The sequence below is a fragment of the Acinetobacter sp. XS-4 genome, from assembly GCF_023920705.1.
GTDB lineage: Bacteria > Pseudomonadota > Gammaproteobacteria > Pseudomonadales > Moraxellaceae > Acinetobacter.
This window is the reverse complement of sequence record NZ_CP094657.1, coordinates 2,421,625-2,479,295: the sequence shown is the minus strand read 5'-3', so window position 1 is coordinate 2,479,295 and position 57,671 is coordinate 2,421,625. Positions and strand designations below refer to the sequence as shown.

Below are 57,671 nucleotides of genomic sequence, written 5' to 3'. Positions count from 1 at the left end.
TATCGCTTCAAGACAAAGGAGCATTTCATTTTGAACAAGAACATACCGAGCATTCAGCCTTTAAAATTATGAGTTATGCAGTATTTATTAATTTATTTAACCCAAAGTTGCCTTTATTTTTTCTCGCTTTTTTACCTCAGTTCGTTGCAAATGATACGACTACGCCAACATGGGATATGTTGTTGTTGAGCATGATCTTTATGCTAATTACATTCGTGGTTTTTATGTTTTATGGTGTTTTTGCAGCAATGATGCGCCAGCACGTATTAGGTAAACCTGCTGTACTGAAATGGCTTAGACGTAGCTTTGCTTTAGGTTTCATTAGTTTGAGTATGAGGCTGCTATTTAGTTCTAAGTCTTGAAAGTACTAAAATCGTAATTGCATTGAATGCAAGCATTTTGAAATAGAGTTTTACGAGTACAAATGAGATAATTTCCGTTACCTCATAAAGAAAATCTTTAGTGCCATGAATTCACCAGTTTATTTGAATGCACTCCGTGCTTTTGAAGCCAGCGCGCGACATAAAAGTTTTTCTGCTGCGGCAAAAGAGTTAAATGTTACTCCGGCTGCAGTGGGGCAATTGGTGCGTACACTCGAAGATTGGCTAGGCTTTCCTTTATTTCATCGACAAACTAACGGTAAAAATCGGCTTATTGCCACTGAGTTGGCTGAGTCAGTTTTACCAGATATTCGGGCGGGTTTTGATAAGCTGACTTTGGCTTTAGAAAAATTAAAACAAGATTCTCTATCAGGCGTTCTTAATATTGCAGTGAGTCCTGCATTCGCCGAAAAATGGTTATTACCAAGAATTGACCACTTTCAAAAACAATATCCAGATATTGATATTCGTTTAGATATTAACCTTAAAGCCGTAGATTTTTTAGAGCAAAAAGTCGATGTGGGTGTCAGATATGGCCAAGGGCAGTGGCAAGGTTTAGAAGCTATTAAACTCATGGATGAAGAGGTTTATCCCGTATGTTCACCCGCATTTTTAAAAGAACATTCATCACTCTTAACGCCGAACGATCTAAAAAATATCACTTTAATTCATGACCTTTCTATGGAAAAACATCAACAATTTCCAGGGTGGCAATCTTGGTTAAGAAGTGTGGGTTTGGATGACATCAATATTAGCCGAGGTATGCAAATCAACAGTTCATCTGCAGTTTTACAGGCTGCAATGGAAGGACATGGTGTCGCATTAGCACGTAGTGTCATGGCGCAAAAAGATATACAGACCGGACGATTGGTTCGTTTATTTCCTCAAATTCATTTCTCATCACCTTTTTCTTATTATTTGGTATGCCGACCAGAATATACAAACTTGCCTAAAGTCAAAATCTGTCTGGAATGGTTTTTTGAAGAAATTCATCGAATATAAAATTAATCATTAACCTGAGGTTAATAACCACTGATGTAGGTTGATTGATCGAAATTCCATAAAGCGTTTTTATAGATACAGAACAAAACTGCGATCTATATAGGTAAGCACATGGAAGGATCAGTTCAGAATAAAGAACGGTTATGGACAAAGCGGCGTCATGCCAAACAACTAAAACTAGAGATGGCAAACCAATATACCGATGGTGTGGTTATTCCAACTCAAGACATTATTAAAGTTTTAGAAACCTTAATTACACCAGGTGACAAAGTTGTACTCGAAGGAAATAACCAAAAGCAGGCAGATTTCCTTTCGCGTTCTTTAGCACAAACCAACCCAGATATTTTACATGATTTGCATATGATCATGCCAAGTGTTGGGCGTTCGGAACATCTTGACCTATTTGAAAAAGGCATTGCGCGTAAACTCGATTTTTCTTTTGCTGGCCCACAAAGTTTACGTATTAGTCAGTTAATTGAAGATGGGCTGCTAGAGATTGGAGCCATTCATACCTATATCGAACTATATTCACGTTTGGTGGTCGACCTCATTCCAAATGTGGTGCTCTCGGCGGGCTTTATGGCTGACCGTCAAGGCAATATCTATACGGGCCCAAGTACCGAAGATTCTCCAGCACTTATTGAACCTGCGGCTTTTAGTGACGGTATTGTGATTGTTCAGGTCAATGAATTGGTTGATGACGTCTCAGAGTTACCACGTGTCGATATTCCTGCTTCTTGGGTGGATTATGTGGTGGTTGCAGACCAGCCATTTTATATCGAACCGTTATTTACTCGTGACCCGAAACATATCAAGCCTGTGCACATACTCATGGCGATGATGGCAATTCGCGGAATTTATGAAAAGCATAATGTGCAATCGTTAAATCATGGCATTGGTTTTAACACTGCGGCGATTGAACTGATTTTACCGACCTATGGCGAGTCTTTAGGTTTAAAAGGAAAAATTTGCCGAAACTGGACACTGAATCCGCATCCAACCTTAATTCCAGCGATTGAAACAGGTTGGGTTGAAAGCGTGCATTGCTTTGGTACCGAACTGGGTATGGAAAAATATGTTGCAGCTCGTCCTGATGTGTTCTTTACAGGACGTGATGGTGCTTTACGTTCCAACCGCATGATGTGTCAGCTCGCGGGTCAGTACGCCGTTGATCTATTTATTGGCGCAACTTTGCAAGTTGATGGTATGGGACATTCTTCGACTGTTACCAAAGGCCGTTTGGCTGGTTTCGGTGGTGCACCAAATATGGGACATGATCCGCGTGGCCGTCGTCACGATACGCCAGCATGGTTAGATATGCGTTTGCAAGGTGCTAATGAAACAGATACCTATTTGGCACGTGGTAAAAAACTCGTTGTGCAAATGGTGGAAACTTTCCAAGAGGGCGGTAAGCCGACTTTTGTGGAGCGTCTTGATGCGATTGATGTTGCTAAAACAGCAGGCCTACCTTTAGCACCGATCATGATTTATGGTGATGATGTGACCCATTTACTCACCGAAGAAGGCATTGCTTATCTATATAAAGCAAGCAGCCAAGAAGAGCGTCAAGCCATGATTGCTGCGGTGGCAGGCGTGACCAGTATTGGTTTAACTCAAGACCCTAAAACAACAGCACGTTTAAGAAGCGAAGGTCTAGTAGTATTCCCTGAAGATTTAGGTATTCGCCGCACCGATGCAACACGTGAGCTTTTAGCTGCGAAAAATATTGCCGACTTGGTGACATGGTCTGATGGTTTATATCAACCACCTGCAAAATTCAGGAGTTGGTAATGATGGCACAATTTCAATATCAAACACTTAGCGATAGTCAGCTTTTAGCAGATATGGCGGTCGAAGCTTTGATTGATGAAGTTAATCTGACGCCTAAACCAGCTTTGGTTGATCGCCGTGGCAGTGGTGCACATGATGACCTGACTTTGGACTTAATGGAGCGCTCTGCGAAAAGTTTAGGACCCATGTTTGAGGCAATGGCCCAAGCTGCAAAGCATCATGGAAAAGTCTGTTTGGCCTTGCGTGAAGACATTGGAGAAATTGGTCGCCAAGGTGAAAACACCATGATGTTGGCGACAAATGGTGTCAATACACATCGCGGTGCAATTTGGGCATTAGGGTTAATGGTTACGGCAGCAGCATTGGCGCGCAGTAATCAGCAATATTTATCGGCTGTTGAGCTATGCCAGTTAGCAGGCCAGATTGCTCAGCTTGAAGATCGTTTTATTCCAAAGCAGGCTTTAAGTCATGGTCAGCAAGTACAAAAGAGATTAGGCATCTTAGGTGCAAAAGAACAGGCACAACAAGGCTTTCCAACTATTGTGAATTTTGGTTTAAAGCAACTTCATCAAAGTCGTAGTAGACCTATGAAAGAAGAGTTCGCGCGTTTAGATGCCTTACTTGCCATGATGACCGATCTGACTGATACATGTGTGCTTTATCGCTCTGGAACATCTGGTTTAAAACGTATGCAACAAGGTGCTCAGCAAGTACTGGATTTGGGCGGTAGCTCAAGCTTAGAAGGTCGACGTGCTTTGCATCTTTTAGAGATAGATCTGCTTCGGATGAAAGCTTCCGCTGGTGGTGCCGCAGATTTATTGGCAGCAACACTATTTATAGATCGTGTTGAGCAGTCATCTGGAAAAAATAAAAAGGGATTTTGATTATGGAAACACTTCAATTTGAATTTGTGGCCACAGAGCCACCGATAAAAAAAGCGTTGGTAGGATGTGTAGGCTCGGGTGATTTAGAAATTTTGATGGAACCCGGCGAAACAGGAAAAGCTTCAATTCACGTAGTGACTTCGGTAGATGGCAGTGCAGCACGTTGGCACAATCTTTTTGAGCGGATTTTTACTGCGCAAATACCACCAGCGGTCAATATTGATATTCATGACTTTGGTGCAACTCCCGGTGTCGTTCGCTTACGTTTGGAACAAGCATTGGAGGAGATTGCTCATGACTGATATTCAAGGCTTGTTAAATAAACAAGATTTTATTGAACTTAGTGCAAGAGAACGTACGAAATCATTGTTAGATGCTGGTTCTTACAAAGAATTACTCGACCCATTTGCACGTGTCATGTCGCCTTGGCTCGTTAAGCAGAATATTGTGCCTCAAGCCGATGATGGTGTGGTGATTGCAAAAGGATCTATTCAAGAACGCCCAGTGGTTTTAATTTCAATTGAAGGTTTATTTCAAGGTGGAAGTTTAGGCGAGGTGGGTGGTGCCAAAATTGCAGGTGCCTTAGAACTTGCAGTTGAAGACAATCTGAAAGGGATTCCAACAGCGGCAATTTTATTGTTAGAGACGGGCGGCGTTCGCTTACAAGAAGCAAATTTAGGTTTGGCTGCAATTGCTGAAATTCAGGCTGCAATTGTGAACTTACGGCAGTATCAACCCGTGATTGCTGTGGTCGCAGGCAGTGTAGGGTGCTTTGGTGGCATGTCAATTGCGGCTGGTCTATGTAGCTATATTGTAATGACACAAGAAGGACGTTTAGGCTTAAATGGCCCGCAAGTGATTGAACAAGAAGCTGGTGTTCAAGAATATAATGCCAAAGATCGTCCATTTATATGGAGTATTACAGGTGGTAATCCGCGCTTCGCTAGTGGTTTGGCAGATGCTTATGTAGACGATGATCGTCAAAAAATTCGTCAGCAAGTTATCGATTATTTAATCCAAGGCGTGCCTCATCAGCATCGTAGTTCAAATTACTCATTCTATTTAGCGAAGCTACAACAAGTCGATACTGCTGAGCAAATTACTCCAGCACAGGTTGTGGCTTTGTATCAAGGAGAGCAAGCATGAATATCGCCGTTGATACATTAAAAGCATCTACACGTGGTGCACATTGGTTTAAAGCATTTACACAGGGCTTTAAGACAGTTGAAGGTTTTCCAGCTTCAGTTTGGGTGGCCGATGGTCAAATCGATCAGCAAGCGGTACGTGTGATTGCTGTTGTTCAAGACAGTAATAATCTGTTCCCTCGGGCAAGACAAGGTGAAGTTGGACTGCTGGAAGGCTGGAATTTAGCAAAAGCGGTTGATGACGTTATTCAAGCCGATGTTCATTCAGAAACTAAACGCGGCATTTTATGCTTGGTTGATGTCCCTAGTCAGGCCTACGGGCGCCGCGAAGAATTATTGGGTATTCATCAAGCTTTAGCGGGTGCAGTGGATAGTTATGCCAGAGCCAGATTGGCAGGCCATCCTGTTGTCAGTTTATTGGTTGGTAAGTCGATGTCGGGTGCTTTCTTGGCGCATGGATACCAAGCCAATCGTATTATTGCCTTAAAAGATTCAGGTGTTATGGTGCATGCGATGGGTAAGGAATCTGCTGCACGCGTTACCTTACGGTCAGTTGATGAGTTAGAGCAATTGGCATCAAGCATTCCTCCAATGGCTTATGACATTGAAAGTTATGCAACGCTGGGTTTGTTATCTGAACTGTTATCTGTTGAAAACCCTGAACAACCGACAACCGATGATCTACTGTTAGCGAAACAGGTGGTTGCTCAAGCATTTAAAGAAATTAATGCTGATCAATCTAGAGGATTGGAACAAAGGCTTCACGGCAAAAACCGTCAAATGTCTAAAAAGGTCCGTGAATTATTGCGCGAGCAATGGTCATGAAACTTGAGCTTGAAGCCCATGATTTACTGTGGGGCATGACGGTCGATTGCTTGGCCGATGATGCTCCACTTTGGGTGAAAGAGGTTTTGCAACGAGGTGATCCTGTTGTAGTTCGACGGGCAATTACTCCTGTAGATCAGGTGGCTGTGGGGGTAAGAGGACAATTTCGCTATCAACGATATGCTGCGCAAATGCCAAGAATTGCTGTTAGCAAACAGCTTAAACCCGAAGCGCTGACTCATGTAGATACGCAGCAGTTTGAGCACCTAGCAGAACGTTTACAGAGCATTTCCAGCATTATGAAAAACTTTTCAGGATGTTGGGGATATACAGGAAGTTTCGGATTTGAACTGGCAACGGGCATTAAAACAGTAACCGAGCAAAGTGACATAGATTTGTTGATTCGAGCTGAACAGCCTTTTAGCAAAATGCAGGCGATTGAGCTACTCGAAAATTTTCAGCAAGTAGGGCTGAATGTGGATATACAGCTTCAACTTCCACAAGGTGGTTTGGCGTTAAAAGAATGGGCTGGGAACAGTGAAAAAGTTCTATTGAAACGTTCTGATGATGCTGTTTTAGTAGAAAACCCATGGAATTAGGGAATAGATATCATGGCTTCAATTTGGGTATATCCGGGACAAGGTGTGCAACGAAGCAATATGCTGCACGATTTACCTCAAACTGCTCTGGTTAAAGAATACCTTGAGCGTGCATCGAATGCACTCAAAGAAGATGTCTTGATGTTGGATAGTCCGGTTGCATTGCAATCGACACGTGCAGTACAGCTTTGTTTACTGATTTCAGGTGTAGTGAGTTCTACACTATTAACTGCGCAAAACTTAACGCCTGATTATGTTGCGGGTCTATCGATTGGTGCATGGTCGGCTGCGGTTGTAGCAGGGGTTTTAGCCTTTGAGGATGCCGTTCGTTTGGTTGCCTATCGAGGTGAACTCATGCAAAACGCCTATCCAACAGGCTATGGTATGACTGCCCTGATTGGTACAGACCGTGCAGCTGTTGAAAGATGGGTCAAACAAATTTATGAAATAGCGCCAGAGGTGTTTGTCGCAAATATTAATGCACATAACCAGATCGTTATTTCAGGAAGCTTTGAAGCCATGAACCAAGTTGCTGTTTTGGCAAGGCAACAAGGCGTGGTGGCAAAAAAATTAGATGTATCGGTGCCATCGCACTGTGAATTATTAAGTCAGCAAGCAAAGCAACTTGCAGCGGCTATGGAGGGAGTGACTTTAAAGCAGCCTAAAATACGTTATTTAAGTGGTACAACGGCTCGTACGCTTAGCAAGCCAGAACAGATTGGTGATGACTTGGCTTTTAATATGAGTCGAACTGTAGATTGGGAAAGTACCATCCAAGCTGCATGGGAGCGAGGTGTGAGATTGCAGATCGAAGCTTTACCGGGAACGGTGCTTACTACACTTGCACGCCGAACATTTAAAGAAGGAACCGTGTTGTCATTTCAAGGGACACGCATAGACAGTATTCAGATGGCAATGCAAAAAGAACAGGAAAATTGTTTTTCTTTTTGAGTCAGATTTTACAAAAGCATAAATGATCCAAGGATATGAGGGATTGTCATGATTATATATGGAGTTGGTTTACTCGCACTTTGCACCTTGGTAGGTGTTATTGTTGGCGATCTGTTGGGCGTTTTATTGGGTGTAAAGTCCAATGTTGGTGGCGTGGGTATCGCCATGATTTTACTCATTTGCATACGGTTATGGATGGAAAAACGTGGTGTTATGACAGTTGAAACCGAAAAAGGCGTTTCATTCTGGGGCACTATGTATATCCCTGTTGTTGTTGCTATGGCAGCACAACAAAATGTGGTTACAGCATTATCTAGTGGACATATGGCACTCTTTGCGGCGGTAGTTTCGGTTGTCGTTTGTACATTTACGATTGCAGGTTTAAGTCGTTATAACAAAGCAAGCCCTTTACCTAAGGAAGAAGACACCACATTAAACCGCATTGGAGGCAAAGTTCATGGTTGAATTATTATTAAAAGACTTAACTCATTTAGGTTTAATTACAGCTTTCGCCTTAATTGCTTTAATTATGTGGCTGTCGACCAAGCTATCTAAATATTTAACCAAGGGACGAGTGCATGCTTCAGCAATTGCCATTGTGATTGGTTTAATCTTGGCATGGTTTGGCGGAAAAATGACAGGCGGTGAAAAGGGCATAACTGATCTTGCGCTCTTTACTGGTGTCGGACTCATGGGCGGTGCAATGCTTCGTGACTTTACTATTGTCGCAACTGCATTTGAGGTACAGGCGACTGAGGCGAAAAAAGCCGGATTTATTGGCGCATTCTCTTTATTTCTCGGAACCATTTTGCCATTTATTGTCGGTTGTATGTTTGCATGGATTTTTGGCTATCGTGATGCAGTAAGTATTACTACAATTGGCGCAGGTGCAGTGACTTATATTGTAGGGCCAGTTACGGGTGCTGCCATTGGTGCGAGTTCTGAGGTCATGGCGCTCTCAATTGCAACTGGGCTGGTGAAAGCAATTTGTGTAATGGTTTCAACACCGCTGACCGCAAAATTTATGGGATTAGACAATCCACGTTCTGCCATGATTTTTGGTGGCTTAGCAGGAACTGTAAGTGGTGTGTCAGCTGGTTTAGCAGCTACAGATCGCCGTTTAGTGCCTTACGGTGCGCTCACGGCAACGTTCCATACAGGTCTTGGCTGCTTAATGGGGCCGACTGTTTTGTTCTTTGCTGTTAAAGCTTTAGTTGGTTAATCAATATTTAATACTCAGCCAAAAAGACCGTTGCTACTAACAACGGTCTTTTTTATTTTTGAAATTAGAGGCAAACATTCGACATTCAGCAATCAGAGCAAGTAAGTTTGGATCGCGCTCTTTACTTTTTAAAAAGACGAGACCAATTTCTTGTTGCATGTGATATTGCTGTTTGAGCGGAATAAGTTTAACTGAACTTTCATAAACCGCAGAAATACGACCGGGTAGTAGAGCAAAGCCGACGCCAGAGCTGACCATACTAATTAGGGTAAAGATATCATTGACCTGTAAAGCAACTTTAGGTGAAAAACCAGCTTTTTTAAAAATGATGTCGCTGTCGTTATGAGTTGCAAAACCCTTAGTTAAAGTTAGAAAAGTTTCTTCCTTTAAAAGGCTTAAATCAATGTCTTTAAAATCGGCATATTTTGAATCTTTATTAACTGCCAGAAAGATATCGTCTGAAAACATCGGCAAAATTTCAAAGTCATCATCTTGAGTGGTTTCATTTAAAGCCACGATAATGGCATCAAGCTCGGTTGCCTTAAGTTTTTTCACCAAGTCCTGATTTGAGCTGAGTAAAAGTTGAATATCAAGCTCACTACGTCTGAGTTTAAGACCGCTAATCACATTTGGAATCGTATTAACAGTTAGAGAATAAAGAGAACCTAAATGTAAGACCTTGGCTGCAAAACCCGCAGCTTCTCTGGTTTTATTTACGGTAATAAAAATGTCTTGTACGATTTTTTGAGCCCGCTCTTCAAACACATAAGCACTTTTTAAAGGAATCAGGTTACGGCCTTCATTTTTAAAAAGAGGACAACGTAAAGCACTTTCTAAAGAGTGTAAGGCTTTATGAACACTGACATTGCTCAGCTCCATTTCTGTTGCTGTTTTAGACAAATTACCGCAGCGCATAAAAGCTAAAAAAATCTGTATTTTTTTTAGGGTAAGTTCTTCATCAATTTCCATATAAATACCTTGAACCTGTTTCCCTTAAAACTATCGATTTGAACTATCAAGTTACCACAAAATAAAGACCATAGAATTGTGCTTAGGTCGAAGGGTTGATTGATGAACCTGCTTTATCTTATTGCTGAATTGTTTTAATGATTTGATCTAATGCATCTTGAATTTTAGCGTTCCATTCAAAAGAGCAGTTGATTCTTAAATAATGCTGCTGCGAGGGTAAAACACTAAATAATTGGCTTGGGGCTACGCCAATATGCTGTTGGATCAACTCTTCATAAACTCGCATACTGTCTAGAGTGCTAGGGAGTTTAACCCAAAGAAAATAACCACTTGGGTAGTAGTACAATTCGCATGAAGCAGGAAGGTTTTGTTTTAAATAATGATAAAACTGTTTTTTATAACGTTCGAGTGAAAGTCGTAGAGTACGCAAGTGCTTTTCATAATGATGATGAGACAAAAACTCAACCAATGCATTTTGAATGAGTGCATTTACTGAAATGGTACTCATGAGCTGCAAGTGCTGAATATGGTCTGAAAATTTACCTGCATAGACCCAACCGACCCGAAAACCTGCACCTAATGTTTTAGAAAAAGACGAGCAGTGAAGCACTAGATTTTGCTGGTCAAAATACTTCATCGAAAGTGGTTTTTGGCCGCCATAAAAAAGCTCTTCATAGACATCATCTTCAATCAAATAAATTTGATGTTCGTGAAGCAACTTGGCAATTTTATATTTAATGTCATCACTGACTGTAAAACCAATCGGGTTATGTGCATTCAGCATGAGCCAACACACTTTAATTGGATATGTTTGAATAACCTGTTCAAAAGCCTCTAGGTCAAAACCATGTTGAGGATGTTCAGGAATGGTAATCACTTTTAACCCTAAACGTTCTGCTGCCTGCCAAGCGCCATAAAAGACATTTTGCTGTAATAAAATATAATCACCCGGCTGAGCAACTGCTTGCAAAGAAAGATTAAGTGCATCTAATCCGCCAGATGTAATGACAATGTCATCTGGGTCGGTCTGTATTCCTTGCATACAGTAGCGTTGAGCAATAAGTTTTCTTAACGCTAAATTACCCGGAGGTAAGCTTGTAGTTTGGTCATAACTGTTTTTTTGACGCGCAAGCTGCCCCATAATTTGAATTAACTTTGGCGCATATAAAAGCTGACTATCGGGAAAGGCTGAGCCAAAAGGTATGATAGATTCATGTTGAATCGATTTAAGATATTTAAAAACTAACGAGTTAATTTCAATTTTAGAGTTAAGTGAAACCACTGAATATTGCTCGAGTGGCTTTAGTGCAATTTGCTCGGCAACGAAATAACCTGATTTTTCTTTTGAATAGATAAGACCTTGCGATTCAAGTTCTTGATAGGCATTCATGACAGTCATTAAGCTAAAACCAGAGCGTTGTACCTGATCTCTTAATGAAGGTAATTTTTCATGCGCATTTAAAGTGCCACTTTCAATAAGTTGGCGAATACTATGGGCAAGTTGTTCAGATTTATACATGTATGGGCTGCCCAAAATGACAAAATAAAAGATGCACTTAATCAATAATAAATGCCGTTTGCAGAATCTACAAACGGCATTTGTTGAGAATAATAGATTTACTTTAAATAAGGGGCGGCATAAATCAATATGACTTTAAACAAACCCGCAATAACACCTAAAGCTAAAAAGCCAGCGAGCCATAGCAGAATAAACCATTGGGTTTGATTGAGTTTGACTGATAACTTTTTCATAAAACCCCCATACATTTAGTGATAGCCTTCATCACCTACACGAACTTTGTCTCTGAATACCCAGTAAGACACAATGGTGTAAGCAATAATGATCGGAATCAGAATAAGTGCGCCAACCAAAGCAAACATCTGGCTTGAGTGAGGGGCCGCTGCCTGCCAAATAGTCACTGATGGCGGAATAATATATGGCCATAAACTAATGACGAAGCCTGTAAATGCAAGGAAAACTAGAGCCAGTGTATATATAAATGGCTTGAGGTCATGTTGCTGCTTTTTACACGCTGATAAAATCAGGCCGACAAATAATAAGACCAAAATAGGCACAGGGCTAAAATAAAACAGGTTTGGTAAAGAGAACCAGCGATCTGCAATTTCAGGATGAGTTAACGGAGTATATAAACTCACGCCACCAAAAATAATGAGCAACGCAATAATTAGCTTTGGCATAAGCTCATACATACGTTGCTGCAAGCCTTTTTCAGTTTTTAAGATGAGCCATCCACATCCTAAAGTGGCATACATGGCAACTACGCCAATACCTGTGAAGATCGTAAATGGAGATAACCAGTCAAGTGATCCACCCGCATAAATACCATTTTCGGTTTTAATCCCTTGAATATAAGCACCTAAAATAATCCCTTGCAGGAAGCTGGTTAAAACTGAACCCCAAATAAAAGCCAAGTCCCAAAGATGTTTAGTGCGATGGGCTTTGAAACGGAATTCAAAAGCAACGCCACGGAAAATCAGGGCAATCACCATGAAAATGATCGGTAAATAGAGTGCTGATAAAACTGTTGAATAGACCAGTGGAAATGCAGCATATAGACCAGCACCACCGAGAACCATCCATGTTTCATTACCATCCCAGACAGGAGCTACGGTATTCATCATCACGTCACGTTCTTGGCTGTTCTTAATGAATGGGAACATAATCCCGATTCCTAAGTCGAAGCCGTCCATGACCACATAAATCATGACACCTAAACCGATAATACCGACCCATATTAAAGAAAGATCAATCATGACGGTTCTCCCCAGAGTTTTGTTTGCTGTCAATATTTTCATCGACTGCACTAAGTGGACGCATTGGTGTTTTAAAGTGTCCAACGCCGCCTGCTTCGGTATTTTGTGTGTCGATAAATTCAGGGCCTTTATTAATCAGTTTTAAGGTGTAGTAAATACCACTCCCAAAAACGATGGTATAGACCACCACAAAAATAAACAGGCTCAGTCCGACTTGTTCTGCAGAAACCGTATGTGAAAGTCCATCTTTAGTTCTCATAATACCGTACACCACCCACGGTTGACGGCCAACCTCAGTGGTTACCCAACCTGCAAGCATAGCGACATAACCAGATGGTCCCATCACCAAGGCAAATTTATGGAACCATGATGTTTCATAGAGTTTTCCGCGTTTACGTAGCCAAAGTGCAATTAAAGACAGGGTGACCATGAGTACACCAAGGCCTACCATCACACGGAAGCTCCAGAAAACAATCGTTGAATTGGGACGGTCTTCAGGTGCGAAATCTTTTAAACCTGTCACTTGGCCATCTAAGCTATGCGTTAAAATTAAGCTACCCAAATAAGGAACACCCACTTCGAAGTGGTTACGTTCTTCTTTCATATCTGGAATTGCGAATAACAATAAAGGCATAGGCTCATTGTGATTGGTTTCCCAGTGTCCTTCCATTGCTGCAAGTTTGGCAGGTTGATGTTCACGGGTGTTTAAACCGTGATTATCGCCAATCACCACTTGTAAACATGAAGTCACCAGCACCATCCAAAGACCCATCGAGAACGATTTTTTCACCAATTCATCGCGACGGCCTTTTACTAAATGCCATGCAGATGTTCCAACGACCAATAATGATGAAACCAAGAAGGCTGCTGCACCCATGTGGGCAAAGCGGTAAGGAAAGGATGGGTTAAAGACAATTGCAAACCAGTCTTTTGGCACAATAATGCCATTTTCGATGGCGAAGCCTTGAGGTGTCTGCATCCAGCTATTGGAAGATAAAATCCAGAACATGGAAATACATGTTCCGATCGCAACCATAAGTGTCGCAAAGAAATGGGCTCGAGGACCAACACGTCCCCAGCCAAATAACATAATGCCTAAGAAACCTGCTTCTAAGAAGAAGGCACTCAAGACTTCATAGGTCAGTAAAGGACCAGTAATACTTCCTGCAACACGTGAAAATTCACTCCAGTTAGTACCGAACTGGTAACTCATGACCACACCCGAGACCACACCCATACCAAAGGCAACGGCAAAGATCTTAATCCAGTATTTAAATAGATCTTTATAAATCGGGTTCTGGGTTCTTAACCACTTCCACTCTAACACTGCTAAAAAACAGGCAAGACCGATAGAGGTGGCCGGAAAAATAATATGGAAGGATACTGTAAAAGCAAATTGTATTCGCGCTAATTCTAGAGCGGTTAGACCGAGGCTCATAAACTTTCCCCCTGTGAACTAGCTGATGATGGTTAAATGAGTTAAATACTTATTTTCAGGCAACAAAGTATTTTGACGATTAAACTTACTTCTGTGATAAATGTTCTTAGCAAGTAAAATGCCAACAGGGTGAAGTAATATAATTGCTTGATATTTCAAGAGAATAGACTGATTGATTGTTCTCAATCTGTTAACAAAGTTTATGCATGATGTTGCATTTGTAAAAATGCATGTTGCATTGAAACATTGATGAAATATCTGACGATGCACCATAGATCGTTTCATGAAAACTACCTACCTTAAGAAGCTTTCTTAATCATGCACTCGCTAATTTTGTATATCTAGATACAGAAATTTTTTATAAAACTATAACAGTCTGGAGCAATTGTGAGGTGTGCTATAGTTTTTTTTCAATTATCTGTAGCTATATATCCATTCACCTAAAGTCCAAAATAAATGAACAAGATTTACGAATGGCCAAAATCATCGTTATAAGCAACATCAATGCGACTTTGGTTTTTATATAAGCGCAGGATAAATTACTTCTTTTTTATTCCCTTGTTGTTTTGTGTGAGGTCTGGTTGTTGCGTAGGTTATTAAAGACCTGATTTAAGTGTAGCTCTTCTAAAATAGCTTGGATGTTAAAAAATGTTTACTACTTCTCAACTCAATGTCCTGCATAAAATTATTAAAAATCAGCCTATTCCAGCTTCTATAATGGCTCAACTAGAGCAGACCTATGTTAATTTTGAAGCAACTTTATTAAGAGCAAAGGTTCTCAGAGACTTTTCTAAATCTGAAACTGTATATTTAATTCAATCTCATATTCACTTAAAGCAAAGCAGTGTGGCTTATTTATTTTCACCTTTTATATTTGCCAATTTAAATAAAGCAGCCATTTACACAACACCTGCGACAGCACCTGTACTTTCTATTCTTAACAAATATTATCAAGCTGAAAAAAAGGTACTTTTCAAGATCGATGATGTTCTAGAAAGCTTAAAAGTATATATAGATTTAGAACTTGGAGAGCTTAGTGAAGTTGAGTTTATTTATTTAAGTTTAATTAAAGCACTGTGTAGAAGTGATCTCTCTACGGTTTTTCTAATCACTGATTTAGATATTGATTTAGAACATCTGAAAGAGCTTGAGCAGTTCTTAAAAGTCAAAATTTATTGGATTAACCCCAAAAAAAGCGATGATTTAAAAGATATAAATGAATTGGAAATGCGTAAATTATTATTCAAAAATAAAGATGACACTTACGTGAAATTATGTGCGCAATTTGCCAAGATGAATGCAGAGTTGGTAGGTTTATGCGATACCTTTACCGCTAGTCAAATGACGCATTTAATTGATGATATGTTCTATTCAGAGCATATTTTCGAAAAATTATCTGTCTATTCAGAATATATGCAAACCTTATTGCAAAGTCAGCATAGTCCTAACAAGAAAGCGATAGCTTAGCGCTGTAAGCTTTTACTTTGCGTTATATAAAGAATGAATACAGTTATAAAAAAATAATCGTTTTCATGTGAAATAAATATTTTATGGTAAAAGCAAAGCAATATTGGTTTTACATAAATGACAAATTTAAATTTTGAGCATCATCTCGGTTCACTAACGCATGCGGCACTTAGTCAGGCTTCAATCATTTCTCGGGTGTGGGGTGAAGGACCTTCTGAACGTTATGATGATTTGGCAAAAAACTTCAGACCGACTTTTGCGCGTATTAAAGAAGGGGCTTTAATCCGTGAGCAGCAGCATATTTTGCCTTATGAACAACTTCAGTGGCTCAAAGATATTGGTTTTACACGATTACGACTTCCTAAAGCTCATGGGGGCTTTGATGCAACCATTCCTGAATTATTTGCATTATTAATTGAACTTGCAGAGGCCGATTCAAACTTGCCGCAATCTTTGCGTGTGCATTTTGGTTTCACTGAAGATGTATTGGTAAGTAAAGATAAAGCGTTTCAACAGCGTTGGTTCAGCCGAATTGCAAATGGTGAAACGGTGGGTAGTGCATGGTCTGAAGGTGGAAAGGAGTCAATTGATCAGTTCGAAACACATTTGTATCGAGACGATAACGGCAAAATTCGTGTTAAAGGCCAAAAATATTACACCACAGGGAGTCTATATGCAGACTGGGTCGAAATTGGTGTAACTGACTTAAAGGGTGAGTCTGGTTCGGTCGTTGTTCGCCGTGAAGATGAAGGCGTTGAAATTGTCGATGACTGGAACGGCTTTGGTCAGCAACTCACTGCAAGCGGTACAGCATATTTCCATGACGTATTGGTCGATGAAACTGAAGTTTTACCTGATGATGACCGCTTTAAATATTCAGCGGCTTACTATCAACTGGTCCAACTGGCAATCATTACAGGTCTAGGACGTGCTGCAACCTATGATGTTTCTCAAGCTGTTGCTAAACGTACCCGAAACTACACGCATGCAAATGCCCAATTTGTAAAACAGGATCCACAAATTTTACAAGTCGTGGGACAAGTTCGTGGCGCGGCTTACAGTGCAGGGGCGATTGTTGAAAAAGTTGCACAAAGCTTGCAGCGTGCTTACTTGGCTGCATTTCAAAATAATGAGCAGCTTGAAGAGGAGCAAAATGCGCTTGCCGAGCTTGAAAGTGCACAGTCTCAAACCGTTATTACCGATTTAATTTTAAATGCATCTACAATTTTATTTGATGCTTTAGGCGCTTCAGCAACAGATAAAGATTTAGGTCTAGATCGATACTGGCGTAATGTACGAACTTTATCTTCACATAACCCGAGAGTATTTAAAAATCGAATTATCGGTGATTTTAGTGTGAACGGTACATTACCACCGTATCAATGGCGAATAGGGAATGTTGCTAAGCAATAAGTTATAATTTTAGATATTAAGCTGCTATTTTTAGCGGCTTAATATTATTTAATTTTTAAAATAAATTATAAAAATCTATTAGAATAAAATCATATTTTGTTTGGGGTTTATATTATAAAGAAAACCTAAAAATTGATTTAGTATAAAAATAAATAAAATGCTGGTTGATATTTTTATGACTAAGAAAATTAGTTTTAATGCTTTTGAAATGAATTGTATTGCTCACCAATCTCCAGGATTATGGCGACATCCCCAAGACCGATCTGTTGAATATAAAGATTTAGAATATTGGACAGATTTAGCACAAATTCTTGAGCGTGGTTTTTTTGACGGTATTTTTATTGCAGATGTACTTGGTATTTATGACGTTTATCATCAAAGTGCTGAACATGCTTTAACAGGTGCAGTACAAGTTCCAGTCAATGATCCGCTACAGATTGTGCCAGCGATGGCCGCAGTCACAAAGCACTTGGGTTTTGGTGTCACGACCTCTATTTCCTTTGAGCATCCTTATCCTTTTGCTAGACGTATTAGTACGCTAGATCATTTAACCAAGGGGCGAGTTGGATGGAATATCGTGACTTCTTATTTGGAAAGTGGCTCGAAAAACTTGGGCCTAAAAACTCAGGTCAACCATGACAATCGTTATGATATTGCTGATGAATATTTAGAAGTTCTTTACAAGCTTTGGGAAGGTTCTTGGGAAGAAGGTTCGGTACTTCGTGACCGTGAAAGCGGTATCTTTGCTGACCATAATAAAGTGCATCCAATTCAGCACGAAGGTAAATACTTTACTGTGCCGGGTATCCATATTTGTGAGCCATCACCGCAGCGAACGCCAGTACTTTATCAAGCAGGTGCATCCTCACGTGGGCAGAAGTTTGCTAGTCAAAATGCTGAGTGTGTATTTATTGCAGCGCCGTCTAAAATTGCCACTAAAAAAGTGGTACAGGGCATTCGTCAAAAATTGGCTCAAGAAGGCCGAGACCCGTACTCAGTTAAAATTTATGCACTTTTGTCGATTGTAACCGATGAAACCGATACAAAAGCGCAGGCTAAGTTTAAAGAATATCAAAGCTATGGAAGCTACGATGGCGCTTTAACATTGCTATCTGGCTGGTCAGGTGTTGATTTTTCACAATATCAACCGACCGACAAAGTTGAATATATTCAAACCAATGCGATTCAATCTTTATTAGATTCTTATGTAAATGCAGACCCAGAACGTGTTTGGACCATTGAAGAAATTGCAAACTGGAACAGCTTAGGCGGTAATGGACCTGTGTTAGTGGGTTCGGCAGAAACCGTTTCGGATGCTTTACAGCAATGGGTTGAAGATACCGATGTCGATGGCTTTAACTTGGCTTATATTTTGGCGCATCAAACCTTTGCCGATGTGGTTGAGTTTATTGTGCCAGAGTTGCAAAAACGAGGGGTATATCAAACCTCATATGCACAAGGAACATTAAGAGAAAAATTATTTGGTGCTGGTCCATATTTGCCTGAAAATCACCGCGGTGCAAAATATCGTAATCTAAAGGAATTAAAACTTGCTGAGGCGAGTTAATATTTTGGAAAACCTTTAAATAAATAGCTGGTTAAATGCCAGCTTTTATTTTGTCTTTTATATCGGTTTTACTGCTGAGTTAATAATGAAAAGATAATTCTATAATTGAGATTAAAAAATCAGATTAATTTGTTTTTGTATTATGTGAATAATCATTATTTTGTTTCTGTTATTAAAATTCAGGAATTATTAAGTGAGCACACAAGAACTCGATCATAACCATCGTTATGAAATTAAATCTCCCGATGATGTTTCACAATTAATTTCCAAATTTGCAGGGAAGGGTAAATCGAATAAAGTTATTTGGTTGGCATTGATTGGGGTATTTATTGATGCCTATGATTTAACAACGCTGTCCTTTGGTATTGAGCAAGTTATCTCAGAGTTTTCTTTAAGCCCTGTGATGACTGGTGTGGTGGCTTCAGCAATTGTCTGCGGAACCATTGTTGGTAACCTGATTGGTGGTTGGCTGACAGATAAAATTGGCCGTTATCGGGTTTTTATGGCAGACATGGTGCTCTTTGTCATTGCTGCAATTGTCGCAGGCTTTGCACCTAATGTCTGGGTTTTGATTTTAGCCAGATTTATTATGGGGATTAGTGTTGGTATTGATCTGCCTGTGGCAATGTCATACTTATCTGAGTTTTCCAAATTTAACGGTAGTAGCAACAAGGCAGCGCGTTTAGCCGCATGGTGCCCAATGTGGTATGCCGCTTCTTCGGTGTGTTTTGGTCTGGTTTTGGCGCTTTATTTTCTTTTACCTCCTGAGCATAGCAACTGGTTATGGCGAGCATCTTTAATTTTTGGAGCAGTGCCAGCGTTACTCATCATTTTTATTCGTGGTAAATATTTAACTGAATCACCAATCTGGCTTGCAAACCAAGGCGATTTAAAAGGGGCTGCTAAAGTTCTACAAGAGTCCTATGCTATTAATGCAGTTGCTACAGTTGAAAAAGTAGAAAGAACCGCTGAAAAGAAAAAGCGCGAGGGTTTTGCAGTTTTATTTAATAAAACCTATTTGCCAAGAACGATTGTGGCAATTGTGATTCATATTTCGGTGGCATTTCAGTACACGACCATTGCCTTCTTTTTACCTTCTATTTTAACGCGTTTCTTCCATACCGATGTCTTGACGACCATTACTACAACACTCGGGCTTAATTTATTGTTTGCATTTACGGGCGGGCTGTTAGGTGTATTTGTTGCCAGCAGATTTAAATCTCGTCATGTGTTGCTTACAGGCTTTTTACTCCAGTTTATAGCCCTCATTGCTTTGGCATTAATTGGTGAACCCGGTAATAGCTTTCTACTCTACACCGCAATTGGAATGCTAGGTTTATGGCTTTTTGCCGAAGGCTTTGGGCCTGGGGCACAAATGATGGTTTATCCAACTATGGCTTATCCGGCTTCAATTCGTGGCGTTGGGGTCGGCTTTAACCGTGCAGTAACGGGTGTTGCTCAAGCAATTGCTTTGTTTGTTTTACCGATCTGGATGGCGGGATATAAAACCGATGTTTACCTGATTATTTCTATCTTTGCGTTTATTCCTTTAATTGTGATTGGACTACTGATTAAGTTTGAGCCTACCGCCCAAGATGTCGATGTTATAGATGAAGATAAAACAGAACTTCCTCTCAATAATTCACCAGTAATCGACTAGAGTAAAAGTAGATATCTAGATAAAAAGAAAGGCCAACATTTGTTGGCCTTTCTTTTTAGAGTTAGAAGTAATAAGCAAAAATCACAAACGCTTTTTTATTCCATTTATCATTGCTTCCGCCAGCCGCAAGGCCTTCACTGTCTCCTAGATATGGATCGTGTTTACCCATCAGCAACTCGGCTTGTACCGTCAATTTTTGATAGTTAAAGGCAATGCCGGGAATAAAACGGGTTGAATCTTTAAAGCCATCTTGCTCTTTTCGATAAGAACTATAGTTTAGGTAGGGGCGAACAGAGGTAATTGGGCCAAACTGCTGAGGAAATAAATAGCTGAGTTCGGCTGAGTAAATCTGACCTTTGGTTGCCGAGTTAAATGAATAATCGAAACCACCCAAAGTCAGGTGATCTTTATATTGGGTGTCCGCATTATCAATGTCTTGATAACCAGCCAAAAGCTGTAAATTCCATTGATTGTAATTGGTATTGCTAAAAACTGAATAGACTTGGCGATTGCCATCTTGCCCTGAACGTTTATTTTCAATGGTGGAGTACCATGCAGAGGCACCCAATTGGGTAGAGAAATTTTCTTGGCCTAAGACATTTTTAAAGGTATGAGCACCGCGAACAACAATCGAGTTCTTTTCTTTAGTATTGGTGCCTTGTGGTACAGAGTCATCCGCATTGACAGGGTTGATACTAAATCGGCTCGAATCTTTGCTTTTACCTCTGTAGGTGCCACCATCGGTAGGATAAAAGGCGAGTTGTGCTTCATTGATGCCATCATTGAAATCATATTTCACCCCAAGGTTGTGCACATCTTCCCAACCTGCACTATTGGCAATGCCTAAATAATAAGTATTTCCCCAAAAGCGACCCAAGCCAAAAGGAACTGGGTTTAAGCCAGCAATAATTTTACTGTTGTCATTAATTTTATAACCTAACCATGCATCGGTAAGCCAATTGGCATCGCCTAAACGCCCGTAATACTCATAAACCCGATAATCTAGACGGCCAATCCATTTCGGGGAGTTGTAATCTAACCATAATACCGCGTCATTAAAGGAAAATTTACTGGTAGTGGGATTAGAGTCAAAATCATAAACATATTTAGCCCGAACAGTACCACTTACTTTAAGTTGACCTTCTTCAGCATTACCAAAAGTAAGGGCTGCATGACTTGAAAGGCTGAATGTAATCAAAGACGTTGTAATTAATGTTTTTTTCAAAAATTGAGAATGTTTAAACAAAAGAATTTTTCTCCTCTTAAAAATAAAAATTAAATTTGCGTCATGTATAAACCAGAAAAAGATTTGTCCAAATCTCAATATTTGCAGAAGATTTAAGATAAAAAGATAATAAAATCTGAACTTTATATAAAAAAATGAAAATTAATTAGATGCAAAACTCTGGATGCGATAAGCAAAAATAAAAATGATGAAATGAGTAGGGTAAAATAATTAGAGGATGTATGTCAGGTTTTTCTCACCATGTGTTTTTTGAATATCCTTTTTAATTATTGATATATAAGTATTTTAATTTTATGGCTAATCTGTAAGTTTGGTTGAAATTTTCTTTTTACCAAAAGATAAAAACTTATATGAAAAAGTTATTTATCAAAAATAGATAAGCAACTCATATTTTTTTATTTTTCATTATAAAGCCAGCTGCATACCATGATCTTATATTATTGAAAGATCATGAAATTATGAGCACAAAGACCAAACCGTTGATTATCACGGCAATTGTGGTAGTCGCAATTGTTGCATTTATCGTATGGCAAAATAAAAAAGATAATAATACAAGTGCTTCAGTTCGCGACAGCAAACCTGTCGTGATTGCCTACCAAACAGGTGTTGACCCAAGCAAAGTTGCGCAGGCCAATGGGGAATATGAAAAACATAGTCAACGGACCATTCAATGGAAAAAATTTGATGCGGGTTCAGATGTTGTAAACGCACTTGCTTCAGGCGATGTTGTACTTGGCAATATTGGTTCAAGTCCACTTGCTGCTGCGGCAAGCCGTGATTTACCGATTGAAGTCTTCTTAATTACATCAAAACTTGGTGGATCTGAAGCATTAGTGGTAAGTAATAAATCAGGCATTAAAACTCCCCAAGATTTAATTGGCAAAACCATTGCTGTACCGTTTGTTTCAACCACGCATTACAGCCTTTTGTCTGCACTTAAACATTGGAACATTCCAGAAGACAAAGTAAAAATTATTAACTTGCGTCCACCTGAAATTTCAGCTGCTTGGGAACGTGGAGATATTGATGCTGCCTATGTTTGGGAACCTGCTTTAAGTAAAGCCAAAGCATCTGGTACGGTTTTAACTGACTCAAAACAAGTGGGTGAATGGGGCGCTCCAACTTATGACCTATGGGTTGTGCGTAAAGATTTTGCAGAGAAAAATCCTGATTTCTTAAAAGCTTTTGTTAAAACTACGCTTGAGCAGCTTGAAAAATATAATCAAGATCCAGCCGCTTACGTTAAAGATGCCGATAACGTGCAAAAAATTGCGCAGCTCACAGGTTCTGATCCAAAAGATATTCCGCTTTTATTAAGTGGAAACATTTACCTTGACCATGCTCAGCAAAAACAAACGTTAGATGGTGAATTTGCGCAAAATATTTTTGATACGGCGAAGTTCTTAAAAGGTCAGGGTAAGGTCGATCAACTTAAAGCCGATTATAAAGGCAATGTGAATTCTTCATTTTTGCAGCCTTAAGGAGTTGTCATGAGTGTACTAGAAGCCAAACATATTCATCTGACTTTTCCTAAACAGCAAAAGCCAGTTTTACAAGACATTAACCTAACGATTGAAGAAGGTTCTTTAACCGTGATTTTAGGTGAGTCGGGTTGTGGCAAAACAACTTTGCTTAATATCTTGGCAGGATTTCAAAAGCCGAGTTCAGGTGATGTGCTTGTAAATCATGAAGTCGTAACTGGACCAGATGTAACTCGTGCTGTCGTATTTCAAGATCACGCCTTACTTCCTTGGTTGAATGTTGCAGATAATGTTGGCTTCGCTTTGCAGTTAAAAGGTTTAAAGCGCGCGGATATCGAAGCACAAGTGAACGCAATTTTAAAAATTGTAGGTTTAAGTCACGTTGAAAAAGCCAATATTTGGGAACTTTCCGGTGGTATGAAACAACGTGTTGGTATTGCTAGAGCTTTGATCAGTCACGCGCCGTTTATTTTATTAGATGAACCTTTTGCCGCATTAGATGCTTTTACGCGTGAAAACATGCAGCAGTTAGTGCTCGATTTATGGATTCAACAAAATAAAAGTTTCTTTTTAATTACTCATGACATTGAAGAAGCATTATTGCTCAGCAATCAGTTGGTACTGATGATAGCACATCCGGGCAAAATTGTAGAAACTCTACATCTCGATTTTGCTAAACGATATCGTCAGGGCGAGTCTATTCGCTCAATTAAATCGGACCCTCAATTTATTCAGCTCAGAGAACAGCTGTTTGAAAGTTTAAGGGCACAAAAACAAAGCGGTAAGGAGGCGTTAACCACATGAGTACTAAAGATAACGTCTATGAATATGACAAAGCAGGGCTAAAACTTAAGCCAGATGTGCAAACAGAAAATGCTTCATTTCTATCGTCATTTTTTGAGAAGCATCGCACTTTGGTAGTTAGCATAATTAGTGTGGGAAGTGTGGTTGCACTCTGGTTCCTTATTACTGCTTTGCATGTCGTACCCGAACTGTTTTTACCGAGTCCACAGGCAGTCTGGCAAAAATTTATATCGGTCAGCCAAGAAGGCTTTATGAAGGCTACTTTATGGCAACATTTGGCCGCCAGTATCTCGCGTGTGTTTTTAGCCTTGATTGCTGCCGTGGTGATTGGTGTACCAATGGGTTTATGGATGGGCCTGAACAAATGGGTTCGTGCAGTTCTAGATCCTTTGGTTGAATTATTACGTCCAATTCCACCGTTAGCTTATTTGCCATTACTGGTGATTTGGTTCGGTATTGGTGAAACCACAAAAGTACTTTTGATTTTCTTCTCGATTTTGGCGCCTGTCATTATTAGTAGTGCACATGGTGTGTTAAGCCATCAGCTTAATCGTGAACGTGCTGCACTGTCGCTAGGGGCAAGTCAGACACAAGTATTTTGGCATGTCATTTTACCAACAGCTTTACCTCATATTATTACCGGTATTCGTATTGGTCTTGGGGTGGGCTGGTCAACATTAGTTGCAGCCGAGTTAGTTGCAGCAGATCGTGGTATTGGTTTTATGGTGCAATCGGCAGCACAGTTCTTAATTACCGATACGGTGATTCTGGGCATTATTGTGATTGCGATTGTCGCAGTTAGTTTTGAGCTGTTTTTACGTTGGTTACAAAAACAGTTTTCTCCTTGGTATGGTCAGCAGTTGTAGTAAAGAAGATGAATACAGTAGTAGCAAACTTAAATATTGAAGTGATCAAGCCTACCATTGGCGCAATTATTCACGATATTGATTTGAATGCGTTAAATGAACAGACAACGCAACAAATCCAGCAGGCTTTGCTTGATCATCAGGTCATTTTTTTTCGAAAGCAACAATTAGCACCGCAAGCACAAGCAGACTTGGCCCGTAGTTTTGGCAGCTTACATGTGCACCCGATTTATCCTTCAATTGAAGATGTGCCTGAAGTGATGGTGCTCGATAGTTGGAAACAAGATTTACGTGATAATGAACTTTGGCACACAGATGTGACTTTTAGTAAAAATCCACCTTTAGGTTGTGTGTTGCAAGCCATTAAAATTCCACCTGTAGGCGGTGACACCTTGTGGTCGAGTAATACAGCAGCTTTTAAAGGGCTTTCGCTCGAGCTACAGCAAAAATTACGTGGTTTAACTGCAACACATGATATTCGTAAGTCTTTTCCACTTGAACGTTTTGCTCATAACGAAGAAGAACGTGAAAAGCTTTTGCAAACATTTAAACGTAACCCACCAGTGGTTCACCCAGTGGTGCGTACCCACCCGGTTACAGGTCAGCCTTTGTTGTTTGTAAGCGAGGGTTTTACCACTCGAATTAATGAGTTACCTGAACAAGAAAGTGAGCGATTACTTAATTTCTTGTTTGAACATGCGACCCAAGAGCAATTTCATTTGCGTTGGAAGTGGCAAGATGGTGATATCGCGATTTGGGATAACCGTTGTACGCAACATAAAGCATTATTTGATTATGGCGATGCTCATCGCATCATGCACCGTGCAACTATTAACGGCGATGTGCCATTTTATAAAAGCGAACAACAGCCAGAGTTAGCCGAAGTTTAATTCTTTGGTTTTCAGCCGTTTCAATTCCAACGCAGCATTTTGAGTTGGAATTGAAACAATAATTCTTTAGCGCATCCCAAATCCTGACAATATGCCCGTGTAGCTCTTTGCAGGAGGTGAGGCCCAATCACCAATTTTGCTGGTTTTTAAATTTAACTGAACTAACATTTCAGCTTGTTTAACTGCTGTTGCAACGCCGTCAATAACAATCACTCCCAACTCGTTTTGTAGTTTTAGGCATAAATCACTCATACCTGCACAGCCCAAAACAATCGCATCGCTTTTATCTTCCGCTAGTGCTTTTTTGCATTCATCTCTTACAATTCGATAAGCATCAGATTTAGGAAGTTCTAACTCTTCAACTGCAATGTCACAAGCTCGAACATTTTTGCAAAATGGTGTAACCCCATAACGATGAGCCAGATGCCAGCTCATATTCACTGTGCGTTGTAAGGTTGTGACCACACTAAAACCAGTACTTACATAACTTGCAGTTCGCATAGCTGCTTCGGCAATCCCAATCACAGGGGCTGAAGTCATTTCACGGGCAGCATAAAGCGCAGGGTCACCAAAACAGGCAATAACATAAGCATTTACACCTAGAAGTTCACCTTGGCGAATTTCTTCCAGCACGCCTACAGCACTTAGGGCCTCATCATAATAACTTTCAATCGTAGCAGGGCCCATTTGAGGACTCACTGCAATAATTTGAGTACTAGAACCTGCGACTATCTTTGCTGATGCAGCAAGTTTGTCTGTCATGCTTTGGGTGGTATTAGGATTAATAATTTTAATTTTCATTGTACTTTTACCTTAGTCATTGCCGATTTAGCATGGGCAAGCGGTTGGTTAAGAAATCGGTAAATGACAAAAGCGAATCCCATCCCAATAAACCATGTGAAATTAGCAAGTGCAGATAATTGTGGTAAAAGCACACATAGAATAGGAATTAATGAAGCTGGAATTAAGGCATAAAAGGCAGAGTGGTTATAACCATTTTTGTACCAATACAAACCTTTGCTATCTAAGGTATATAAATCATCTACTTCGATTTTTTGTTTTTTAACGAGGTAAAAATCGGCTAGCAATACGCCAAAAAGTGGGCCAATAAATGCACCTAAAATATCAATGGTGTAATGGATCACTTGAGGATTATTAAATAAATTCCATGGGGTAATGAAAATCGAACTAACTGCTGCAATCATTCCACCCATGCGCCAGCTAATTTTGCTCGGTGAAACGTTGGAAAAATCAAAGGCAGGTGAAACAAAGTTAGCGACAATATTAATCCCGATGGTGGCAATCATTAAGGTCAAGCTGCCTAAAATAACCACAAAGGTATTATCAAGTTTTCCAACCATCTCAACAGGGTCTGTAATGAGCTTGCCGTAGACTGGAAGCGTTGCCGCAATACACACCACAGTAAGTAAAGAAAAGCCTAAGAAATTAATCGGTAGTCCAAGAAAGTTCCCCATTTTAATGGCATTAAAGCTTTTGCCATAACGAGAGAAGTCACCAAAGTTCAGCATCGGGCCTGAAAAATATGAAACAACAAGCGCAATAGCACCAATCATGACTGGTACAACCGCAAAACCGTCGTATTGAACACCGCTCAAGTTTAAATCAATATTTTGCCAGCCAGCTTTCCAGATGAGCCATACTGCCATCGCAAACATTACAACGTAGACAGCTGGACCTGCCCAGTCAATGAATTTACGAATGCTGTCCATACCAGACCAAAAAACAATCGCTTGCAGTAGCCAAAGCAGCATAAAGCCAACCCATCCTAAATAGGAAAGTCCAAGAAAGCCATAAGTTGAAACATCGGCATAGACCGACCATTCTGGAAAGAACTTTAAAATGACTAATAAGAAAGCACTTGAGGCCAAATAGGTTTGAATGCCATACCACGCGACAGCAATAAGACCACGAATAACGGCAGGAATATTTGCACCAAGCACACCGAAGGTTGCGCGGCAAATAACAGGATAGGGCGTGCCAGTTTGTTGACTAGACTTAGCAATGAGGTTTGTAAAAAACTGAACTATGGCAATGCCGATGAGTAAAGATAAAAGTACCTGCCAGCTATTGAGTCCTAGTGCAAAAAGGCTCCCAGCCATGACATAACCGCCGACACTATGAACATCAGACATCCAGAAAGCAAAAATATTATAAGCGCCCCAAGTTTGCTTTTTTAAAGGAGCCAAGTCTTGATTTGTCAGTTTTGCATCATAAGAAGGTTTAATTATTGCTTCGGTATTATTCATCTTGAACACTCATTTCCTTAAGATGGAGGCACTTTCAGCAGCATTGTTTTCTGTCTAAAAGAATGAAATTTAAATTGTGTACAATGTGATATTTAAATTGTGCACAATTTTAATTGAGCAAAACTTATGCCAAATTGAAGAAGTAGCGCTTATGAGCTATTTAAACTGGTATGAATTTTGGATATGAAGAGACAGATTTATAAAATGATAAGTGCTTAATTTTTTATAAAAAGTAAGTAAATTTAGGTGTGTAAGTGGATATTTAGAGGTCTAATATTGACTTATTCGGCTCAGTATATTTGCTGTGGGAATGAGAGCAATATTCCAAAACGCTTAAGTTAAACTTACACTACTGTCATTAGATAAAGTTTTAAAAAGAGGAGGCATTAATAAAAATGGAGAAATCAATGCCATCGAATGCACCAAAAAAAGCCGTAGAAATGAGCAATGATGAAATTGATGACCATATATATAACGCTATCGTAGATGCTATTTTAAATCGACAACTTGCTCCTGGTGCACGTTTAGTTGAAGCACCTTTATGTGAAGCATTTGGTGTAACGCGAGGAGTGTTAAGACGTGTCTTCGTCAAACTTGCACATGATAAGGTCATCGAAATTCAGCCCAATCGTGGAGCACTCATCGCAAAACATAGTGCTCATGAAACAAAAGAGGTCTTTGAAGCACGCAGTATGCTTGAAATCGCCACTGTAAAAAAGCTAGCTCAAAAGTCACATAGCCTAGATTTTGGTGAGCTTCAAAGCTTAGTAGATCAAGAGTCTCATGAGCGTTTAGCTGGAAATTGGGCCTCATGGATTAAGCTATCAGGTCAATTTCATTTAAAGCTGATTGAAGCAAATCAAAATACGATTATGACCAGTTATTTGCAGACGCTTATTGCAAGGACTTCGTTATTGATTGGGTTATATGAAATTCCCAAACATAATAATTGTTCGGCAGATGAACATCGTGCAATTTTAAATGCTATTGAGCAAGGCGATGAAAAGCGAGCAACTCAATTGATGGAAGAGCATTTAGAACACTACGCGACGACATTTATTGAACAAGATAGCACAGCAACAGCAGAGCAAAATTTATTAAACTTATTTAAAAATAAGAAAATTGAAGCTATTTAAACTAACTAAAAATCATGGGCCGATTCTTATTGAAAAGGCCCAGATTGGTTATTTTAGGGGAACGATTTGATGTGTTAAAAAATCGATAAATAGTTTTACTTTCTTCGATAAAATTTTACGTTTTGGCCATGTCACATATAAGTGAAGAGACTGACTGGTGTAGTCCTCCAAGCATTTCTGCAATTTACCTTCTTTGTAGTAAGGCTCTGCAATAAACTCTGGAAGAAAGACAATACCGTGATTTTTTAGGCACATATCTAATAATAATTCTCCATTATTACAGGTCATTACAGGGAAACAATTGAAAGATACTTCTTTCTGATCTTTTTGAAAAATCAACTTTTTATGTCGGCTATCTTGATAGTAAATCAGAAACTTATGATCTTTTAGCTCTTCTAAAGAGGCAGGCAATCCATGTTGATTAAAATACTCAGGTGTTGCATATAAATATCGTTGGTAGGTATTTAAGATTTTACTATTTGCTAAATTTGGAGGTGAGCCATCTAAACGAATTGTTAAATCAAATTTATTATTATTCATGTCTAGTAGCTGATCCGTCATGAATAAATCGATTTTAATGCTAGGATATTTCTCAATAAAATCTGAAATGATATTTTGAAGAAAAATATTGCTAAAAGACATTGGCGTATTGAGCTTGAGTTCGCCTTCAGGATACTGCTGATTGTAGCTAATTTCATAAGCAGCCCATTCGAACTCACTTAAAATGACTTTACTATGCTGATAGAACTTTTCCCCACAAGAGGTAAGGTTCATCTGTCTTGTTGTTCTGTTTAAAAGTGTAGTTTTTAGGTCATTTTCTAAGTAGCAAACTCGTTTGGCAACCAAGTCCCGAGAGATATCGAGAGCTCTGGCGGCACTACTAAAATTCCCATGTTCTACGACACTTACAAAAGTGGAAATACAGTCTAATCGATCCATGGATAAGCGAAATTTAAAAAATATATATCAATGATTAAACTATAAAAATTAAAAAGCAATCATTGTTTTTATTGTATTCGTAAAGGATACAGATTCGTGCTGATTTAGTGTCTATGCTTTTACATTTTTATCTGTTTTGATAATGGCCAGTAAGCAATTTCAATGCATTACTCATAAGGAATTTACCCATGAATAAATCACTTTTAGAACAACTATCACCAACGAATTGTCAGGTTATTTTTATTGATCATCAGCCACAAATGGCTTTTGGGGTTCAGTCAATAGATCGCCAAGTATTAAAAAATAATACTGTAGGGTTAGCAAAAGCAGCTAAAACATTCAATATTCCTGTCACCATTACTACGGTTGAAACAGAAAGCTTCTCTGGACATACCTACCCAGAACTTTTAGATGTATTTCCAGATGCTCCATTACTAGAGCGTACTTCAATGAATTCATGGGATGACCAAAAAGTACGTGATTCGCTTGCAAAAAATAATCGTAAAAAAGTGATTGTTTCAGGTTTGTGGACTGAAGTGTGTAATAACACCTTTGCTTTTGGTGCCATGCTTGAAGGTGATTATGAAATTTATATGGTTGCAGATGCTTCAGGCGGCACATCGAAAGAAGCGCACGATTATTCTATGCAGCGTATGATTCAAGCAGGTGTTATTCCGGTAACTTGGCAACAAGTGTTACTTGAATGGCAACGCGATTGGGCACACCGTGATACGTATGATGCAGTTATGGCAATTGTACGCGAGCATTCTGGTGCTTACGGTATGGGTGTGGACTATGCTTATACGATGGTACATAAGGCACCTGAGCGTACAACATCAAAACACGAAGTACTTGCGCCAGTTCCTGCAAAATAAAATAGTACTGATTTAGGTAAAGGCATGTCTAGTATTCAATATTTAAGTGATATTAATACAGATATGCCTTTATTTTTTAGAACGATAATTCACAAGAATGGAGTTCAGAATGACCGAAATAAACCTCATACTCATAAACGGTAAAATCACCACCCTAGATCCTAAAAATCCAGAAGTACAAGCAATTGCGATTGCAGATGGTAAAGTCGTACGCACCGGCTCAAATGATGAAATCATGAAGCTGGCAGCAGCAACCAGCAAAGTTGTAGACTTAAATGGTCGTCGCGTTATACCGGGTCTAAATGACAGTCATCTGCATATTATTCGTGGTGGCCTAAATTACAATATGGAGCTGCGCTGGGAAGGTGTGCCATCCGTTGCTGATGCACTGCGCTTACTTAAAGAGCAAGCAGATAATACGCCAGCTCCACAATGGGTCCGTGTCGTGGGTGGTTGGACTGAGTTCCAGTTTGCAGAAAAGCGCTTACCGACTTTGGAAGAAATTAATAAAGCTGCACCAGATACTCCTGTATTCGTTTTACATTTATACGCCAGTGCCTTGTTGAACCGAGCTGCACTTGATGTATTAGGCTTTAATAAAGACACGCCAGACCCACCTGGTGGTAAGATCGTACGAGATGAAAAGGGTGAACCAACTGGTTTGTTGCTCGCAACTCCATCCGCTATGATTTTATATTCGACCTTAGGTAAAGCACCGAAATTGCCAGTTGAAGATCAAGTCAATTCAACTCGTCACTTCATGCGTGAATTGAACCGATTAGGCATTACTTCTGCAATTGATGCAGGTGGCGGCGGGCAAAACTATCCTGAAGATTATGATGTAATTAAGCAATTACATGATCAAAATCAAATGACAGTTCGAATTGCTTATAATCTATTTGCTCAAAAGGCAGGCCAAGAGCTTGATGATTATCGCCGCTGGACAGAAATGACATTTCCGGGCGATGGTGATGCATTATTTAGAATGAATGGAGCAGGTGAGAACCTGACTTGGTCAGCGGGTGACTTCGAAGATTTCTATGAGCCACGTCCAGATTTACCAGAAAAAATGGAAGGTGAACTTGAAGCCATTGTAGAACATTTGGCTGAAAAGAAATGGCCATTCCGTATTCATGCAACTTATGATGAAAGTATTAATCGTTTGCTCAATGTATTTGAGAAAGTAAATGCCAAACAGCCATTTGCGACCCGATTTATTATTGACCATGCTGAAACGGTATCTGAGCGTAATATTGAGCGTATTGGTGCATTGGGTGGTGGTATTGCCATTCAACACCGTATGGCATATCAAGGCGAAATTTTCGTAAAACGCTATGGTGCTGAAGCTGCTCAGGCAACGCCACCTGTTAAGAAAATGTTAGAACTTGGTGTTCCTGTAGGTGCGGGGACAGATGCGACTCGTGTTGCATCCTATAACCCTTGGGTGTGTTTGTACTGGCTAAGTACTGGTAAAACAGTTGGTGGTTTACCTTTGTATGATGAAAAGAATCTGTTAGATCGTCAAACTGCACTCAATCTCTGGACCAAGGGTTCTGCATGGTTTTCAGGTGAAAAAGATGTCAAAGGTTCATTAACAGCAGGGGAACTTGCCGACTTGGTTGTACTGTCTGATGACTACTTCAAAGTGGAAGCAGAAGATATCCAGTGGATTGAGTCTGTACTCACTGTTTTAGGTGGAAAAGTGGTATATGCAGGGGCAGAATTCAAGCAAGACGACCCGCCGTTACCACCAGCATCTCCAACATGGTCGCCAGTAAAACGCTTTGGTGGTCAGTGGCGTTTATCTGAAAATTGTAATGCACCTTCTAATCAGTCATTACAGTCGCAAAGTGCTTTGTGTGAATGTGCCAGCAGTTGTGGCATGCATGGACATAGCCACTCATGGATGCTTGATGTGCCTGTAAATGATAAAGATAAAAAATCTTTCTGGGGTGCACTCGGGTGTTCTTGTTTTGCATTTTAAATAAAACAGTGTGAGAACCTGCCTTACTAAATGGCTTGATTCTCTAAGGTATGTACGATGAAAATGTACTTGTTATCTTTGGCTGTAGGATTGCTTGTTGGTGTCTTATATTATGTTTTAAATGTTAAGTCACCAGCTCCACCTCTTGTTGCATTAGTCGGGTTATTAGGCATGGTAATAGGAGAGCAAATTCTTCCTTTTATTAAGTCCTATTTTTAACCAGTTTCACTCAAAAAAAGCTAAATGGTATTGTGCCATTTAGCTTTTTTTATTTATTAATGTCTTCAATTATTTTATACGACGGCCTTGTTCATCAATAATCACTTCACCATCTTCTTTTGCAAAATAGCCTAAGTTTTCTGAATCTAAAATATCTAAAACAATTTCAGAAGGGCGGCAAAGCCGTGCACCTTTTGGTGTAACCACGAATGGGCGATTAATTAAAATTGGGTATTGCAGCATAAAATCAATTAACTGCTCGTCTGTCCAGTTGTCTTTTTCTAACTCTAAATCTTTATATGAATCAACATTTTTACGAATGGTTTCACGTACAGTTAAATTTGAATCTTTAATGATTTGGATCAGCTCATCTTTACTTGGTGGTGTTTGTAAATATTCAATAACGAGAGGTTCAAACCCAGCATGACGAATGAGTGCCAAGGTATTGCGTGATGTGCCGCAAGCAGGATTATGGTAGATCTTCACTAGTTCAGTCATGGTAAATTTATTATCAAATTAAGATATTGCATTTATATATGGATATCCGTATATTTGCAATAACGAATATATTCTGTTGAAGATATGATCAACCAAGTCGATTTTTTTAAATGTCTATCTGACCAAACTCGGTTAAACATTCTTAAATTAGTTCTAAATAAACAAAATATTTGTGTTTGTGAGCTAACAGAACAGCTTGAGTTGAGCCAACCGAAAATCTCTAGGCACTTAGCCTTATTAAGAACTCATGGCGTATTGCTGGATGAAAGAAAAGGACAGTGGGTCTATTACAGCTTAAATCCTGATTTGCCTTTATGGGCTTTAGATATTTTAAAGGTGATAGAAAATGATGAGAGTAATACAAAAGTAAAGCAACAAGATCAGCCTTTCATCACTACAACTTGCTGTGATTAATCTTCCTAGATTTCTGTCTTAAAAATTCGGATTTTCTTAGCATAAATACATGAGTCATTTGTGTGTATTGAGCAAAATTAATCAATTATTTCTTCGAGTAGAACATGACCAAACAAGGGCTTTCCTTTTTAGATCGAAACCTGACGCTATGGATTTTTATAGCAATGGCTTTAGGTTTATCCATTGGAGTTTTCTTTCCTCAGGCATCTGTATCTTTAAATGAATTAAGTGTAGATAATGTGAATATTCCAATTGCGATTGGTTTAATTCTAATGATGTATCCACCTTTAGCAAAGGTTGATTACGCTGCGCTACCAGAAGTATTTAAAGATAAGAAAACCTTAACTTTATCGTTGGTGCAAAACTGGGTTATTGCTCCAGTTTTAATGTTTATTCTTGCGATTGTTTTTTTGCATAACTATCCGGAATATATGACGGGCCTTATTTTAATTGGCTTAGCACGTTGTATTGCAATGGTATTGGTCTGGAATGGTCTTGCTTGTGGCGATAATCAATATGTTGCAGCGTTGGTTGCCTTTAACAGTATTTTCCAAATCTTATTTTTCAGTACTTATGCTTGGGTTTTCTTGACCTTTTTGCCGCCATTTTTTGGTGTGGCAGGGCAGGTTATTAATGTTGATTTTTGGACCATCACACATGCTGTTTTGGTGTATTTAGGTATTCCATTTTTAATGGGATTTTTAACTCGTTTGGTTTTAGTTAAATCAAAAGGGTTAGCTTGGTATCAAACTAAATTTTTACCAAAGATCAGTCCAATCAGTCTGATTGCTTTGCTATTCACGATTGTTGCTATGTTTAGCCTAAAAGGTGGCGATGTGGTGAGCTTACCGTTAGATGTATTACGTATTGCGATTCCACTTACGATTTACTTTGTGGTGATGTTCTTTATCAGTTTTTTTATGAGTAAACGGCTGGGGAATAACTATCCTCAAACAGCGGCAATTTCATTTACCGCGGCAGGTAATAACTTTGAGTTGGCTTTAGCTGTTGCGATTGCAACTTTTGGTTTAGCATCACCTGTGGCATTTACTACAGTAATAGGACCATTAGTTGAAGTACCTGTGCTGATTTCATTGGTTTCGGTTTCGCTTTGGTTAAAGAAAAAGTATTACGCTTAAGAAATATAACAAAATTTATTTGATCAAGATTTTATTAAAGTGCCTTTAGACAGGCACTTTTTATACTCAAGTCATTGTGGGTAATAGTTTTTGTAGTAGTTCAATGAAGTTTGAAACTTTAGCCGAGTTTTCATTTTCACGTGTAATCAAGTAAATAGGAGCATTCAGTTTTATAGAATCATCAAACTCGCGATATACAATTTCATGGTCCCAAAAATTATGCATTGAGGCTGGCACAATTGTTATACCAATTCCAGCAGCAACTAAATTTAAGGTTGCGGTAGGTCGAGGTGCTTCCTGAACAATGCGCGGACTAAAACCTGCCTGATAGCAGCTATATAGAATATTGTCATATAAACCTTGTCCTGAAGAACGACGGTATAAAACAAAATTTTCATCAGACAAGTCACTTAAACTAATTTTCTCTTTTTGTGTAAGTGGATGGCCTATAGGCAATGCCACTACCATTGACTCATCTAATATATGAAGATGCTTTAATCCAATATCACGACTAATTGGTGCTCGTAAAAAAGCAATATCAAGTTTTTCCGAAATTAACCAATCCAGCTGCTTTTGACTGCCTGCTTCCTCAAGTTTTGTTTGTACCGCAGGATATATTTCCCGATATGAACGCAATACTAATGAAATGAGCGGATGCAAGCCTGCGGAACTTGTAAAGCCAATATTGAGTTGTCCAGTTTTACCTTGGCTAACGTCTTGGACTAATTTTGGAATATGTCTGGCATGCTCTAATAAAATTTGTGCTTCTTTAAATAAGGCTAAACCTGCCTCAGTCGGTTCAATTCCACGAGGCTGGCGAATAAGTAATTGGGCACCGAGCTCTTCTTCAAGTTTTTTGAGTAAACGCGTTAATGGCGGCTGTTGAATAAATAATCGATTTGCCGCATGAGTAATGTTTCTTTCCTCAACTACTACCACAAAGGCATGAAGCTTATGTAAATCTAGCATAGGAATACCTTTAGGGTATGGTTATTGAAAATAAAAGCATTTGTAGATATATCATAAAAGTAGCATTCTATGCTGGTCAGATAAAGTGAAAAGTAACGAAAATGAACCATGTTGAGATTGCCGTGCAGAATGAGAGCGTACCAACTTGCACAGAGTTATTTTTAGGTTTTTTAACATTAGGTTTAATTGGATTTGGTGGTGTGTTGCCTTTGGCTCGTAAAGTCGTTGTAGAGCAAAGGCAGTGGCTAAGCCCTGAAAAATTCACTGAGTTACTTGGTCTGTGTCAATTCTTACCAGGCGGCAATATTATTAACTTATCTGTTGCGATTGGTATGGAGTTCCGCGGTGTCCGTGGAGCAGTTAGTTCACTGATTGGCTTGATCTTTGCGCCTACGGTAATTGTTGTACTTTTACATTATGTCTATGAGCAGTTCCAAGACAACCTTATGGTTAAGCATCTTTTCGAAGGGCTGGCAGCAGCAGCAGCGGGACTTCTGGTTGCAACTGGCTTAAAAATGTTGAAACCATTATTACGGAATCCAATAGCGATGTGTGTTGTCTTGGCGGCAATTATCAGTATTGCTTTTCTAAAAATCTCCTTGCTTTTGACCATGCTGATTTTGTTGGCAATTTATTCAACTATTATTTGGAGACGTGTGTAATGGGTGCAATTCTACTTACTTTAGCCATCATTTTTACTCAATTGTCTCTTATTGCATTTGGTGGCGGAAATACAATTTTGCCTGAAATGCAACGTCAAGTGGTTGATATTCACCATTGGATGACGGCACAAGAATTTAGTGCATTATTTGCCATGGCTCAAGCCGCGCCTGGTCCAAACATGATGATTGTACCGTTGGTAGGATGGCATGTAGCAGGGTTGTCAGGTCTATTGGTAACGTCTACTGCTAAATTTTTACCTTCATCAATTATTACTGTGTTTGTAATGAGAGGCTGGTCAAAATTTAAAGATAAGAAATGGCGCCGTGTTTTACAGCTTGCTTTACAACCTGTCACAGTTGGAACGGTACTTGCCAGTGCGTGGATCATTTCTGAGGCGGCAGCAATAAATACTTTACTTGTCATTATGGTAGTCATTGCAACTTTATTATCTTTAATTAAAAAGGTTCATCCCTTGCATGTCTTAATTGCTGGGGCGGTATTTGGTGTTGTCTTACTCTAGTTTAAGCAGTTTGCCAACCTGCGCTGGATGAGTTCAGGTTGGCTTTTTTTGATTGAAGTGAATAAGAATAAAATCTAAAAAACCGATCAATTCTATAAAAACATACTGTTTCACCTATTCTATGTTTTAACGTACTATGCATCTATTGAAAGAATTTGGATGCATTGGAGTAAAAACAGATGTTAGATCAAAACATTAAAACTCAATTAAAAGCTTACTTAGAACGTTTAGAAAGTCCAATCGAATTAGTGGCTGCTTTAGATCAATCAGATAAAGCTGCTCAAATTAAAGAATTAGTGACTGAAATCGCTGAACTTTCTGACAAAGTGACTGCACGTTTTGATGGCAACAATACACGTCGTCCAAGCTTTGGTGTGGCTAAAGCAGGTGAACAACCTCGTGTGTTCTTTGCTGGCTTACCAATGGGCCATGAGTTTACATCTTTGATCTTGGCACTGTTACAGGTGTCTGGTTATGCACCTAAAGTGTCGAATGAAGTGCTCAACCAGATTAAAGGTTTAAACCTTAAAGCCAACTTTGATGTGTTTGTATCGCTAAGCTGTCATAACTGTCCGGATGTGGTACAGGCGCTTAACCTGATTGCGATTTATAACCCGAACACCACAGCAACCATGATTGATGGTTCATTCTTCCAAGACGAAGTGGAACAACGCAAAATCATGGCTGTACCGATGGTGTTCCAAGACAATGAGCACATTGGCCAAGGTCGTATGACACTTGAAGAAATTGTGGCAAAACTTGACACCAACTCAGCTGAAAAAGATGCAGCAGCACTTAATGCCAAAGATGCTTTTGATGTATTAGTGATTGGTGGTGGTCCTGCGGGTGCAACAGCAGCAATCTATGCTGCACGTAAAGGTATTAATACAGGTATCGTAGCTGAACGCTTTGGTGGTCAGGTCATGGATACCATGGACATTGAAAACTTCACGTCTGTACAAAAGACTCAAGGTCCTAAGTTTGCTGCTGAAATGGAAGCACACGTTCGTGAATACGATGTTGATATCATGAACCTGCAACGTGTCAGCAAAATCACAGGTGCAAACCAAACGATAAATGGTCTGGTTGAAGTTGAACTTGAAAACGGTGCAAAACTTGAATCGAAAACTGTGATCCTTTCAACAGGTGCACGTTGGAGAGAAATGAATGTACCGGGTGAGCAAGAATATCGTACCCGTGGTGTCGCGTACTGCCCACACTGTGATGGTCCATTGTTCAAAGGCAAACGTGTTGCGGTGATTGGTGGTGGTAACTCAGGTGTTGAAGCTGCAATTGACCTTGCTGGGATTGTTGAGCATGTGACTTTGGTTGAGTTCGATACAAAACTTCGTGCTGACCAAGTTTTGCAAAACAAACTGCATAGCTTGCCAAACACAACTGTGATTATGAATGCGTTAAGTACAGAAGTGTTAGGCGACGGATCACAAGTGACTGGTCTTAAATATAAAGACCGTGCCACTGATGACGAGCATGTGGTAGAGCTTGCAGGGATCTTTGTACAGATTGGTTTATTGCCAAACACTGACTTCTTAAAAGACAGTGAAGTTGAGTTAACCAACCGTGGTGAGATCATTGTCAATGACCGCAATGAAACCAATGTCAAAGGTGTATTTGCTGCGGGTGACTGTACAACTGTACCTTACAAGCAAATCATTATTGCTACAGGTGAAGGCGCCAAAGCATCACTCTCTGCGTTTGATTACATCATCCGTTCTGGGCAATAAAACTTAATTTCAAAACAAAAGAGCCAAAGGATAACCTTTGGCTCTTTTTTATTTTTATGGTTTATATAAACCGTGTTCGACTAAATGCTCTCGTAAAATACGACGTAGCTCTAGTACCGCTTGAGGTGTTAACTGAATAGAGTGTCCACCTGGAAGAACTTTCTCAGATTTTGCACCTTCTAAGTGGGCGCTCTTATAGGGAACGATACCATCGGTAATCACATTTGGGTCATCACTCTTGGTAATGTTACCCATAATAGAGTGGAAGACTAACCCTTGGTGCGGATTAATATTTTCTGTAAGTTCCATAAATTTAGATTGATGACTCAAATCACTTGGACCATTTTGAATCAAACCATTATCAATATTACTCAAGAAATCTTTAACATCTAAATTTTCAGTGGTAAGTGAAGTCGCTACAGCTGACAAAAATGCGCCGGGTAAACGAATAATTTTACGTGCGGCTAACGTAAACCATCGATCTGCATAATCTGTACCTCGATGAGGAGAAGCCAAGAAAATTGCACGATCAAAGTTATTGATTGAATGCATTTGCAATCGTTCAGTAACCATTGGATGTTTCTTAAAGCGGTTTTGCTGGCGAATTGTCATCAATTCTAAAGCCGGTTTGGTAATATCACCATCACTGACCAGTAATCGACTAATAATACCTCCCATACTATGTCCAACAAGAACAGCATCATGTGCAGCAGGGTCACTAGGGTTTAAAGAACTAAAAGCTTGCTTAAGAAGGGCGTAAGTTTGGAAACGGCTTTCTAGAATCGGCATATTGGTTGAATAGAAAATTTGCCAAACTTGATAGTTATCTCTTAAAACAGTATCACCCATAACATCATTGGTCAAAGCAATCCATGCTTCAGGACTACTCGCTAGCCCATGAACTAACACAATAATTTTCTTATTTGGATTGTATGGCTCAAGCATGTAGAGATGTGGCATGGTTAAGTGCTGATCACGATCAATCAGACTTAAATAAGCTGCTACACCTAAATTATTTTCGGCTAACCATAAACCGTAAGGAGCAGAGAAGTTTGCTGCTAGAGGATATTGTTTTCCAGCGACACTAATATTATCAGTTCGGTATGGGTCGTAAACCCGAATCACGAATTCAGGGTTATTAATAATTTCTTCAACAGTGGTCGCATGTTTTGGTTCAGCGACAATAGTTGCAGCCAAATAACGTGCATGGTGAATATTCGGGTTAATACCATTTTTATAATTGTATTTAAGCGGGTCTAAAATATATTCATTAATATCATCTTTTCCTGAACTAGGAAAAACCGCTACAAATTCAGAGCCAAAACCGTCACGACGGTTAATGGTTCTTAACCCTGAAAAATTTAAGTTATAGCTTGAAATTAATTTTTCTAACTTTTGACCAGCAAGTTGCTGGTGAAATTCGAAATCAATCGAATAGATACTTTTACCAATATGTATTTGAGGCTCTACGACATCTTTTTTGGGATGGCGTAAATCATAAACACTCACCATTTTTGCTATGGCTTGATTATAGAAGTCACGAATCTGAACTTGTCTATTATCAAAAATACGGTCAGTAGGCTGACGCTTCGTTGAAAATAGATAGGCGTAACTATAACGAATACTTTTATCTAGTAAATTTAATTGCTGGTCTAGACAATCATCATATTTACTTTGAATATTGGTTTGTTCTTCTTCAGACTTATGTTTAGTAAATCTACTAATCCTACAATCTGAAGAATCTGACAAAGCCATTGCTTTTGCCAGATACATTTCACTTGCAGCTGATAAGAACTGCTCATCTAAAATTTGAGGTAATTTTTTGAGTTGATTTATACAGTTATCAGGGGTGTCAGTACAAACTTTAGCTTCCTGACCAGACATTGATAAAACATTCAGACTTGCTTCGCTGAGTTTATCTTGCGTAAGAATACTATTACGTTCATTTGCAATAGTCACATTCAAAGCTTGCTGTTTAACATTAACGACCTGACAACCACTCAGAATTGAACCGAGTAGCATGACCGTCAATAGTGTTTTGCTTCTTTTTATTGAAAACATTATGGTCAAAATATAGTGGCTCAATGGTAGGTAGATCATACAAATTTTAAAATATTTTTCAAATGATCAAATAAAAAAAAGGGCTGTCAAAACAGCCCTTTTTTATCTTATTAAACTTATTTTTTAGATGTTGCCGTAGAGTTCGATGGAGACATTGCAGGGTTAGTTAAAACTTGCCATACATTCCAACGACCTTGTTTTTCAATTTCTTGAATTAAACGATCAGCAATTTCCGATTCATCTGGATATTTAACTTTATAATTTTTAAGCGTCTGAATCGCGTTTTTCTTTTGTTCCATTGCAATGTAGTTATTTGCAGAAGCTAGATACGCTTCTTGAACATTACCTTTAATTGCTTTATCTAAGTAAGGAATGGCTTCACGTTGGCCACCACCTTCAGATAAACCGAAACCAAACCAGAAGTTTGCTTCTGCATCATCTGGGCTAATTTTTAAAAGTCTTTGAGCATATTCTAAAGATCTAGTGGTGTGAACTGTACCTAAATCAAGGTTACGTGCAAGAACACTTGCTTTAAAAGCGCGAAGCAAAATATCAAATGATGCATTTGGATTTGCAGCAAGTGTATCAAGTTGCTGTGTTACTTCTTTAAGTTTACTTTCGAAGCCTTTACGTTCTTGGCGGTCAGTAAAGCGAGGTGGGTAGTGACGAGCTTTGCCTTCCACTAACTGTAAGAAGTCATCAATACTTGTTACATCAATTTCATTCTCGCCAGCTAGAACTGCGTATTTCATTGAACGCTTTGAATTATTTACAGTCGGAACAATCAGTTTGTTGGTGTCGAGAGTAAGCTGTTTGGTTGGATCATCTTGACGATTAACCACCATTTTGGTTACCGGCTGTGCAGCAGCATCTTTTAACGCAACCTCAAATGCTGGCGGTTGATCATAGTTAAAAGGATTTAGTGCATAAAAAGGAGGAGTAAGCTCTGGTTCCTTGAAAACAAAAGGCTCAATTTTTTGTTGTTTTACAGGTGCCATTGTACAAGCTGTTAAACTTGAGGTCGCAAGGATGATATATGCCAAAGGCTTAAAATTCATAGGATCTTCCGTTCATTTTAGTAAAGTCAGATTTGGTAGTGGTAAGTCTAGGAAAAGCTAAACCGACATGCAAGGGTAAGCGTGTTACATTATGAATCAAGAGTATTACGTTTTTGATATCTTGTTTTGTGCACCACATTCACGACGCACTTCTTCAAGAATTTTTAGCTCTTCATCACTAAAAGGTTGTTCATCTTGGCTTTCTTTTTTGAAACTAGGGTCTAGTTCTGATAAACGCTGACATAAATTATTCATACGTGTTTCATTGTGCTGAATACGATCAAGCAAAACGCGCATACCTTCTAAAATAGGGTCTGACTGATCAGCAGTTGTCGCATATGGAGCAAAACCAATACTTTGTGCATAATCGCGGCGACGTTCTTCATCTTTATCTTTAGTTTTGTCGGCATCTTTATAGATATAGCGAGCAGGGTTTCCTACAGCAGTTACTCCAGCAGGAACAGCTTTAGTCACCACAGCATTTGAACCGACTTTGGCACCTTTACCTACAGTAAATGGACCCAAAATTTTCGCACCCGCACCAACGACCACACCATCTTCTAAAGTTGGGTGACGTTTACCAGTTTTCCATGTGGTACCACCTAAGGTAACACCATGATAAAGCGTAACATCATCACCAATTTCAGCAGTTTCACCAATCACAACACCCATGCCATGATCAATAAAAAAACGCTTACCGATTTTAGCGCCAGGATGAATTTCAATTCCTGTAGCAAAACGGCTAAATGAAGAAAGTAGGCGAGCTGTACCTTTACAATCTTTTTGCCATAATTCATGTGCAACACGATGCATTATAATTGCATGAATACCTGGGTAAGTTGTCAGAACTTCAAGTGTATTGCGGGCAGCAGGATCTCGCGCAAATACAGCTTTTATATCTTCTTTAAGCTGCTTAAGCATTGGGTTGATCCTCCTTGTCAGATAATGCTTTTTTCCATTTACCATTTGTTAAAGCTTGCACGCGACTAAAAATACCGCGAAGTAAATGATATTCCATACGATCTAATTGTATACGACCAAATAAACGACGCAAGCGTAAAGGTAATAAACGTGGATTTTCTGGATCTAAAAATTCAATTTCAGTCAGCATTTTCTCTAGATGAGGATAAAACTCTTCCATTTGTTGCTGAGTCACCAAAGGTTCATCCCATTGCATGCTTTGACCTTGCACTAATGGCATTTCATCTACATTCTGATCAACTTGCTCTTGTTCCAGAGCAGACATTCGAATTTCGTAGCATACAACCTGAATCGCTTGCGCAACATTTAATACGCCATAGTCAGGATTTACAGGAATTGTTAGATGGTAGTTTGCTAGTGCTAATTCTTCGTTAGTTAAACCACGGTCTTCACGGCCAAAAACAATAGCAATTTGTTGTCCCTGAGCGGTTGCCTTAATAGCTTCTTTAGCCGCAGGTCGCACATCAAGTAAAGGCCAAGGAATGGTGCGACTACGTGCACTTGTTCCAAATACTAAATGACAATCTTTAATCGCATCTTCTAAGGTGTCTACAATCTCAAGATGTTCAAATAAATCTTGAGCACCCGCAGCAAGTGCTTGTATATCTGGATGAGGATATGTTTTTGGTGCTACGAGAACTAATTTAATTAGTCCCATTGTTTTCATGGCACGTAAAGCACTGCCAATATTGGCAGGCAAAGTCGTATTTACCATGACAATACGCACTTGTGCTAATTGCTTTGACACGGTGGTGTGGTCAAACGAACTCATAACATTTCCAGAAATTACGAATATTGAGAAACTTCGCTTTGGTATAAATCCAACGCATCGTCCATAGACATACCTGCAGGAGGAGAGGCAACAGCATGTGGACGAACAGGGTCTGCTGCTTTAGCTGCTTTCGACTTTACTTGATATTCAATATAAATATTATCTTTACCAAAATAATCTCTGAGTTTAGCAAGTAATTCATCTAGAGGAGCGACTTTCCATTGCGGACCAAACTGAAGTTCGGCTTGAGCATAGGGTTGATCAATCTGTAACTGTAGAGTGATATGTTGATGCATATCTACATTGCAAAATGGCAAGATCATGTTTTGTAGATCTTTTGCCAATGTTGGCTGCATGAACTCTTCTGTTAATTTGATTTGAATACTGTTAGCACGTTTTTGTCTTATTTCATTTAACGTGAAAGCTTTGGTTAAACGTCCCATTGGACGATCAAAGCCTTCTCGTTCATAGATTTCGCCTTCGAAAATTACAACACGCTCCACTTGAACGATATCTTTAAAACGTTGGAAGCGTTCATGATTACAGCTGACTTCAATACGTGCAGTACCATCATCAAGTACAATAACCACACGGTTCGGGAAGTTTGCGACATCAATGACCAAACCCGCATAAACGGTTGTAACACCACGACGCGTAGCTGTAATTTCATTTAGTTTTACGGGAATAAAAGATTTGAGTTCTTGTCGGTAAACATCAATTGGATGTCCCGTTAAATACAAACCAAGTGTATCTTTTTCGCCTTTGAGACGAACCTCGTCACTCCAAGGTTTTACTGGTTTAGCTGGCTTACGCTGAACTTCTTCAACCTCACCAAATAAATCCATAATACCGCTTTCACGGTTACTTCGAGCTTGATCAGCAGCTTGAACAGCTTCAGGCAATTGTGCCATTAAGCTTGCTCGTTCAATTCCCAAGCAATCGAGTGCACCCGCGCGAATTAAAGCTTCAAGAGTACGTTTATTGATTTTCTTCAAATCAATACGATGGCAAAAATCGAATAGATCTGTATACGGACCAAATTGTCGACGAGAGTCAATAACTGACTGCATTGCTTGTTCGCCAACGCCTTTAATTGCGCCTAAACCGTAAACAATCGTTTTATCATTACTTGCATGGAAGTGATAAGTCGACATATTGACCGAGGGTGGTAAGACCTCAAGATTATTATTTCGACAGTCATCAATCAAAAATACAACACTGTCCGTGTTTTGCATTTCCGATGTCATTACCGCTGCCATAAACTCAGCAGGGTAATGCGCTTTTAACCATGCTGTGTGGTAGGCAACCAGCGCATAAGCAGCGGCGTGAGATTTGTTAAAACCATAGCCTGCAAACTTTTCCATATAGTCAAAGATATGGTTTGCAGTACTTTCATCAATCCCTTTTTCGGCAGCACCTTCTAGGAAAATTTCACGCTGCTTGACCATTTCCTCAGGTTTCTTTTTACCCATTGCACGGCGTAATAAATCTGCGCCGCCTAATGTGTAACCTGCACAGATCTGTGCAGTCTGCATTACCTGTTCCTGATAAACCATAATCCCGTAAGTTGGCTCTAATACACCTTCTAAAAGAGGATGAAGATATTCAAAATCTCCACCATGCATACGGTGAATAAAGTCAGGAATCAGGTCCATTGGGCCCGGACGATATAAGGATACGAACGCAATAATTTCTTCGAATTTGCTTGGGCGTGCTTCTTTAAGCATCCGTTTCATACCGACGGATTCAAACTGGAATACCGCTGTCGTATTTGCATCGGCAAAGACAGAGTATGCTTTAGCGTCGTCTAAAGGAACATGTAAAATATTGAGCTGATCATTACTGTCGCGGTTTTTATTAATATTTTGGATCGCGTCTTCAATAACGGTTAAGTTACGTAAGCCCAAAAAGTCGAATTTAACCAGACCCGCTGCTTCTACATCATCTTTATCATATTGAGCAACGCGGTTTGTGCCATCTGCATCACAAAGTACAGCCGAGAAATCGGTAATTTTACCTGGTGCAATAACTACACCTCCGGCATGTTTACCAGTATTTCGGGTTACACCTTCTAACTTTAATGCCATTTCCCAGATTTCGCTTGCATCATCGTTATCTGGGTTAGATGGATTGGTCACAATATCTTTAAGCTGAGGTTCCATATCAATGGCAGTGGCTAAGTCCACACCGAGCGGTTTGGTCGGCACCATTTTTGAAATACGGTCAGCTAAACCATAAGATTTACCTAATACACGTGCAACATCACGGATTGCACCTTTTGCTGCCATAGTTCCGAAAGTTGCAATTTGTGAAACGGCTTCGCGACCATAAGTACGTGATACGTAATCAATAACGCGGTCACGTCCGGCAATACAGAAATCGACGTCAAAGTCTGGCATCGATACACGTTCTGGGTTCAAGAAACGTTCGAAGAGTAGATCGTAACGAAGAGGGTCAAGGTCAGTAATTTCTAAGCTATAGGCGACTAATGAACCTGCACCTGAACCACGACCTGGCCCGACAGGAACACCATTACTTTTTGCCCATCGAATGAAGTCCATGACGATGAGGAAGTAGCCTGGGAAACCCATTTTCAGGATAATACCAACTTCATAATCAATTCGTTCATCGTAAGGCTTACGAATCTCAGGCCAGTCTTCGCCACGTTTTTCAACAGGGTAAAGATAATTTAAACGCTCTTCCAAACCTACTTTAGATAAATGTTCAAAATAAGTGTCGATGGTAAAACCATCTGGAATTGGGTAGTCAGGTAAAAAGTAGGTGCCAAGTTGTAGTTTAACGTTACAGCGTTTAGCAATATGATAGGTGTTCTCGATAGCACTAGGAATATCGGAAAACAATTCGATCATTTCATCTGAGGTTTTAAAGTGCTGCTCAGGACTATATATGCGTGGGCGGCGATTATCTGCTAGTACATAGCCATCAGCGATACAAACACGAGCTTCATGTGCTTCGAAATCTTCTTTTTCTACAAAGTGCACATCATTATGCGCAACCACACCAATATTATATTGTGCAGCAAGTTTAGCTGCTTCTTGAATAAAGTCTTCTTCACCGGGACGGTCGGTACGTGTTAAAGCAAGATAAACACGGTTACCAAACTTTTCGAGCCATGCTTCTAAAAGGGGAGCAGCTTTTTGAGGATTCGATGAGCAAAGCATCTGACCAACATCACTATGCTGGCCAAGTAAAACGATAATATCTTGATGCTGTTCAAGTACCCATTCTTTTTGTACACATGGAATACTAAGCTGTTGCCCTTCAATAAAACCGCGTGAAACGATTTCGGTAAGACTTTTCCACCCAACATCACTCATTGCTAGTAATGTTGCACGATGTTGAGCATCATCAAGGCGAATTGTGCTACCTAAAAGAGGCTTAATTCCTTTTTTTAAACAAGAATTATAAAACTTTACCGCAGCATGGAGGTTCGAAAGGTCAGTTAATGCCAATGCAGGCATTTGGTCTTTAACCGCAGCATTGACCAAGTCAGGTATGCGAACTATCGACTCTGTAATCGAAAATTCTGTATAAATACCTAGATGAACAAACTGCATAAACCAATCCTTAATGCGACTACAGCATAGTTTAACACGCAAAGTTAAAAGGAAATGGTTAATATTTTGGCAAACTGTTAAGGATTTTATTATTCAAGAAGAATGAGTTGAACATCTATTGTACAGATTTAATATAAAAGACATTATTTTTATAAAATATGACCAGCTCAAACATCTAGGCTTGAGCTGGTTGAAAAACTTAGTACTGCCAGAACATGCGTTGAATTTCTTTAGCATCTGTCGTCTTGGTAAGAGCTAATGCTGCAAGAAGGCGCGCTTTCTGTGGATTTAAGTCGTGTGCTGCTACCCAACCATATTGAGAGTCAGGTTGTTCTGCATCACGTAATACAAAACCTTGTGGAACACGTGATGAGCGGATAATTTGAATACCGTTCTTGTCGTGAAGATTTTGTAACGTTGGTACGATATATTTTGGTACAGAACCGTTACCAGTACCTGCATTAATAATCGCTTTAGCACCTGCTTTTGCGTACGCTTCATATGCATCTGGAAGCATCGAGTCTGAACCATAAACAATCTGTACAGTTGGAAGTGCATCGCCTTTAATATTTTCAATATTAAATTCTGAAGCATTCGTATGACGTTTTACAGATTGTCTGAACCAGTATGGTTTGCCTTCAACTAATGTACCTAAAGCGCCCCATTGGCTAACAAAAGCATTTGTATGAATGTTAATGCCTTTAGTTACATCACGTGCAGCAAAAATAGAGTCGTTCATGAGAACCATAACGCCTTTATTTTTTGCGTCATCAGAAGCTGCTAAAGCAACTGCACTATAAAGGTTAAGCGGGCCATCTGCTGAAAGAGCAGTTGAAGGGCGCATTGAACCAACAAGTACAATCGGTTTGTCAGTATGAACAACCAAATTTAAGAAAAATGCTGTTTCTTCTAAAGTGTCTGTACCGTGTGTAATCACGACACCATTAACAGATGGCTTTTTAACAAGCTCATTTACTTGACGAGCAATTTCTAATAATTCCTTGTCAGTAATACTCTCAGAAGCGATTTGTAATGCTTGAATACCAGTTACATTTGCCAAATCTTTGATTTGTGGAACAGCATTAATTAAGGCATCAACTGGAACTTTTGCAGCAGTATAAGTTGCACTGTTTGCTGAACTTGCGCCAGCACCCGCGATAGTACCGCCAGTGGCAACAACAACTACATTATTTTTTGCATAAAGTGGGAGAGAGCAGGCCAATAAGCCCATCGCTAAACCTAAAGATTTAACAGTTTTAGTCAACATCGAAAATATCCTTATGAAGTGACGAAAGTAAAAAAGTTTGTCGAATATGTCTGCTTTTCCTAAGCAAAATACATACCATGTAAAACATATTCATAACTTGTTTGAATAAGAAGCATCCCTGAATAGCATTTTGTTTCATCAACAATTGCTTAGTCATTGCCTTTATTTAGCGTTAATAAATAACATGAATAAAATAAAAAATCTATTAAGTTTTTCTAATTTATCTCGATTTGTTTACTTTTTAATATAAAGAAATCAAATGATTTTTTTATCATTATAAAATTAAGAAATAATGGGTGTGGTGAGGTTTTGTTTACCATTTGGTAATTCTATGCTGTTGATTTTATATATTGTTATTTATAAATGAAATTATGTAGATTTTTAAATGTATAAGATAAATAATAATTTTAATAGTTTAATATAGTTAAGCTGTAATAAACTGAATTAAAATTTAATCACTTGGTGTTTATTTATAGAATTATAAATTCTGTTTGAGTAATTTTTATTCTATTTTTAAGGTTTACTTTAAGAAAATTTAATAGGAGTTAAAATTAATTATCTGGTTCATTATTTAATATAAAAATATAGATAAATTTTTATTGTTTAATTTTAGAATAAAAAGAAGAGCAATTTTATAAGGTCATATAAAATTGCTCTTAAGTTGGGAGAGTGGGAGAAAAGAGAAACTTAAGCGGTTGTTTGTTCTTGAGTTGATTTAATTAATGCAGGCTCTGGTAGTTCTTCAGTGTCAGTTACTTTTTCGCCTTCAAGTTTCGCAACAACTGCGGTAGCAATACTGTTACCTACTACGTTTGTTGCAGTACGACCCATATCGAGGAACTGATCAATACCAAGCAATAAGAGAATGCCTGCTTCTGGTAAATGGAACATGGTGAGTGTTGCTGAAATAACCACAATTGAAGCTCGTGATACACCAGCAATACCTTTACTTGTCACCATAAGAGTTAACAGAATTAAGATTTGTTGAGTGAAGCTAAGATCAATGTTGTAAGCTTGAGCAATAAACAGTACTGCAAAAGTCGTGTACATCATTGAGCCATCGAGGTTAAATGAATAACCCAGTGGTAATACGAAGCTAGTTACTTTTTTAGGTACACCAAATTTATTGAGTGCGTCCATTACTTTAGGGTAGGCAGATTCACTTGAAGCTGTAGCAAAAGCAAGAGTTACAGGCTCACGAATTAGTTTGCCTAAGCGGAAAATATCTTTTTTAAGTACGATTGCACCAACAGAGAACAAAACAATCCAAAGTAGCAGAAGACCGAAATAGAACTCAGCGATTAAAATACCATAGTCAACAATCAAGCCTAAACCTTGTACTGTAATTGCTGAAGCGATTGCAGCAAATACTGCAAAAGGAGCAAACATCATGACGTAATCGGTAATACGGAACATGATTTTGCTAAGTTCTTCAGTCAAACGAACAATAACAGACTCTTTCTCGTTGCCTTGATTTACAAAAGCGAGTGCTGAACCAAAGAAAATTGAGAAAACAAGTACTTGTAAAATATCGTTATTGGCCATTGCTTCTGCAATACTGCGTGGAAACACATGACTTAAGAATGATTGCAATGTAAAGCCAGTGGTCGTTGGGAGAGAAGCGCCACTAAGTTGTTGAGCTGTTGGTAGTGCTAAGTCTAGAGCTGCACCAGGTTGGAAAAAGTTTGCTAAACCCATGCCGATGGCAAGCGATACAAACGAAGCAGTAATAAACCAAGTCATTGACTTGAGTGTGATGCTACCAATCGATGTAGATTTCCCCATTGATACAATGCCTGAAACAATTGTGGCAAATACCAATGGAGCAATAATCATTTTGATGAGACGTAAAAAAATGTCTGTGCCGATGCTGAAATAAGAAGCGATTTGTTTGAGTTGTTCACCTTCATTGAAAAAGTGGTGACAAATCCAACCTGTTAGTACGCCAAGTAAAATAGCAATAACAATATACTTGAGCAATTTCTTTTGCTTCATATGAACCTCTATCCATTTGATTCAATCATTCTTTGATGGGATTTGAATGATTAAAAGCTTTCCTTGTTAATTCAGTCCGGTCGTTCTACCGATTTTATCTTCCTAGATATCTGTATCTGTTTTAACCGAATCGAATATGGTGATGTTGTTATGGAAAAGGATTGTTGCTCGATTTTGAAGCAGTGTGAAATGCAAAAATATACTGATCCATGCATTTTTTGCATAATAAAGGTTGAGGAAGACGTGAAATTGCACACAAATTTAAACGTATGGTAAAAAATATATAAATGAATTTTTAAACTAAATTTAAAGATTAATAGAATTAAATTTTCAAAGAAAAATATTTAATTTCAATATCTTATTTTTATAAAGGACAGAAGGTGAGTGCGTTTTGGCGAATTCTTTTTAAATTAATAAAATAAAATTATCAAAAAAGGCATCTATTTTAAGATACCTTTTTTGATATGCATTTTTTTAACGACGGTTGGCTAAGAAACGACCTAAGCGAGTAATTGCTTCTCGTAATTCATTTTCAGCAGGTAAGAAAACCACACGGAAATGATCTGGAGTTGGCCAATTAAAGCCCGTACCTTGTACCAATAACACTTTTTCTGCGCGTAGCAAATCAAGCATTAATTTTTCGTCATCTTCGATTGGATAGATATTTGGATCGAGGCGAGGGAAACAGTACATTGCTCCATCTGGTTTTACGCAGCTTACACCAGGAATCTCATTTAGCATTTCCCAAGCAATATTGCGCTGTTCGTACAAACGACCACCTGGACGAATCAGGTCATTAATTGATTGATAACCGCCTAGAGCAGTTTGAATCGCATATTGAGCCTGAACGTTTGCACATAGGCGCATTGATGCCAACATATCTAGACCTTCGATATAGTCAGCAGCACGGCTTCTATCTCCAGTAATTGCCATCCAGCCTGAACGGAAACCTGCAATACGGTAAGCTTTTGATAAACCATTGAAAGATACGCAAAGCTGGTCGCCTGCTAATGAAGCTACTGAAACATGTTCAATACCGTCATAAATAATTTTGTCGTAAATTTCATCAGCAAATAAAATTAGATCATATTTTTTTGCAAGTACTACAATTTGTTCAAGAATATGACGTGGATAAACTGAACCAGTAGGGTTGTTCGGGTTAATGATGACAATACCGCGAGTATTCGGTGTAATCTTGCTTTCAATATCAGCAATATCTGGATACCAGCTATTTTCTTCATCACATTTATAGTGGATTGCTGTGCCACCTGAAAGATTAACAGCTGCTGTCCAAAGCGGATAATCCGGCATTGGAATCAACATCTCGTCGCCATCATCAAGTAGGCCTTGCATCGCCATAACAATGAGTTCAGACACACCGTTACCAATATACACGTCATTAACGTGCATATTTAGGATGCCTTTTTGTTGATAATACTGGCAGATAGCTTTACGTGCTGGAAAGATACCTTTCGAATCAACATAACCAATCGCATTTGGTAGGTTTAAAGCAACGTCATTAATAATTTCTTGTGGGGCTTCAAAACCAAATGGAGCAGGGTTGCCGATATTTAGCTTGATGATCTTATGTCCTTGCTCTTCCATTTCATTGGCGGCTCGTAATACTGGGCCACGAATGTCATAACAAACATGCTCAAGCTTCGATGATTTCTTTATTTCTCGAGAAGTTGGCATAGATTGGAGGGGAGCAGTATTTTTAGACATAGCTGGATTCACTTTTGCATATCGGTATAAATAACTTTTAAATGTTTTAACTGTTACCAAATTCAGATCGTGTTGATCTTTTAGTAATTCAACAATTTTTTCATGGGTAAAGCCCGATTGCTGATACTGTTTGATAACTGGTAATAGTTGCTGGAAAAGCACACTTTTTTTCTGAGACATGTTTTGTCCTATACAACCGTGCTATACAAGAGTAGCACCATCTTTGCTTCCTTGAAAGAAAATAAAACATAAATTTGCTTACTTTTGGTTTTGAGATTTGCTTACTTTTTGCTTTCTGTTGCTTAGATGATTAAATTCCAACAAATTTTACGTTCAGAGACTAGTGTTTTTGTGATGAATGGCGTAAATATAAAACTCAATCATCAGAAATGTTTACATCAGAATAAAGGTGCATGTCATGGGAAAAGTCAATAAAACAGACCGGGAATGGCAAAGAGAGTTATCACCAGAAGAGTATCGGATCACACGACAAAAGGGCACTGAAGCTGCATTTACGGGGCAATACTGGAATACTAAGCAACATGGTACCTATGTCTGCCGTTGCTGCGGGGCAGAATTGTTCTCATCAGATACTAAATATGACAGTGGTTGTGGTTGGCCTAGCTTCTTTAAACCGATTGAGGCAACTGCAATTGAAGAACATGACGATTTATCGCATGGTATGGTCAGAACAGAAATAGTTTGTCATGATTGCGAAGCCCATTTAGGGCATGTTTTTGAAGATGGACCACAGCCGACTGGTTTGCGCTATTGTGTAAACTCGGCATCATTACAACTGAAATCACAAGAAAAAAATGATGAGGAAACCTATCCATGAGTAATATTTATCAGTTTGAAGCTGAACTGTTAGAGGGTGAAGTTAAGCAATTAGCTGATTACAAAGGTAAAGTTTTACTAATTGTAAATACTGCAAGTAAATGTGGTTTTACACCACAATTTGCTGGTCTTGAAAAACTTTATGAGAAATATAAAGATCAAGGTTTGGAAGTTTTAGGTTTTCCCTGCAACCAGTTTGGGGGGCAAGATCCGGGTAACAATAAAGAAATCGGTACATTCTGTCAGCGCAACTATGGGGTGAAATTCCCGATGTTTGCGAAAGTAGATGTAAAAGGACCAGAAGCACACGTGATTTTTAGATATTTAACACGTGAAGCTAAAGGTATTTTAGGCAGTAGCACGATTAAATGGAACTTTACCAAATTTTTGGTAGGTAAAGATGGCGCTGTGCTTAATCGCTATGCTCCTACGACCAAACCAGAGGCATTAGAAGCTGATATTGAAAAAGCATTAGCAGGTTAATGAATTCAATGAACGCTATTCCTCAAGCTTTTGAGCTTTGGCAAGATGGGCGAATGCCTTATGTTGAAACCAGAAGATCTTGTTTTAGCCGAACATGTTATAAATCTCATAGTCATCCAACATTTTCTATTGGAGCTATAGATGAAGGGAATAGCGTTTTTCAAAGCTCATTTGGTACAGCACAAAAGATCTCTGCTGGTACGTTAGTCATTGTACCTGCCCACATTGAACATTCTTGTAATCCATTGCCAGATCAGGCTTGGAGTTACCAGATGTTGCATTTGGATATATCTTGGCTTAATCAATGGTATGCCGAATTTCAAAAAGAGGGCTTTGATTTAAATTTGCCCCAGCATAGGCCTCTGATTATTAAAGATGAGTCTTTATATCAGGCTTTTTCTGGTATGAATAAAACTTTATTTGACTCTCAAAAATTGATTCTTGAAAAAGAACAGTCGCTTATCTATTGCCTTACTCAGTTGTTATTACCACATTTTATATTAGAAGAAATACAGAAAACTCAATATTTGTATGAAGACTTCTTAGTGTTAATTCATATTATTAAATCATCTGAACGATTTATTTCTCTAGAAGAGCTTGCGCAGCAGGTGGGTCTTAGTCGATATGCAATTATTCGTCTATTTAAAGCCAATGTTGGCTTAACGCCCCATGCATTTCAAATTAATTTAAAAATTAATCAGGCCAGAGCCCAGCTGAAAGAGGGGATTTCACTCGTAGAGTTGGCAGTAAATTTGGGCTTTAGTGATCAGAGCCATTTTCATAAAGCTTTTAAAGCACATACAGGAATCACTCCTCGCCAGTTCCAACTCGCAGCCGCGCAATAATTTACAATAAATTATTTTTCTCTATTTTTAAGCTATTCCATACAGTTTTAAAGATGAAATCGTTATGGAAGTTTTTTTAGTTATCGCCTTTACTCACTTTTTAGCACTGTTATCCCCGGGACCAGATTTTTTTCTTATTCTCACTGGCCTTTTGCAAAAAGGTTCACGTTATACATATGGCATCATTGCAGGAATTACATTTGGTAATGCCTTGATCTTAATGGTTTGTCTATTTGGATTCACGGTGCTTGGCAATTTCAGTACAACCATTCTTTTACTACTTAAATGGCTTGGAGCTGGATATTTAGCTTATTTGAGCTTTCTTTGTTTTAGGGCCGCTCAAGGAGCAACTTTAAATATTAATGTTGATGAAAATAGTGTGGTTGAACAAGATTATAGTTATCAAAGTCAAGTTAAAAGCTTGACTCTGGGCTTGCAATCCAGTCTTTTTAATCCTAAAAATATTATGTTTTATAGTAGCTTGATGTTGCTTATTCAGCATCAATTTAGTTTGGTGCAAAAATTACTAATGAGTGGATGGATGGTTGCAGTCGTATTTTGCTGGAATTATCTTTTAGTTAAATTATTAAGTCAAAAGCGGTGGTTGGACTGCTTAAAACGAGTGTCCAGAGGGCTATATTATTGTTCAAGTATCACATTTGCAATTTTCGCTGGATTACTTTTAATTACAACTTAATAATCTGCTCTCATTAATATTTTATTGGATAGTGAAAATGCTTATATAAATAATAATAGTTATCATTTATTATCGCTGCATTAATAGCTGTAAGTTCAAGTGCGATAGATGAAACGGAAACTGAAACCCTTAGTAGCAATGATGGCATGTATTTCATGCTATGGATTAACCACTGTTTCAGCAGATGATGCTGTGCAAGAACAAACAACAGGTGAAAATCCAGTTACATTGAATACTATTCATATTACTGCAAGTGCCGATGCATCAGCAGAAGGTTTGATGGAGGCATTTGCTGGTGGTCAGGTTGCTAAAGGCGGTCGAGTTGGTATTTTTGGAAATCAGATTAATTTAGATACTCCTTTTAACTTAACAAGTTACACCAGCCAATATATTCAGGAACATCAGGCAAAGAGCGTTGGAGATGTTTTAAAAGCTGATCCCAGTGTACGAGTAGGGCGTGGATATGGCAATTTTCAAGAAAGTTACTATATTCGTGGGTTTAACTTAGGTTCTGATGATACAGCGTATAACGGTTTGTATTCGATTTTACCTCGTCAGTATATTCCAGCAGAACTTTTTGAACGTGTTGAGGTTCTTAAAGGTGCTTCATCATTTTTAAATGGCGCAATGCCTGGAAATGGAGGAATTGGTGGAGCAATTAATCTGCTACCAAAGCGTGCTGCTAATGATCCACTAAATCGTGTGACTGTAGGAACTGATTTTAATGGTGGTTATGTTGCAAATGATATCTCTCGTCGTTTTGGGGAGAATCAGCAATTTGGTGTGCGTGTAAATACTGCATACCATGGTGGAAATACAGCCATAGATGATGAAAAAAAATCATTAGGTCTGGCATCTATCGGCTTAGATTATCGTGGTGATAATTTACGTATCTCAGGTGATATGGGGTATAGCAATAACCGTTTAAAAGCTACTCGCCCAAATGTCACCCTAGGAAGTGGGTTAACTTCAGTTCCTAACCCTATTGATGGTTCTAAAAATTATGCTCAAAAATGGTCTTATTCAAATGAAGAGGATTATTTCGGGAGCTATCGTGCTGAGTATGATTTAACTGAAAACACGACGGCTTATGCAGCTTATGGTTTTCGACATGGTGTTGAGCAAAATAGTTTAGGGAATGTTACGCTGACTAATGCTGCTACGGGTGACGGAACTCTTTACCGTTTTGACAATGCGCGTGTTGATATGGTGAATACGGGTGAGGTCGGGATACGTACCCAAGTTAATACGGGAAAAATTAAACATAACTTAGTGCTTTCAGCAGCTGCATTTCAGCAAAATACACGCAATGCGTATTTTATGAACTCAGCCGAGAGTGAACTCTTAAAAACTAATATTTATAACCCGATACAATATGATCAGCCTGTAGCAAGTTCTCCGCTTTATCATGGCAATGATTTAGATTCGCCTAAACTAACGACAAGAACGCGTTTAAGAAGTATTGCTATTGGCGATAATTTAAAGGCACTAGATGACAAATTAATTGTTATGCTGGGCGGTCGTTATCAGACCATTATGCAAGATACTTATGGATATGATGATCAAGGTAAAACATCATCTTATGATGAAAGTAAATTTACACCAGCTTTGGGTGTAACCTACAAAATTACTCCAGAAGTTTCTGTTTATGCTAACTACATCGAGTCTTTGGCAAAAGGTTTAAGTCGTACTACAGGGAATGTTACTACTACGCTTAAACCATTTGTTGCTAAACAAAAAGAAGTGGGCGCTAAATATGAAACTGATGACATTGGCGTTAGTTTAAGTTTATTTGATATCAATAAACAGCGCGCTATTTTACAAGATGATGTATTTAGTGATGCAGGTGAGTATGTTCACCGAGGTGTCGAATTAAATACCTATGGAAAATTAACAGACTCTATTACGGTTTTGGGTGGCGCATCTTGGATGCAAGCTAAACAAAAGAATACTGGAGCTGAAAAATATAATGATAATTATGAGGTGGGTGTACCTAAGTTTCAGGCAAATATTGGTACAACATGGAAATTACCGATTCCACAAGATGTATCTTTAAATGCTCAAGTGACTTATACAGGTTCTACATACGCAAGTCTTGATAACAATTTGAAAGTAAAAGATTGGACAACACTTGATCTGGGTGCAAGTTATAAAACTCAATTTGGACAAGTACCGACTACATTCAACTTTATGGTAAATAATGTATTTGACAAAGATTATTGGTCATCCGTTGGGCTTTCAGACAATATCAATAGTTCAGGAAATACAAATAATGGCTATTTGGTTGCAGGAGCGCCACGTACTTTCTTATTAAGCGCATCTTTTGATTTCTAATTAAAGAGCAAGATTAAAAGGCCTCCAATATGGAGGCCTTTTAATTAAAGAGTTTTGTGAGGTTAAAGAATTGCTTTTAAACGCTTAACCACTTCTTCGCATTGTGCTAAATCGGCGACTAAAGCCATACGTACATGATTTTCGCCAGGGTTACCTTGATCTGTGTCACGAGATAAATAACGACCCGGTAAAACTTTAATATGGGCTTTTTCCATTAACATCTTGGCAAAAGTTTCATCGTTATCGACTTTTAACCAATAATAAAAACCCGCATCTGGCTTTTGCAGAGGTAATA

The 57,671-nt window shown here is 38.9% G+C and carries 53 protein-coding genes (2 of these 53 only partly in view); 33 read left to right on the top strand and 20 right to left on the bottom strand.

The window, feature by feature from the left end; genetic code table 11:
• The 11 genes from MMY79_RS11575 to madM form a co-directional block, all read left to right on the top strand.
• A protein-coding gene (locus tag MMY79_RS11575) for a LysE family translocator (RefSeq protein ID WP_252608597.1) crosses the window boundary here: on the top strand, positions 1-362 show its 3' portion. It extends 259 nt beyond the left edge of the window; 362 of the gene's 621 nt are visible here — the last part of the coding sequence; its start codon lies off the left edge, out of view; its stop codon occupies positions 360-362.
• Positions 363-467: 105 nt separating this feature from the next.
• Positions 468-1,382 carry a transcriptional regulator GcvA gene (gene gcvA / locus MMY79_RS11570; RefSeq protein WP_252608595.1) on the top strand — a complete coding sequence of 305 codons (915 nt, stop codon included), beginning with the start codon at positions 468-470 and terminating at the stop codon, positions 1,380-1,382.
• Positions 1,383-1,493: 111 nt separating this feature from the next.
• Entirely contained in the window at positions 1,494-3,173 is a 1,680-nt protein-coding gene (gene mdcA / locus MMY79_RS11565) for a malonate decarboxylase subunit alpha (RefSeq protein ID WP_252608593.1), read from the top strand.
• Positions 3,173-4,057 (top strand): triphosphoribosyl-dephospho-CoA synthase, encoded by an 885-nt coding sequence (locus MMY79_RS11560; protein ID WP_252608592.1) that lies wholly within the window; start codon positions 3,173-3,175, stop codon positions 4,055-4,057. Before mdcA ends, MMY79_RS11560 begins: the two co-directional genes overlap by 1 nt.
• Positions 4,058-4,059: 2 nt before the next feature.
• Positions 4,060-4,359 (top strand): malonate decarboxylase subunit delta, encoded by a 300-nt coding sequence (locus MMY79_RS11555; RefSeq protein WP_252608587.1) that lies wholly within the window; start codon positions 4,060-4,062, stop codon positions 4,357-4,359.
• Positions 4,352-5,203 (top strand): biotin-independent malonate decarboxylase subunit beta, encoded by an 852-nt coding sequence (locus MMY79_RS11550; protein WP_252608585.1) that lies wholly within the window; start codon positions 4,352-4,354, stop codon positions 5,201-5,203. The genes MMY79_RS11555 and MMY79_RS11550 overlap by 8 nt, the downstream gene beginning before the upstream one ends.
• Complete coding sequence (gene mdcE / locus MMY79_RS11545) at positions 5,200-6,027, top strand: biotin-independent malonate decarboxylase subunit gamma (protein ID WP_252608583.1); 828 nt, start codon at positions 5,200-5,202, stop codon at positions 6,025-6,027. Before MMY79_RS11550 ends, mdcE begins: the two co-directional genes overlap by 4 nt.
• Entirely contained in the window at positions 6,018-6,626 is a 609-nt protein-coding gene (locus MMY79_RS11540; RefSeq protein WP_252608581.1) for a malonate decarboxylase holo-ACP synthase, read from the top strand. The genes mdcE and MMY79_RS11540 overlap by 10 nt, the downstream gene beginning before the upstream one ends.
• 12 nt (positions 6,627-6,638) lie before the next feature.
• Positions 6,639-7,577 (top strand): malonate decarboxylase subunit epsilon, encoded by a 939-nt coding sequence (gene mdcH, locus MMY79_RS11535; RefSeq protein WP_252608579.1) that lies wholly within the window; start codon positions 6,639-6,641, stop codon positions 7,575-7,577.
• 48 nt (positions 7,578-7,625) lie between these two features.
• The gene (gene madL / locus MMY79_RS11530) at positions 7,626-8,042 is read left to right on the top strand and encodes a malonate transporter subunit MadL (protein ID WP_252608578.1); all 417 of its coding nucleotides are present in this window, start codon (positions 7,626-7,628) and stop codon (positions 8,040-8,042) included.
• A complete protein-coding gene (gene madM / locus MMY79_RS11525; RefSeq protein WP_005132241.1) occupies positions 8,035-8,799 on the top strand; it encodes a malonate transporter subunit MadM in 765 nt (254 codons plus the stop codon). Before madL ends, madM begins: the two co-directional genes overlap by 8 nt.
• 36 nt (positions 8,800-8,835) lie before the next feature.
• On the opposite strand, the gene MMY79_RS11520 is transcribed toward madM, so the two are convergent.
• The 5 genes from MMY79_RS11520 to MMY79_RS11500 all read right to left on the bottom strand — a co-directional run bounded on the left by MMY79_RS11520 (position 8,836) and on the right by MMY79_RS11500 (position 13,981).
• Positions 8,836-9,768: a LysR family transcriptional regulator gene (locus MMY79_RS11520; protein WP_107973290.1), complete on the bottom strand. Its 933-nt coding sequence runs from the start codon at positions 9,766-9,768 to the stop codon at positions 8,836-8,838.
• 118 nt (positions 9,769-9,886) lie between these two features.
• The gene (locus MMY79_RS11515) at positions 9,887-11,287 is read right to left on the bottom strand and encodes a PLP-dependent aminotransferase family protein (protein WP_252608576.1); all 1,401 of its coding nucleotides are present in this window, start codon (positions 11,285-11,287) and stop codon (positions 9,887-9,889) included.
• A 98-nt stretch (positions 11,288-11,385) separates the two neighbouring features.
• On the bottom strand, positions 11,386-11,520 hold the full coding sequence (locus tag MMY79_RS11510; RefSeq protein WP_080645724.1) for a hypothetical protein: 135 nt from the start codon (positions 11,518-11,520) through the stop codon (positions 11,386-11,388).
• Positions 11,521-11,535: 15 nt separating this feature from the next.
• A complete protein-coding gene (gene cydB, locus MMY79_RS11505) occupies positions 11,536-12,543 on the bottom strand; it encodes a cytochrome d ubiquinol oxidase subunit II (protein ID WP_252059736.1) in 1,008 nt (335 codons plus the stop codon).
• Entirely contained in the window at positions 12,536-13,981 is a 1,446-nt protein-coding gene (locus MMY79_RS11500; protein ID WP_252608575.1) for a cytochrome ubiquinol oxidase subunit I, read from the bottom strand. The genes cydB and MMY79_RS11500 overlap by 8 nt, the downstream gene beginning before the upstream one ends.
• A gap of 648 nt (positions 13,982-14,629) precedes the next feature.
• On the opposite strand from MMY79_RS11500, the gene MMY79_RS11495 reads away from it, so the two are divergent.
• From MMY79_RS11495 to MMY79_RS11480, 4 genes are all read left to right on the top strand, one after another.
• Complete coding sequence (locus tag MMY79_RS11495; RefSeq protein WP_252608574.1) at positions 14,630-15,448, top strand: hypothetical protein; 819 nt, start codon at positions 14,630-14,632, stop codon at positions 15,446-15,448.
• A 117-nt stretch (positions 15,449-15,565) separates the two neighbouring features.
• Positions 15,566-16,861 (top strand): acyl-CoA dehydrogenase family protein, encoded by a 1,296-nt coding sequence (locus MMY79_RS11490; protein WP_252608572.1) that lies wholly within the window; start codon positions 15,566-15,568, stop codon positions 16,859-16,861.
• Positions 16,862-17,036: 175 nt separating this feature from the next.
• Positions 17,037-18,428 carry an LLM class flavin-dependent oxidoreductase gene (locus tag MMY79_RS11485; protein WP_252608570.1) on the top strand — a complete coding sequence of 464 codons (1,392 nt, stop codon included), beginning with the start codon at positions 17,037-17,039 and terminating at the stop codon, positions 18,426-18,428.
• A gap of 193 nt (positions 18,429-18,621) precedes the next feature.
• The gene (locus tag MMY79_RS11480) at positions 18,622-20,088 is read left to right on the top strand and encodes an MFS transporter (protein ID WP_057085541.1); all 1,467 of its coding nucleotides are present in this window, start codon (positions 18,622-18,624) and stop codon (positions 20,086-20,088) included.
• A gap of 61 nt (positions 20,089-20,149) precedes the next feature.
• Here the strand turns inward: MMY79_RS11480 and MMY79_RS11475 are convergent, their stop codons facing one another.
• The gene (locus MMY79_RS11475; RefSeq protein WP_252608569.1) at positions 20,150-21,334 is read right to left on the bottom strand and encodes a hypothetical protein; all 1,185 of its coding nucleotides are present in this window, start codon (positions 21,332-21,334) and stop codon (positions 20,150-20,152) included.
• A 440-nt stretch (positions 21,335-21,774) separates the two neighbouring features.
• On the opposite strand from MMY79_RS11475, the gene tauA reads away from it, so the two are divergent.
• Genes tauA through tauD form a run of 4 tightly spaced genes read left to right on the top strand, consistent with a single transcriptional unit; the run spans position 21,775 to position 25,375 of the window.
• Positions 21,775-22,815: a taurine ABC transporter substrate-binding protein gene (gene tauA / locus MMY79_RS11470; protein WP_252608568.1), complete on the top strand. Its 1,041-nt coding sequence runs from the start codon at positions 21,775-21,777 to the stop codon at positions 22,813-22,815.
• A gap of 9 nt (positions 22,816-22,824) precedes the next feature.
• The gene (locus MMY79_RS11465; protein ID WP_252608566.1) at positions 22,825-23,619 is read left to right on the top strand and encodes an ATP-binding cassette domain-containing protein; all 795 of its coding nucleotides are present in this window, start codon (positions 22,825-22,827) and stop codon (positions 23,617-23,619) included.
• The gene (gene tauC / locus MMY79_RS11460; RefSeq protein WP_252608564.1) at positions 23,616-24,485 is read left to right on the top strand and encodes a taurine ABC transporter permease TauC; all 870 of its coding nucleotides are present in this window, start codon (positions 23,616-23,618) and stop codon (positions 24,483-24,485) included. Before MMY79_RS11465 ends, tauC begins: the two co-directional genes overlap by 4 nt.
• 8 nt (positions 24,486-24,493) lie before the next feature.
• Positions 24,494-25,375, top strand: coding sequence for a taurine dioxygenase (gene tauD / locus MMY79_RS11455; RefSeq protein ID WP_252608561.1), 882 nt, complete (start codon positions 24,494-24,496; stop codon positions 25,373-25,375).
• 66 nt (positions 25,376-25,441) lie between these two features.
• On the opposite strand, the gene MMY79_RS11450 is transcribed toward tauD, so the two are convergent.
• A complete protein-coding gene (locus tag MMY79_RS11450) occupies positions 25,442-26,176 on the bottom strand; it encodes an aspartate/glutamate racemase family protein (RefSeq protein ID WP_252608558.1) in 735 nt (244 codons plus the stop codon).
• Positions 26,173-27,642: an NCS1 family nucleobase:cation symporter-1 gene (locus MMY79_RS11445; RefSeq protein WP_252608556.1), complete on the bottom strand. Its 1,470-nt coding sequence runs from the start codon at positions 27,640-27,642 to the stop codon at positions 26,173-26,175. Before MMY79_RS11445 ends, MMY79_RS11450 begins: the two co-directional genes overlap by 4 nt.
• Positions 27,643-28,037: 395 nt before the next feature.
• On the opposite strand from MMY79_RS11445, the gene MMY79_RS11440 reads away from it, so the two are divergent.
• Positions 28,038-28,778 (top strand): GntR family transcriptional regulator, encoded by a 741-nt coding sequence (locus MMY79_RS11440; protein ID WP_252608554.1) that lies wholly within the window; start codon positions 28,038-28,040, stop codon positions 28,776-28,778.
• A 48-nt stretch (positions 28,779-28,826) separates the two neighbouring features.
• Here the strand turns inward: MMY79_RS11440 and MMY79_RS11435 are convergent, their stop codons facing one another.
• On the bottom strand, positions 28,827-29,717 hold the full coding sequence (locus MMY79_RS11435) for a LysR family transcriptional regulator (RefSeq protein WP_252608553.1): 891 nt from the start codon (positions 29,715-29,717) through the stop codon (positions 28,827-28,829).
• Between the two features lie 188 nt (positions 29,718-29,905).
• Between MMY79_RS11435 and MMY79_RS11430 the strand changes: the two genes are divergently transcribed.
• The 3 genes from MMY79_RS11430 (at position 29,906) to MMY79_RS11420 (ending at position 32,795) form a co-directional block, all read left to right on the top strand.
• A complete protein-coding gene (locus tag MMY79_RS11430) occupies positions 29,906-30,592 on the top strand; it encodes a hydrolase (RefSeq protein ID WP_019458906.1) in 687 nt (228 codons plus the stop codon).
• Positions 30,593-30,701: 109 nt separating this feature from the next.
• Positions 30,702-32,576 (top strand): amidohydrolase, encoded by a 1,875-nt coding sequence (locus MMY79_RS11425; protein WP_252608552.1) that lies wholly within the window; start codon positions 30,702-30,704, stop codon positions 32,574-32,576.
• Between the two features lie 57 nt (positions 32,577-32,633).
• A complete protein-coding gene (locus MMY79_RS11420; RefSeq protein WP_252608551.1) occupies positions 32,634-32,795 on the top strand; it encodes a DUF1427 family protein in 162 nt (53 codons plus the stop codon).
• Between the two features lie 69 nt (positions 32,796-32,864).
• Here MMY79_RS11420 and arsC read toward each other — a convergent pair whose 3' ends face one another.
• Positions 32,865-33,293, bottom strand: coding sequence for an arsenate reductase (glutaredoxin) (gene arsC, locus MMY79_RS11415; RefSeq protein ID WP_252608549.1), 429 nt, complete (start codon positions 33,291-33,293; stop codon positions 32,865-32,867).
• Between the two features lie 84 nt (positions 33,294-33,377).
• Between arsC and MMY79_RS11410 the strand changes: the two genes are divergently transcribed.
• Both MMY79_RS11410 and arsB read left to right on the top strand, forming a co-directional pair.
• Positions 33,378-33,707 (top strand): metalloregulator ArsR/SmtB family transcription factor, encoded by a 330-nt coding sequence (locus MMY79_RS11410; RefSeq protein ID WP_252608547.1) that lies wholly within the window; start codon positions 33,378-33,380, stop codon positions 33,705-33,707.
• Positions 33,708-33,811: 104 nt separating this feature from the next.
• Entirely contained in the window at positions 33,812-34,846 is a 1,035-nt protein-coding gene (arsB, locus tag MMY79_RS11405) for an ACR3 family arsenite efflux transporter (protein WP_252608545.1), read from the top strand.
• 66 nt (positions 34,847-34,912) lie between these two features.
• On the opposite strand, the gene MMY79_RS11400 is transcribed toward arsB, so the two are convergent.
• Entirely contained in the window at positions 34,913-35,815 is a 903-nt protein-coding gene (locus tag MMY79_RS11400) for a LysR family transcriptional regulator (RefSeq protein ID WP_252608543.1), read from the bottom strand.
• A gap of 101 nt (positions 35,816-35,916) precedes the next feature.
• On the opposite strand from MMY79_RS11400, the gene MMY79_RS11395 reads away from it, so the two are divergent.
• From MMY79_RS11395 to ahpF, 3 genes are all read left to right on the top strand, one after another.
• Positions 35,917-36,477: a chromate transporter gene (locus MMY79_RS11395; protein ID WP_252608541.1), complete on the top strand. Its 561-nt coding sequence runs from the start codon at positions 35,917-35,919 to the stop codon at positions 36,475-36,477.
• Positions 36,477-36,998, top strand: a complete 522-nt coding sequence (locus tag MMY79_RS11390; RefSeq protein ID WP_252608537.1) for a chromate transporter — start codon at positions 36,477-36,479, stop codon at positions 36,996-36,998. The genes MMY79_RS11395 and MMY79_RS11390 overlap by 1 nt, the downstream gene beginning before the upstream one ends.
• A gap of 179 nt (positions 36,999-37,177) precedes the next feature.
• The gene (gene ahpF, locus MMY79_RS11385) at positions 37,178-38,743 is read left to right on the top strand and encodes an alkyl hydroperoxide reductase subunit F (protein WP_252608534.1); all 1,566 of its coding nucleotides are present in this window, start codon (positions 37,178-37,180) and stop codon (positions 38,741-38,743) included.
• 54 nt (positions 38,744-38,797) lie between these two features.
• Here ahpF and MMY79_RS11380 read toward each other — a convergent pair whose 3' ends face one another.
• The 8 genes from MMY79_RS11380 to MMY79_RS11345 form a co-directional block, all read right to left on the bottom strand.
• The gene (locus tag MMY79_RS11380) at positions 38,798-40,804 is read right to left on the bottom strand and encodes an alpha/beta fold hydrolase (RefSeq protein ID WP_252608532.1); all 2,007 of its coding nucleotides are present in this window, start codon (positions 40,802-40,804) and stop codon (positions 38,798-38,800) included.
• Between the two features lie 116 nt (positions 40,805-40,920).
• On the bottom strand, positions 40,921-41,862 hold the full coding sequence (locus tag MMY79_RS11375; protein ID WP_252608531.1) for an ABUW_2363 family tetratricopeptide repeat lipoprotein: 942 nt from the start codon (positions 41,860-41,862) through the stop codon (positions 40,921-40,923).
• Positions 41,863-41,967: 105 nt separating this feature from the next.
• Positions 41,968-42,783, bottom strand: coding sequence for a serine O-acetyltransferase (gene cysE / locus MMY79_RS11370; RefSeq protein WP_252608530.1), 816 nt, complete (start codon positions 42,781-42,783; stop codon positions 41,968-41,970).
• A complete protein-coding gene (locus MMY79_RS11365) occupies positions 42,776-43,615 on the bottom strand; it encodes an RNA methyltransferase (RefSeq protein ID WP_252608529.1) in 840 nt (279 codons plus the stop codon). Before MMY79_RS11365 ends, cysE begins: the two co-directional genes overlap by 8 nt.
• Positions 43,616-43,629: 14 nt before the next feature.
• Positions 43,630-47,193, bottom strand: coding sequence for a DNA polymerase III subunit alpha (gene dnaE / locus MMY79_RS11360; RefSeq protein ID WP_252608528.1), 3,564 nt, complete (start codon positions 47,191-47,193; stop codon positions 43,630-43,632).
• Positions 47,194-47,392: 199 nt separating this feature from the next.
• Entirely contained in the window at positions 47,393-48,460 is a 1,068-nt protein-coding gene (locus MMY79_RS11355; RefSeq protein ID WP_252608527.1) for a type II asparaginase, read from the bottom strand.
• Between the two features lie 687 nt (positions 48,461-49,147).
• Positions 49,148-50,455: a dicarboxylate/amino acid:cation symporter gene (locus MMY79_RS11350; RefSeq protein WP_252608526.1), complete on the bottom strand. Its 1,308-nt coding sequence runs from the start codon at positions 50,453-50,455 to the stop codon at positions 49,148-49,150.
• A gap of 474 nt (positions 50,456-50,929) precedes the next feature.
• A complete protein-coding gene (locus tag MMY79_RS11345) occupies positions 50,930-52,360 on the bottom strand; it encodes a pyridoxal phosphate-dependent aminotransferase (RefSeq protein ID WP_252608523.1) in 1,431 nt (476 codons plus the stop codon).
• Positions 52,361-52,598: 238 nt separating this feature from the next.
• Here MMY79_RS11345 and msrB point away from each other — a divergent pair, with 238 nt between their 5' ends.
• From msrB to MMY79_RS11320, 5 genes are all read left to right on the top strand, one after another.
• On the top strand, positions 52,599-53,018 hold the full coding sequence (gene msrB, locus MMY79_RS11340) for a peptide-methionine (R)-S-oxide reductase MsrB (protein WP_252608521.1): 420 nt from the start codon (positions 52,599-52,601) through the stop codon (positions 53,016-53,018).
• Entirely contained in the window at positions 53,015-53,500 is a 486-nt protein-coding gene (locus tag MMY79_RS11335) for a glutathione peroxidase (protein ID WP_252608518.1), read from the top strand. Before msrB ends, MMY79_RS11335 begins: the two co-directional genes overlap by 4 nt.
• Positions 53,500-54,345, top strand: coding sequence for an AraC family transcriptional regulator (locus MMY79_RS11330; RefSeq protein ID WP_252608515.1), 846 nt, complete (start codon positions 53,500-53,502; stop codon positions 54,343-54,345). The genes MMY79_RS11335 and MMY79_RS11330 overlap by 1 nt, the downstream gene beginning before the upstream one ends.
• 64 nt (positions 54,346-54,409) lie before the next feature.
• Positions 54,410-55,042 (top strand): LysE family translocator, encoded by a 633-nt coding sequence (locus MMY79_RS11325; RefSeq protein WP_252608512.1) that lies wholly within the window; start codon positions 54,410-54,412, stop codon positions 55,040-55,042.
• Between the two features lie 108 nt (positions 55,043-55,150).
• On the top strand, positions 55,151-57,376 hold the full coding sequence (locus tag MMY79_RS11320) for a TonB-dependent receptor (RefSeq protein WP_252608510.1): 2,226 nt from the start codon (positions 55,151-55,153) through the stop codon (positions 57,374-57,376).
• 62 nt (positions 57,377-57,438) lie between these two features.
• Here the strand turns inward: MMY79_RS11320 and dapC are convergent, their stop codons facing one another.
• Positions 57,439-57,671, bottom strand: partial view of a succinyldiaminopimelate transaminase gene (dapC, locus tag MMY79_RS11315; protein ID WP_252613517.1) — the final stretch only. It continues 937 nt past the right edge of the window; only the last 233 of its 1,170 coding nucleotides appear in the window; its start codon lies beyond the right edge, outside the window; it ends in the stop codon at positions 57,439-57,441.

What these genes read in the sequence shown, in the direction of transcription:
- tauC (WP_252608564.1), top strand. Translation starts at nt 23,616, where the DNA reads ATGAGTACTAAAGATAACGTCTATGAATATGACAAAGCAGGGCTAAAA.
- MMY79_RS11495 (WP_252608574.1), top strand. Translation starts at nt 14,630, where the DNA reads ATGTTTACTACTTCTCAACTCAATGTCCTGCATAAAATTATTAAAAAT.
- mdcE (WP_252608583.1), top strand. Translation starts at nt 5,200, where the DNA reads ATGAATATCGCCGTTGATACATTAAAAGCATCTACACGTGGTGCACAT.
- mdcA (WP_252608593.1), top strand. Translation starts at nt 1,494, where the DNA reads ATGGAAGGATCAGTTCAGAATAAAGAACGGTTATGGACAAAGCGGCGT.
- MMY79_RS11430 (WP_019458906.1), top strand. Translation starts at nt 29,906, where the DNA reads ATGAATAAATCACTTTTAGAACAACTATCACCAACGAATTGTCAGGTT.
- MMY79_RS11355 (WP_252608527.1), bottom strand. Translation starts at nt 48,460, where the DNA reads ATGTTGACTAAAACTGTTAAATCTTTAGGTTTAGCGATGGGCTTATTG.
- MMY79_RS11515 (WP_252608576.1), bottom strand. Translation starts at nt 11,287, where the DNA reads ATGTATAAATCTGAACAACTTGCCCATAGTATTCGCCAACTTATTGAA.
- MMY79_RS11560 (WP_252608592.1), top strand. Translation starts at nt 3,173, where the DNA reads ATGATGGCACAATTTCAATATCAAACACTTAGCGATAGTCAGCTTTTA.
- ahpF (WP_252608534.1), top strand. Translation starts at nt 37,178, where the DNA reads ATGTTAGATCAAAACATTAAAACTCAATTAAAAGCTTACTTAGAACGT.
- MMY79_RS11485 (WP_252608570.1), top strand. Translation starts at nt 17,037, where the DNA reads ATGACTAAGAAAATTAGTTTTAATGCTTTTGAAATGAATTGTATTGCT.
- mdcH (WP_252608579.1), top strand. Translation starts at nt 6,639, where the DNA reads ATGGCTTCAATTTGGGTATATCCGGGACAAGGTGTGCAACGAAGCAAT.
- madL (WP_252608578.1), top strand. Translation starts at nt 7,626, where the DNA reads ATGATTATATATGGAGTTGGTTTACTCGCACTTTGCACCTTGGTAGGT.
- MMY79_RS11510 (WP_080645724.1), bottom strand. Translation starts at nt 11,520, where the DNA reads ATGAAAAAGTTATCAGTCAAACTCAATCAAACCCAATGGTTTATTCTG.
- MMY79_RS11350 (WP_252608526.1), bottom strand. Translation starts at nt 50,455, where the DNA reads ATGAAGCAAAAGAAATTGCTCAAGTATATTGTTATTGCTATTTTACTT.
- dnaE (WP_252608528.1), bottom strand. Translation starts at nt 47,193, where the DNA reads ATGCAGTTTGTTCATCTAGGTATTTATACAGAATTTTCGATTACAGAG.
- MMY79_RS11440 (WP_252608554.1), top strand. Translation starts at nt 28,038, where the DNA reads ATGGAGAAATCAATGCCATCGAATGCACCAAAAAAAGCCGTAGAAATG.
- MMY79_RS11420 (WP_252608551.1), top strand. Translation starts at nt 32,634, where the DNA reads ATGAAAATGTACTTGTTATCTTTGGCTGTAGGATTGCTTGTTGGTGTC.
- MMY79_RS11395 (WP_252608541.1), top strand. Translation starts at nt 35,917, where the DNA reads ATGAACCATGTTGAGATTGCCGTGCAGAATGAGAGCGTACCAACTTGC.
- MMY79_RS11365 (WP_252608529.1), bottom strand. Translation starts at nt 43,615, where the DNA reads ATGAGTTCGTTTGACCACACCACCGTGTCAAAGCAATTAGCACAAGTG.
- MMY79_RS11320 (WP_252608510.1), top strand. Translation starts at nt 55,151, where the DNA reads ATGAAACGGAAACTGAAACCCTTAGTAGCAATGATGGCATGTATTTCA.
- MMY79_RS11380 (WP_252608532.1), bottom strand. Translation starts at nt 40,804, where the DNA reads ATGTTTTCAATAAAAAGAAGCAAAACACTATTGACGGTCATGCTACTC.
- MMY79_RS11520 (WP_107973290.1), bottom strand. Translation starts at nt 9,768, where the DNA reads ATGGAAATTGATGAAGAACTTACCCTAAAAAAAATACAGATTTTTTTA.
- MMY79_RS11345 (WP_252608523.1), bottom strand. Translation starts at nt 52,360, where the DNA reads ATGTCTCAGAAAAAAAGTGTGCTTTTCCAGCAACTATTACCAGTTATC.
- arsB (WP_252608545.1), top strand. Translation starts at nt 33,812, where the DNA reads ATGACCAAACAAGGGCTTTCCTTTTTAGATCGAAACCTGACGCTATGG.
- MMY79_RS11490 (WP_252608572.1), top strand. Translation starts at nt 15,566, where the DNA reads ATGACAAATTTAAATTTTGAGCATCATCTCGGTTCACTAACGCATGCG.
- tauD (WP_252608561.1), top strand. Translation starts at nt 24,494, where the DNA reads ATGAATACAGTAGTAGCAAACTTAAATATTGAAGTGATCAAGCCTACC.
- MMY79_RS11325 (WP_252608512.1), top strand. Translation starts at nt 54,410, where the DNA reads ATGGAAGTTTTTTTAGTTATCGCCTTTACTCACTTTTTAGCACTGTTA.
- MMY79_RS11450 (WP_252608558.1), bottom strand. Translation starts at nt 26,176, where the DNA reads ATGAAAATTAAAATTATTAATCCTAATACCACCCAAAGCATGACAGAC.
- MMY79_RS11435 (WP_252608553.1), bottom strand. Translation starts at nt 29,717, where the DNA reads ATGGATCGATTAGACTGTATTTCCACTTTTGTAAGTGTCGTAGAACAT.
- msrB (WP_252608521.1), top strand. Translation starts at nt 52,599, where the DNA reads ATGGGAAAAGTCAATAAAACAGACCGGGAATGGCAAAGAGAGTTATCA.
- MMY79_RS11410 (WP_252608547.1), top strand. Translation starts at nt 33,378, where the DNA reads ATGATCAACCAAGTCGATTTTTTTAAATGTCTATCTGACCAAACTCGG.
- gcvA (WP_252608595.1), top strand. Translation starts at nt 468, where the DNA reads ATGAATTCACCAGTTTATTTGAATGCACTCCGTGCTTTTGAAGCCAGC.
- MMY79_RS11390 (WP_252608537.1), top strand. Translation starts at nt 36,477, where the DNA reads ATGGGTGCAATTCTACTTACTTTAGCCATCATTTTTACTCAATTGTCT.
- MMY79_RS11540 (WP_252608581.1), top strand. Translation starts at nt 6,018, where the DNA reads ATGGTCATGAAACTTGAGCTTGAAGCCCATGATTTACTGTGGGGCATG.
- MMY79_RS11400 (WP_252608543.1), bottom strand. Translation starts at nt 35,815, where the DNA reads ATGCTAGATTTACATAAGCTTCATGCCTTTGTGGTAGTAGTTGAGGAA.
- arsC (WP_252608549.1), bottom strand. Translation starts at nt 33,293, where the DNA reads ATGACTGAACTAGTGAAGATCTACCATAATCCTGCTTGCGGCACATCA.
- cydB (WP_252059736.1), bottom strand. Translation starts at nt 12,543, where the DNA reads ATGATTGATCTTTCTTTAATATGGGTCGGTATTATCGGTTTAGGTGTC.
- MMY79_RS11425 (WP_252608552.1), top strand. Translation starts at nt 30,702, where the DNA reads ATGACCGAAATAAACCTCATACTCATAAACGGTAAAATCACCACCCTA.
- MMY79_RS11550 (WP_252608585.1), top strand. Translation starts at nt 4,352, where the DNA reads ATGACTGATATTCAAGGCTTGTTAAATAAACAAGATTTTATTGAACTT.
- cysE (WP_252608530.1), bottom strand. Translation starts at nt 42,783, where the DNA reads ATGCTTAAGCAGCTTAAAGAAGATATAAAAGCTGTATTTGCGCGAGAT.
- MMY79_RS11500 (WP_252608575.1), bottom strand. Translation starts at nt 13,981, where the DNA reads ATGAGCCTCGGTCTAACCGCTCTAGAATTAGCGCGAATACAATTTGCT.
- MMY79_RS11445 (WP_252608556.1), bottom strand. Translation starts at nt 27,642, where the DNA reads ATGAATAATACCGAAGCAATAATTAAACCTTCTTATGATGCAAAACTG.
- MMY79_RS11335 (WP_252608518.1), top strand. Translation starts at nt 53,015, where the DNA reads ATGAGTAATATTTATCAGTTTGAAGCTGAACTGTTAGAGGGTGAAGTT.
- madM (WP_005132241.1), top strand. Translation starts at nt 8,035, where the DNA reads ATGGTTGAATTATTATTAAAAGACTTAACTCATTTAGGTTTAATTACA.
- MMY79_RS11465 (WP_252608566.1), top strand. Translation starts at nt 22,825, where the DNA reads ATGAGTGTACTAGAAGCCAAACATATTCATCTGACTTTTCCTAAACAG.
- MMY79_RS11375 (WP_252608531.1), bottom strand. Translation starts at nt 41,862, where the DNA reads ATGAATTTTAAGCCTTTGGCATATATCATCCTTGCGACCTCAAGTTTA.
- MMY79_RS11330 (WP_252608515.1), top strand. Translation starts at nt 53,500, where the DNA reads ATGAATTCAATGAACGCTATTCCTCAAGCTTTTGAGCTTTGGCAAGAT.
- MMY79_RS11555 (WP_252608587.1), top strand. Translation starts at nt 4,060, where the DNA reads ATGGAAACACTTCAATTTGAATTTGTGGCCACAGAGCCACCGATAAAA.